The sequence below is a fragment of the Roseibium sp. MMSF_3412 genome, assembly GCF_030733265.1.
In the GTDB taxonomy this organism is placed as follows: domain Bacteria; phylum Pseudomonadota; class Alphaproteobacteria; order Rhizobiales; family Stappiaceae; genus Roseibium.
This window is the reverse complement of the sequence record NZ_JASHJI010000019.1, coordinates 1-56,676: the sequence shown is the minus strand read 5'-3', so window position 1 is coordinate 56,676 and position 56,676 is coordinate 1. Positions and strand designations below refer to the sequence as shown.

Here is a 56,676-nt window from a genome sequence, read left to right as displayed (position 1 = left end):
GAGAATATATGCAAATGCACGTTTCTTCGCAGGGCTGCCGAGCAGACCCACAAGCGGTTCGGCCATGGCCGGAAAGTCGGCCGTCAGGTCCCGCCAGGTTTTCCCGTCTTCTGCGCTGATGGCGTCGATCCGCTTCGCCGTCGTTTCGAGATCGTTGCTGACGCCAAGCCAGGAGCCATCAGGAAAAACGGAAGAAAAACAATCGGCTGCAGGCGCAAACTCCAATCCGTTCCGGCCCAGCTCTTCGCCATATTCCTTGAAAAAGGCGGAGCCGGCAAACAGGGACAGGTTCATTGCCGCCCAGTCATGGCTATATCCGGGTAAGGTATATTCACCGCTCTTGACCGCGCCGCCGGCAACCGGAGCGCGCTCGAACACACCAACTTTCCAGCCTTGCGCGGCCAGATGAACGGCGCAGGCGAGACTGTTGTGTCCGCTGCCGATAATGACGCCGTCCAGAGTCTCATCCATGATGCAAGCCGTGCCTCCCTCGAAATAGATAATTGCAAATACAAATAAATCTGTCTAGCATTGAATTGCGATAATGAGCCAAGCGGCCAAGACGTAGAGAGGGAGCATCAGATGTCAGCAGAGAACGCGCTCAGCGGACTGGGAGCGAAGTTATTGTCCGGTGAGGTCGAGGTGGTCGACTGCACGGGCGTTTTGGGCCCCAACACCCCGATCATCCAGTTGCCGCCCGATTTTGCCAAGAACACGCCGAAGGTCGAGATCCACAAGATCAGTGAATACGATTCCGATGGACCGTTTTTCGCCTGGAACTGGATGGTGCTGGGCGAGCATTCCGGCACCCATTTCGACGCGCCGCATCACTGGATCACCGGCAAGGATTACGAGGACGGCTTCACCGACACGCTCGACGTTCAGCGCCTTGTCGCACCGGTCAATGTGATCGATTGCTCCAAGGAGAGTGCTGAGAACGCCGACTTCCTCCTGACCGCGGATCTGATCAAGGCCTGGGAAGCGGAGCACGGCGAGATCGGTGCCGGTGAATGGGTCCTCATGCGCACCGACTGGGACAATCGCGCTCATGACGAGTCTCTCTTCCTGAACACGGACGAGACCGGGCCACACAGCCCCGGGCCGACGCCGGACGCGATCGAATATCTTCTGTCCAAGAAAATTGTCGGCTGGGGGACGCAGTGCATCGGCACGGATGCGGGACAGGCTGGCGGCATGGAACCGCCCTATCCGGCACACAATCTCCTGCACAGGGACAATTGCTTCGGACTGGCCTCGCTCGCCAACCTGAGCAAGCTGCCGGCCAAGGGTGCCATCCTGGTTGCAGCACCCCTGAAGATCGAGCGGGGAACAGGCAGCCCGATCCGCGCCCTGGCGCTGGTGCCAAGGGGCTGAGGCCGATCCCGTGACCGCGCCGCATGTCATAATCGGGTCGGGGATCAACGCTCTTGTCGCGGCGGCACTGCTGTCGCGCAAGGGGGAAAAGGTGCTCGTGCTCGAACGCTCGGACCAACTTGGCGGATGCATGCGGACCGAGGAAATCACCTTGCCCGGCTTCCGTCATGATGTCCTGGCTGCAACCTTCGTGTTGTTCCTGACATCGCCCGCCTATGCGGAGCTCGCCGAAGACCTCGGCCGGCACGGTCTCGACTTCTGCCATACGCAGAAACCGACAGCGGTTCTCCGCCCGGATGGTCAGTCCGCCGTGCTCACCATGGACCGGGCCGCGAACATTGCCGCTTTCGACGGGCTTTCAGCCGGTGACGGCAAACAGCACGGCGCTGATGTCGGGACGGTTGAGGCGGATGCCGAATTCCTGTTCGCCCTGCTGGGCAGCCCGCTGTGGTCGGGCAAGATGGCGCGGCTTATGGCGAAGCAGGCCTGGAAGCGTGGCCTGAACGGATTGAAGACCTGGCTCGGGGACGCGCTGCAACCGGCGCGGGCCTGGCTGGAGCACGGTTATGGCAGTGAGACGGTTCAGGCGCTTTGGGCACCCTGGGTGCTGCATACCGGCCTGACACCGGAAAGCACCTATTCCGGCCAGATGGGCCGGGTGATCGCATTCGCGCTGGAAGCGGCCGGAGCGCCGGTGGCGAAAGGCGGTGCCGGAACGGTGCCCGATGCCTTCCACAAACTGATCGAGGAAAAGGGTGGTGAGATCCGGACCGGCGTTGATGTCGAGCGTATCCTTGTCCGCGACGGCAAGGCCGTTGGTATTCAAACGTCAGCTGGCGACAGGATCGACGCCAAATCCGTGATCGCGTCGGTCACACCGACGCAGCTTTATCAGCGCCTTCTTGGCGACGAACCGCAGCCGGCCCATGCGGAGCGTTACAGATACGGCCGTGGCAATTTCCAGCTTCATTATGCCCTGGATGCGGAACCGGAGTGGATCGCGGACGGACTTGAAGATGTCGCGCTGATCCACCTGACAGACGGGATCGACGCCGTTTCGAAATCGTCGAACGAGGCCGAGCGCGGTCTTTTGCCCGAAACGCCGACGATTTGTGTCGGCCAGCCGCACAGGCTTGACCCCTCGCGCGTGCCCGACGGCAAGGCCATCCTCTGGATTCAGATCCCGGATGCCCCGCGCGTGATCAAGGGTGACGCTGCAAGCCAGCTTGAAACGAACCCCGAATGGACGGAAACCATGCGCGAGGCTTTTGCCGACCGCATCGAAGCCGTCCTGCAAAAACACATCCGGAACTTCGATCAGATCAAACTGGGAAGACGCGCTTATTCGCCAGCAGACCTGAACCAGATGAACATCAATCTCGTCGGCGGCGACCCCTATGGCGGGTCCTGCAACATCGACCAGTTTTTTGTCTGGCGCCCGTTCACCCGTTCCGTTAACAGCGCCACCACGATCGGCAATCTCCACATGATCGGCGCGTCGACCCATCCGGGTCCGGGCCTCGGAGGCGGGTCCGGCTACAACCTGGCGAAAGGGATGGGGGCATGAAAAACGAAAACGGGCTGGAACTGGCGGAACAGCAGACCCCTGTACCGCGCCTGGGCGAAATCGGTCTGGAGAACTTTCCACCCTACCTGATGAACCGCATCATGGGGCGTTACAACGGCGCGCTGCGGGACGAGATGGCGAAGCTCGGGCTGACGACGCCGAAAATGCGGACGCTCGCGGTTCTGTCCGTTCTGGACGGCCTCCTGATCCGCGATCTGTCGGTCTATGCCGTGGTTGAAACCTCGACGTTGAGCCGCGCGCTTGATGCCCTGGAACGCGACGGGCTGGTCAAGCGGGTGACCGACACCGAAGACAGCCGGGCCGTGCGCATCCATCTGACGACGAAGGGACGCCAGACCCACGACATGCTCTGGCCGCATCTGGCGACGGCGTATCAGCAGATGTTCCGGGGCATCAGTGACGCCGATCAGCGCACCTTCGTGGCAACGCTGCAGGCCATTTTGAAGAACATCCGCAAACATCCGATTTAGCACCAGGGACTGTGCAGGGAGGGGCCGATGGCCGAAAGGTCGTTCAAGGCTGAGGTAGAGCATCTTCGCAAGGGAACCGGAGACGTCTTCACGGGCGAAGGCATTCTTGCGATTACAAAGGCGCTTCTGGAGAATGGCGTCGGTTATGTCGGCGGCTATCAGGGCGCACCGATTTCGCACCTGATGGATGTGCTCGCCGATGCCGAGGACCTCATGAGCGAACTCGGCATTCGCTTTGAAGCCAACGCGTCTGAGGCTGCCGCCGCTGCCATGCTGGCCGCCTCGGTGCACTATCCGATCCGCGGTGCCGTCACCTTCAAGGGATCGGTCGGTGTCAATGTTGCCTCCGACGCGCTTGCCAACCTGTCCTCGTCCGGCGTGAATGGCGGTGCCCTCGTCATCGTCGGGGAAGACTATGGCGAAGGCTCCTCGATCATGCAGGAGCGGTCCTACGGCTTTGCCATGAAATCGCAGTTCTGGTTGCTCGACCCGCGCCCGAACCTGCCCTCCATCGTCAAGGCCGTCGGCGACGGGTTCGCGCTTTCCGAAGCCAGCAACACGCCGGTGATGCTGATGGTCCGTATCCGCTCGTGTCATGTCACCGGCAGCTTCGACACCTCGGACAACGTGCCGCCACCGCTCTCCGTCAAAGCCGCACTTTCCAATCCGCAACGTGATTTCAAACGGGTGGTGCTGCCGCCCATGTCCTATGCGCACGAGCATGACAAGATCGACAATCGCTGGCCGGCTGCCGAGAAGTACATTCTTGAGAACAAGCTCAACGAGCGCTTCGGTCCGGAAGACGGCAAGGTCGGGATCATGTGTCTCGGCGGCATGTATAACAGCGTTATCCGGTCGCTGCAGCGTCTCGGTCTGGCCGATATCAGTGGCAATACGTCCGTGCCGCTTTATGTCCTGAACGTCACCTATCCGGTCGTCAAATCGGATGTGCTGGATTTCTGCTTGGGCAAGGACGCCGTGCTGCTGGTGGAAGAAGGGCAGCCGGAGTTCATCGAACAGCAGCTCGGCGCGATGCTTTACAAGGAAGGCGCGACCACGAAGCTTGAGGGAAAGGGCATCTTCCCGAAGGCCGGGGAATATACCGGGCAGATCATGTTTGACGGTCTGGAGGCCTTTGTCCGCCAATACGCTCCAGAACTGCTGCCGGGCAAGGTACTTGCGCCGAACACGCCCAAGACGGAACTTCCCGATCTGAGCAAGACGGTGCCGATCCGGCCGCCGGGCTTTTGTACCGGTTGTCCCGAGCGCCCGATTTTTGCGTCTCTGAAGCTCGCTGAACAGGAACTCGGCTCCCGCCAGATCACGGGCGATATCGGCTGCCATCTGTTTGCCTGCCTGCCGCCCTTTGAAATCGGTGGTTCGACAATGGGCTACGGCCTCGGACCGGCATCGAACGCCGCCTTCGATGGCGGCGGGGAGAAACGCGCGATTTCGATCCTCGGCGATGGCGGCTTCTGGCACAACGGCCTCAGCTCCTCCATCGGCAATATGGTGTTCAACAAGTCCGACAGCGTCGCCATCATCGTCGACAACTATTATTCCGCGGCAACGGGCGGACAGGACGTCCTGTCCAGCCGCGCCGAGAACGACACCAAGTCGACAAACAATCCGATTTCAAAAGCGCTTGCCGGTGTCGGCGTGGAATGGATCCGCCAGATCGACCGCACCTATGACGTCACCAAAATGCGCGACACGATCCGTGAAGCACTGACGACCGACTACAAGGGGCCGAAGGTCATCGTTGCCTCTTCGGAGTGCATGCTGAACCGGCAAAGGCGCGAGAAGCCGCAGCGCAACAAGGCGATAGCGGATGGCAAGCGGGTGGAACTGCCGCGTTTCGGCGTCGATCAGGACGTGTGCACGGGGGATCACGCCTGCATACGTCTGTCCGGCTGTCCGTCGCTTTCCCTGAAGAAGCTCGATGATCCGCTCCGGGACGATCCGGTTGCCCATATCGACCAGTCCTGTGTCGGTTGCGGCAATTGCGGCGAGGTCGCGGACGCAGCGATCCTTTGCCCATCCTTTTACGAAGCCAAGGTGGTGCACAATCCGTCCGGGTTCGAGACCTGGTATGCGGGTATCCGCCGCAGGATCATTTCCTGGCTGCAGGGCCGGCGCGCCGGCAAGCGGCTGGCCTTCTCTGGGGAGAATGCCTGATGTCCCTGGCCCTGCCTCTTGATGCCCAGCCGACGGATCCGGCGCTGGAAGGCATTATCAAGCTCGCGGTCATGGCCGTCGGCGGCCAGGGCGGCGGCGTCCTCACCAACTGGATCGAGACGCTTGCGCGTTCCGAAGGCTATCATTGCCAGGCAACGAGTGTCGCCGGTGTCGCCCAGAGAACCGGCGCGACCATCTACTATATCGAAATGGCCCCGGGTGATGTCGCCTCGCCGGTCTTCTCCCTCGCACCGTCCGCCGGCGACGTTGATATCACCATCGCTGCGGAGATGATGGAAGCCGGACGCGCCATCATGCGCGGTTTCGTGACGCCCGACCGGACCACCCTGATTGCATCCACGCACCGGATGCTCGCCGTTTCGGAAAAAACCGTGCCCGGTGACGGCATGGCCTCGTCCGAAGAGGTCAAGGCAGCGGCTGAAGTTGCCGCGCAGAAACTGATCCTTGCGGATATGGACACGGCCGCCGTTGCCGTGGGCTCGGTGATTTCGGCGTCCCTGTTCGGCGCCCTGGCGGGCTCAGGGGCGCTGCCGTTCAAACGCGAAGCGTTCGAGGAGGCGGTCCGCGCGGGCGGCAAGGGGGTCGAGCCGAGCCTCAGGGCTTTTGCTGCGGGCTATGATCTGGCGCAAAACGGCGAGGCACCGAAAGCGCCTGAACCGAAGGCAGCGAAAACCGAAATCATCGAACCGGAAGGGCCCGCCGAAAGCCAGACCGCCTGGGCCTCGCTAATTGCCCGTATCGCCGGCTTGCCCGAAGACATCCGGGAAATGGCGAAGGCCGGTTTGACCAAGGTGGTCGACTTCCAGGACTGCGACTACGGGTCGGAATACCTCGACCGCTTGCAGCTGCTGGTAAACGTGGACGATCCGGAAAAGGGTTACGAGCTGTCGCTGGAGGCGGCGAAACACATCGCCAACGCGATGACCTACGACGATGTCATCCGGGTCGCGGATCTCAAGACCCGGCCGCAACGGTTCCGCCGGATCGAGGACGAGATGCGCGTCAAATCGGAGAACCTGCTTCACCTGACCGACTATCTGCATCCGCGCGCGGAGGAGATTGTCGGTCTTCTTCCGGAAAAACTGGGCCGGAAGATGGAGAACGATCCGGCCTGGATGAAGCGGATCGACCGCTGGTTCAACCGGGGCCGCCGCATCAGGACGGACAGCCTGCGCGGTTTTGCCATGCTCTATGTCCTCGGCGGGATGCGCAAGTGGCGGCTGAAAACCCTGCGGCACAGGATGGAGCAGGATCATCTGGATGCGTGGCTCACAACGGTTTCCGGATATCTCCCCGACCGGTATGACATGGCCGTGGAGATCCTGCGCTGCAGGCGGCTGATCAAGGGCTACTCGGACACCCATGCGCGCGGTCTTTCCAAATTCGACAAGGTACTCTCCGGCGCCCGCCTCGTGGAGAACCGCGATGATGGGGCCGTATGGGTGGCCAGGCTGCGCGAGGCAGCGCTGAAGGACGAGAAGGGCACGGACCTGGACGGTGCGCTGAAGACAATCGAGAGCTTCGCCGGATAGAGTTCAGGCGTTGCCGATCGACCTTGCAAACACGTCGATGAGGGCGCGGGTTGCGTCCTCCGTCGTCTGAGCGCCGGGGGAAAGGCGCAGCGTTGCGCCGCGCGTGTCCGCGGAGTACCCGGTCCGGTTCAGATCGGCGAGCGTCTTTGAGGCCGCTTCAGCGGTTGTGAGATCCAGCATCAGGCTGCCGCCGCGCTCTGTCCGGCTGCGGGGCGACAGCAGGCCGACGCCAAGGTCATCCAAGCCGTCGATCAGGATGTCGCAGAGCAATCTGTTGTGGTGGAGCAGCGCCGCGCGGTCCATACCGGCGTGCCATGTCAGCGCGGGAACGGTCGCGGCTGCGGGCAGGATCGCCGGTGTGCCGTTGTCGAACCGGCGGACATCGGGCGCATAGTCGAAGGCGTTTATATCCCAGTTGAACGGATTGTCCTGGCTGAACCAGCCGCGCAGTTCGGGCCGGCAGTCTGCAATTAGGTCAGGCCGGACATAGAGCATTCCCGCGCCAGGCGCGCCGCACATCCATTTCAGGCTCGTGGAGACCGCGAAATCGATCTCCGGGTCGGCGACGGAAAAGGGCAGGAGCCCGGCGGCCTGGGTGATGTCGACGCCGATGAGGCTGTCCATGGTGCGCCCGTGCCTCACCAGCGCGTCAAGATCGACCTTGTGCGACGTGGTTGAGCTTACCCAGGTGATCAGGGCAAGGGCGACATCTTTGTCCCATTCCGCGATCATGTCCTCGTCCGCGACCCAGTGCGCGCCCTGTCGCGGGTGCACGGTCTTCAGTTCGAAACCGAACCGCTCCTGCAACCGGGAAAGCAGAAAGTGGTTCGAGGGAAAGCAATCGGCGGCAACGAGAACCTTGCGGCCACGCAGGAGATCGGCAGGCAGCGCGGTGGTCAGCATGTGAACGCCTTGCGTGACATTCTCGCAAGTCGTGACCGACCCGTCCGGGGCGCTGATCAACTGCCGCCAGAGGTCGATGAATTCGGCGCGCTTGCCGAGCATGTAAGGCCATTGCTGGTCGTCTGGCGCGCTCCATACGGCTGCAAGTTCCGCCATCGCATTGCTGAGATCGGACTCTTTTCCTGGATACTGGCCAATGGAGTGATACAGGAAGTAACCCGCCTTCCTCTCTGTCATGCCTGTCTCCTGAAAATCGGGTCCTGGACCGCACTCCCCGTATTGACCGGGCAGGAAATATTCGTATACAGTTTTTGCGTTAGTTCAAGCTTAAAAGACTTGAAAGCTGCCAGATTAGCGAGTGTGATGCAGGTTCGGGGGCACGACGCCCGGTTTTCTGTATACGATTTTGTGGTTTGAGAGGGGGAGGGGAGCATAGCAGTCTTGAAATCCTCCACGACCTCAAGCGCACCACCGGGCACCAGCGTCCAGATCCACGACGTGCTCATGGCCCGCATCCAGAATGGTGAAGTCGATCCGCAGGAACGTCTTGTCGATACGGCTGTGGCGACCGAGTTCGGCGTCTCGCGCATGCCGGCGCGCGATGCGCTGATGCGGCTTGCGCATGAGGGTTATCTGGAGCAGACCACCAAGGGCTTCGTGCTGCCGAGAATCGATCATCAGGAAATCCTCGAAATCTTTGACCTGCGGCGGCTGCTCGAACCGCGCGCGGCGGCAATGGCGGCGCAAAACCTCTCTGAAGAGGCCTTCGGCCATCTTGAGACGGCTTTGAAAAATGCGCGTCAGGCGATGACGGACGGCGAGCGGGAGAAGCTTTTCCGGGCCTGCGAGATTTTCAGAAACGGCTGGATCAATGCCGTCCCGAACGTGTCACTGCGAAAGGCGGTCCAGCGCTACATGACCCAGGTCCAGGCCGTGCGCATGATGACATTCGCGGACCCCGCGAACCATCCGGTGATCGTGGATGGCAACACGGGTTTGCTTGAGGCGTTTCGCCGGCGGGATGCGGTCGCGGCCGCGGATCGCATCCTGCGCTTTGTTTTCGATGGAGAAACCGCCTATCTCGCCGCGCACGCCGCAGAGGAGATGAACCAATCTAACGAGCCCCGGACAGCGACGGCCGCCGGGAAAGACACCACTCTGACGGGACCGCGATAATGGAAACGCGTGCTGAAGTGCGACTGCCGACTGACGACCTTGCCAGGGACCTGCCGTTCTTCACGAAGACACTGAAGATGCGCCTCGACATGATCTATCCTGCGGACAATCCGGAGATTGCGGTCTTTTCCGGTCACGGGCTTCGGGTGCGGGTCGAAAAAGGCGCGCCGGAAGGCCCCGGCACCTTGCGCATCCTGACCGATGCGCCGGATGAATTCGCAGGTGGCGAACGGGTGCTTGTTGCCCCCAACGGCACGCGGGTGGAGATTGACGAGTTGAACCCGCCGCTGATCCTTCCCGATACCAAGCACGCCTTTGTCGTGCGCCGGCTCGCCGATCAGGCGCCCTGGGTCATCGGCCGTGCCGGAATGGAATACCGGGATCTGGTGCCGACCCGCCTGGGCGGGGCCATGATCGCGTCCCACATCCGCGTGCCTGACGGTCCCGTGCCCGACATGGTACATTTCCACAAGGTCGGGTTTCAGCTGATCTTCTGCGTCCGGGGCTGGGTCGATGTCCTCTATGAGGATCAGGGCGGCATGCGCCGGCTGACCGCGGGCGACTGTTTCATCCAGCCGCCCGAAATCCGACACCGGGTCATGCATGCCGCAGATGGCATCGAGGTGGTCGAGATCGGCGTTCCCGCGGAACATGTCACCGAAATCGACCATGAAATGACCCTGCCGACGGAAACCGAACGCCCGGACCGGGAGTGGCAGGGCCAGAAATTCGTGCACAATCTGGCAAGGGACGCGGTTTTCAGCCCCTTCAGGATCCCGGGCTTCGAGGCCCGCGACACAACCATCTCGGACAACACCAAGGGGGTGGCATCTGTTATGGTTGCACGTGCAACCGGGGAGGTTTCTCCCTGGACTCGGCATGATTGCGATATTCTGTTCAACTTTGTGCTGGCAGGTGAAATGACACTCGAGGGCGAAGGAAAAGACCCTTACCGCCTGTCCGCCGGAGACGCCTTTGTGATCCCGCCCAGGATGGCGACACGATACACGGGCGCAACAACCGACCTTGAGCTGCTTGAAGTCAGCCTGCCGGGACGGTTCAAAACCGAGGTTCTGGAATCGCCCGGGAGGTAGGGACGGGTGGAGCGGACCAAATGAAAAAGCGATGAGGGGAAGTAGCATGAAAAAACTGACGACACTCGCAGCCGCAGCACTGATGCTGGGCACCAGTTCGCTGGCCTACGCCGAAACCAAGATCGGCATTCTGATGGACATAACCGGACCGATCGCGAACTTCATTCCACCGCTGCAGAACGCGGCGAACCTGGCGGTCAAGCATGTCAATGACCAGGGTGGTCTGCTTGGCGGGGAAGTGGTCGCTGTCTATGGCGACACCACCGGAACCGCGCAAGGCGCCGTCGATGCGGCCCAGAAGCTGGTCAATATCGAGAACGTGCCGATCGTGATGGGATCCCTCATGTCCGGCACCACGATTGCCGCCGCCGAGGCAGCGATCATTCCGGCAGGTGTCGCACAGATTTCACCGACTGCAACCTCGCCGGCCATGACAGATCTTCAGGATGACGGACTCGTTTTCCGGATCGTGCCGTCCGACAACTACCAGGGTGAAATCCTGGCCAAGATGGTGCTCGACGAGGGCCTCAACAAGGTCGCGGTGACCTATGTGAACAACGACTATGGCGTCGGCATCGGCCAGACCTTCATGGAGGCCTACAAGGCCGCCGGTGGCGAGATCGTCGCGGAAAACAAGCACGAAGAGAAGAAGGACTCCTATCGCTCCGAACTGGCGAGCCTGGCAAAGGGTGATGCGGACGCGCTTGTCGTCATCGCCTATGCGGGCGACAGCGGCGGCAAGATCGTCCGGCAGTCGATCGAGGGCGGTCTCTTCGACAAATTCGTCGGCACCGACGGGCTCCGGGACGAACTCCTGATCCAGAATGTCGGCGCGGACGCGCTCAAGACATCCTTCTTCTCCTCGCCGACATCGCCTGCGGAAAACCCTGCCCAGAAGACGCTGCACGACGCCTTTAACGCCGAGTACGGCGAAGGCGCGGACAAGGCCTTTGTCGATCAGACCTACGATGCCACCTTCCTTGCCCTGCTCGCTGTTGAAAAGGCCGGGTCAACGGACCGCGCCAAGATGGCGGACGCTCTGCGCGAGGTTGCCATGGCACCGGGCGAAAAGGTCGGACCGGGTGAATGGGCGAAAGCCGTTGCGCTGATCAAGGAAGGCAAGGACATCGACTATGATGGCGCCAGCGGTTCCGCCGAGTTCGACGAGAACGGCGACGTTGGCGGGTTCATCGGCAAGTTTGTCGTCGATGGCGACGGTTACAAACAGATTGCAATCGTCGAATAAGCCGCGGCAACAGTGATCCGGCTGGACGAGATCTGCGTCGATTTCGGCGGTTTGCGCGCGGTTGACCACGCAAGCTTCGAAATCGGCGCAGGCCGCATCACAGGTCTGATTGGACCGAACGGTGCGGGCAAGACGACGGCATTCAACGTTATCGCGGGGGCGATCTGGCCGAGTTCAGGCCGTGTATTCTTCGATGGCAGGGACGTCACTGCGCTGAAGCCTTACCAGAGGGCGGAGGCAGGTCTGGCGCGCACTTTTCAGATTCCGCACGAATTTGCGCAACTCTCCGTGCTTGAGAACCTGATGGCGTCCGCTTCCGCGCCGCGGGGCGAAAACGTGTTGAACGTGATCTTCCGGCGCGGACGCTACTCCGCCGAGGAACGCGCGATCTACGAAACCGCGCGTGAAACCGTTCGCCTGCTCGAACTGGAACATGTCATCGACGAAAAGGCCGGCAATCTCTCCGGCGGCCAGAAGAAGCTCGTCGAACTCGGCCGCGCCCTGATGCGCGATCCCAAGATCATCCTGCTGGACGAGATCGGAGCCGGCATCAACCGGACGCTTTTAGGAAAACTGGCCGACAAGATCCTGATGCTGAACGCGGAGCGCGGCCTCACCTTCTGCCTGATCGAACATGATCTCGACTATGTCTCGAAACTTTGCGACCACGTTCTGGTGATGGCGCAGGGATCGCTGTTGACGGAGGGAACCGTCGACGCGGTGAGGCAGGACGAACGCGTGATCGAAGCCTATTTCGGCGGCGGCAAATACGAGGCCCAGCTATGACGGAGCAGCTTGCCGTTGCCGGATTGTCGGCAGGCTATGGCGGGCCACCGATCATCGAGGACATCTCGCTGACCGTGGAAGCCGGTGAAATCGCCGTGGTGCTCGGTCCGAACGGCGCCGGCAAGTCGACATTGCTGAAATCGATCTTCGCGCTGACAAGCGTTTCGGCCGGCTCCATCCGGCTCGGGGACCGTGAACTGTCCGGATGCAAGACCTCGGCGCTGGTGCCTCTTGGTGTCTCGGCAGTGCCGCAGAACAAGAACGTCTTCGCCTCCATGACGGTCGATGAGAACCTTGATGTCGGCACCTATGCCGCGCCGCCGCCAGACCAGAAGGCGACCCGCGAAAAGGTGCTGGCCCTGTTTCCCGATCTGAAGGACAAGCTGAAACAGCCGGCAGGTGAATTGTCCGGAGGACAAAGACAAATGGTCGCCATGGGCCGGGCCCTGATGAGCGAGCCGAAACTTGTGCTGCTGGACGAACCGACGGCGGGCCTCTCGCCTGCCTATCTTGAACGCATTTTCGATCTGCTACTCGATATCCGCAAAACCGGGATCACGGTGCTGATGGTGGAGCAGAACGCACGCCAGGCGCTGCAGATCGCCGATCACGGCCACATCCTTGTCAATGGCCGCAATCATCTGAGCGGCACGGGCCAGGAACTGCTGGCCGACGAGGACGTGCGCCGCCTCTTTCTGGGGGGCGCCGCATGAGCGAATTCGTCAATTTCTACCTGTTTCCGGCGCTCACCATCGGCAGCATCTATGCGCTTGGCGCCGTCGGCATTTCGATGATCTTCGGCATCCTGCGCTTTGCCCATTTCGCCCATGGGGACCTGATGACCCTGGGCGCTTACGGCATCATGGCGGCGACCGCGCTGATGCCGGTCAATCCGCTCCTGCTTGTTCCCTTCGGAATGGCACTGACGATCTTTTCCGCGCTCTTCGTCGACCGTTTTTTCTACCGGCCTTTGAGAGACCTGCCGACCATCTACACGGTGATCTCCTCGTTCGGGATCGCGCTTGTTTTTCGTTCGATGATCCAGCTCATCTGGGGATCGGAGAACCAGGTGCTCGTCGCGGGCGTGCGTCCGCCCCTGGTTCTCTTCGACACGATCCGCGTCTCCGTTTTGCACCTGCAGGCGATTGTCACGACAGCCATCATCGCCGTGCTGCTGCACTATTTCCTGACGGCCACCAAAACAGGCAGGTCGATGCGCGCGGTCGCCGACGATCCCGAACTTGCGGAAGTGTCCGGTCTCGACACGGCCAAGGTTGTGCGCTGGACCTGGATCATCGGGGCAGCGCTTGCCGCCGTGGCAGGCGCGTTCGCCGCGCTCAACACCAGCGCGCATCCCAATCTCGGCTGGAACCTGCTTCTGCCCATGTTTGCCGCCGCCATTCTCGGCGGCATCGGCAAACCGATGGGTGCGATGGCGGGCGGCTTCATCATCGGTATGGCGGAGGAACTTTCCTCCTATCACTGGATCGGCGATGAAGCGCTGATCTCGCCCTCCTACAAGACCGCAATTGCCTTCGTGATCATGATCGGACTTCTGATCTTCCGTCCGCAAGGGCTCTTTAAAGGTAGATTGCTCTAATGGAACTGACCGGCCTGTTTTTCTACATTGTCAGTCTGCTGATCCTTGGCGGTATTTATGCGCTGCTGTGCCTTGCGCTCAATGTGCAGTGGGGCATGGGCGGGCTGTTCAATGCCGGGATCGCCGGTTTTTACGGCGTCGGCGCCTACACCTCCGCGATCCTGACGACGGCAGCCTCCGGCAGACACCTGGGCGGCTTTTCCATGCCCGTTCCGATGGGCCTTGTCGGGGCCGCGATTGTCGCGGGTGTGACCGGCTGGGCGGTTGCCAGGATCTGCGTGCGCCTGAAAAGCGACTACCTTGCCATGGCCTCCATCGGCATCGCGGAGATCCTGCGCCTGGTGTTCGTCAATGAAAGCTGGCTGACGAATGGCAGCCTCGGCGTGTCCCGCATCCCGCGGCCCTTCGCCGACTTTACCACGGGCCGGATGTCGGACGTTGCTTTCCTCGGGTTCGTCTGGGTCATCGTCCTGCTTGTCTATGTTGCGACCACGCGGCTCTATGACAGCCCATGGGGACGCAGCCTCAGGGCGATCCGCGACAATGAAACCTCCGCGTCGGCTGCAGGCAAGAATGTCGAGAAGTTCCGCGTCCAGACTTTTGTCATTGGCTGCGCGGTCATGGGCATCGCGGGCGGCTTGTCAGCACACTATTTCCGTTTCCTGTCGCCGACGGCCACCGACCCGCTCCTGACCACCTTCCTTGTCTGGGTGATGCTGATGGCAGGCGGTTCGGGCAACAACAGGGGCGCGATCCTCGGCGCCTTGAGCATCTGGACGATCTGGTCCGTGACCGAGATTTTCACCAACCGGCTGCCGCCTGAATGGGCGACGCGGAGTTCCTTCATCCGTATGCTTCTTGTCGGGCTGCTGCTGCAGGTCGTGCTGCAGCGGTTCCGGGCGGGGCTCCTGCCGGAGAAATCGCCCCCGGTCAGGTTCAGGAAAGACTAGGCGGAGGACATTAGTGAAGGACCACGAAGCTTCGTTCAAGCCTGGACCTCTCCTTGAGTTCGACAGCAGTGTTGGTGGGTTGCCCCTCACGCGGTGGTCGTGACATGCGCCTGGTTTTCTGGAACTGCAACATGGCGCTGCATCGCAAGTCGGAGGCTCTGTTGTCCGAGCGCCCGGACATTGCCGTGATATCGGAATGCGCCCATCCGGAGATATTGGCGAAGCGCGGCGACACGGCCTTGTCCGGCTGCTCCGCGCTCTGGATGGGGACCAATCCCAACAAGGGCCTGGGTGTCTTCGCCTTCAACGGTTACACGGTCACGCGCTTCGAGCCGTTTTATCCAACGCTGCGTTTCATCCTGCCGGTAAGGGTCGACGGCCCACGACCCTTCAACCTGATCGCGGTCTGGGCGCAGAACGCCAGCGCAGGCGTTACCCGCAAGCATCAGAGTGGACCGCTCCGCCGGGCGTTCTCCAAGTACCGTCAATTCATCAATTCCGGTCCGACCGTGATTGGCGGAGACTGGAACAGCAACAAGATCTGGGACAAGCCGGGCTGGCGTATCAACCACATGGCCAAGGTGGACATTCTGGACGGCATCGGGATCGGCAGCGCCTACCACGCGGTGACAGGGGAACCGCAGGGTGAGGAGAAAACGCCGACGCACTACTGGCGCGACCGCCGGATCGACGGTCCGACCTACCATATCGACTTTGTCTTCGCACCCAATGCCTGGCTGGAAGAGATCAAGGCCTTCTCTGTGGGGACCTTTGACGACTGGGTCGGAAACGGCCTGAGCGATCATGTTCCGATCACGGTCGAATTCTGAGTGTCTCGGGCTCTAATTCGGGCTGAAAAGCAGCTTCAGATAAGTCCGGAACAACATGATCTGCTCGGACGCATTGTTGTGTTCGCGCAGCGCGCGCTGCAAGACGAGACCACCCTCGACGACCCCTGACACCATGTCGCCGAGCGCGTCGAGATTAACCTCCTCGCGCGGTTGGTAGACGTCCGCGATGTCTTCGAACATACCGCGAAAGCGTTTCCGCCAACCCAGGATGGCCTGCCGGTTCAACTCGCGAACGCCTTCGTCGAACAACCGGTCCTGATAGGCCGTCGAGGCGATGACGCATCCCGGGTGTCCGGTCGGCATTTCCTCCAGCATTTCGGCCAGAAGCTTCAGGCCGATAAGCATTGAGTGGAGCGGATCGTCGTTGAGTTCGCGGGCCCGCGCAAAGAGGTCGTCGTAGAGCGCGTTCTCGACCTCGATATAGCGTTCCAGCATGGCCCGGGCGAGCGCGTTCTTGTCCTTGAAATGGTAGAAGAAGCCACCCCGGGAGATCTCGGCACCGGCGACGATTTCCTCGATCGAGGTTGCCTCAAAGCCTTTCTCCAGCACCGCGGCTTCGGCTATGTCGAGGATCCTGCTGCGCGTGTCGGTTTTGCCGGTCAATGTTTCCCCTACTGTACCGTGAGTCCAGTTGACACTCCTCCGTCAAACATCCTTGGGAGGAAACCTGTCATTACACACTGAAAATAAAGCGGAAAATGAATCCCCGCAACCGGACCACGCGACCACTACCGGCCGGACGCCGCCGCGCATAACTGTCTTGGCATTGAAACAGGAGAAAAGCGCCATGCGAATACATGACCTTATTCATGCCGAACGGTTCTTTCTGTCAGATGGCGGACTGGAAACCTATCTGATCTTCGACAAGGGCTACGAGTTGCCATGTTTTTCCGCGGCGGTTCTGCTCGACAGCGAACAAGGACGCCGGGACCTTACCGAATATTACGAACGTTTTCTGGACATTGCCCGCCAGTCCGGACGTGGTTTTGTCCTCGACGCACCGACATGGCGTGCCGGTGTTTCCTGGGCAGGACCGCTCGGTCAGCCGGTCAGCGAGGTTCTGCAGACCAATGAACGGGCGGTGCGTTTCGTGTCGGAGATACGCATGCGCCACGAAGAAGATGCGTTGCCGATCCTCGTCAACGGTCTCATCGGCCCGGCCGGTGATGCCTATGCACCGGATGAAATTCTGTCCAGCCAGGATGCCCTCCTGATCCATGCGCCGCAAATTCATGCGCTGGGCCGCGCTGGTGTCGACATGATCAGCGCCATGACGCTGACCCATGCCGGCGAAGCCGTGGGCATGGTGCGCGCCGCAGCGGAAATCGACGTCCCCATCGTGATTGCCTTCACGCTGGAAACCGATGGCCGGCTGCCGTCCGGTCAGCCGCTTGCGGACGCGATCGGGGAAGTCGACGATGCGACAGGCAATGGCCCCGCCTACTACATGATCAACTGCGCGCATCCCGATCATTTCCGGGATGTCGTGGAAACCGGTGGGGCGTGGACATCCCGGGTCGGAGGCATCCGGTCGAACGCTTCACGCATGAGCCATGCGGAATTGGACGAAGCCGTGACGCTGGACGATGGCGATCCCGGCGAGCTTGGCCGACTGAACGCGGAACTGATGCGGTTCCTGCCAAACCTCCACGTCGTCGGCGGGTGCTGTGGCACGGATCACAGGCATGTCGGCTGTATTGCCATTAATGAACGTTGCCGGCCGGCTGCCTGAAGACCTGGCCATTCAATCACTTTTCAACAACAGAGAGCCAATTAAATGAATTTTCAATCCAGTCCCCTGATCAGGCAAGCAGACAAGGAAGACGCCGCCGCGCTTGCGAGGTTGATCGACATTGCGGGCGAAGGCATTCCCAACTGGCTTTGGAGCCGGGCCTGCGAAAACGATCAAACACCGCTCGAAATCGGTACCGAGCGCGCGCAAAGGCCGTCGGGCGGATTTTCCTTTTCAAATGCGCTGGTGTCGGAACGGCAGTCCGACATTACCGGCATGGTCCTGAGCTATGCGATCGAGACCGCGCCGGAAGACGATCCTGATGCGCTTCCCGCACCGATTGCTCCCTTCGTGGAGCTTGAGAAGCACTCGGTCGGTACCTGGTACATCAACGCCCTGGCAGTATTCCCCGGCAACCGGGGGCAGGGGCTGGGCAGCTCCCTGCTCGCTGCAGCGGAACGCCTTGCGCGCGAAAACGGCACTTCTGCCATGAGCATTCAGGTCTATGCCCAGAACACCGGGGCAGTGCGCCTCTATCAGCGCCTCGGCTACAAGCTCCACGAAAAAGCACCGGTGCGATCCCATCCGTGCCAGCCTTACTATACCGGTGACGTCCTGTTGCTGATCAAGGATCTGACCTGACTGCCGAAAGGCGCGGCCATCCCGGTCGCGCCTCTGGCAGGTTTTCAAAGTGCCTTCCAGAACACGATCTTGTCGTCGCCCGGACCCCAGTAATCCCGGATGCGCGCTTCTTCCGTGTAGCCGCACTTTTGGTAGAAGCTGCGCGTTCCGGCGAAACTCCCGGCACCGGACGTGTCCACGATGAGGACTCTGTTGTGTTTGTCGCGCAGCAGCTCTTCGAGCGTTGCGACAAGGGCACGGCCGATGCCGTTTCCCTGCCGGTCGGGCAGGACGGCAAGCGCCAGCATGTTCCAGGTTCCGTCTGTAAACGTCTCCTCCATGGCGTAGCAGAAACCGGTGATCCGGCTGTCCTCTTCGCAGGTCAGCCACAGGCTGCTTTCGTCGCCGTCGGACAGGAAGCCGTTGATCATGTCCGGCAGCAGGTCGGAAGGAAACAGCCCCGTGCGCTCGGCAACATGTTGCAGGGAAGGGATGTCATTGGAGACAGATGGTCTGATTTTCATTTGGAACGATCTTTCACGATGCATGTGCCGGGGCGTTCAAAAGCCTGGCAATGGTCTCTGCCCGTTGCCCGCACACGCGTTTCGTTTGGTGCGGAAAAGCCGGCAGCACAAAACGTGGCGACACCCGCAAAGGTTTCGCCGGTTCTGACGTGCTGTCTCAAGAGCTGAGATCAGCAGTTATGCGCATTCGTGAACATAAAGTCTCCGGTGCCTGCCACCGTGACAGGTGCACTCGACGATAGCACCGTACGGTTTGCATCGCAAACGCGCCGGAACTTGCGGCGGCGCATGTGATGGGCATCGGCAACCTCATTGCGGCACCTTGCGTAAGCCTCTGAAAAAATGACGTTACGACGCTTTAACGCAGTGTTTTGTACGCAAGCGCGAGATGTTGTGCAGAACAATCATTTGATGCAGATCTTCACCCACTGTTAACCATAAATTGCAATGACTGTCTGCACCTATTACGCGAGTTTGGCGCGAAATTACCACTTGGGGCAGGGTCATGGTCAGGGCGTTTTCAGCAGTTTTTTGCATGCTTGTATTAACGTGCAGCGGTCAGGCTGCCGACTACACATCACCGGTGCCGACTGAGTTTCAGACCACTGTTCTCAGGGGCAGCATCGGGCTGCGTTACTGGTACAGCCAGAACAACTCCGAAATCGATACGGGCGACCTGAACTGGAACACCGTGGACGATGTCACATCGCACACCGCCGAGATTTTCGGCGAGCTTGAGGACACGACCACGAACATGTTCGCGCGGGCCTATCTGGGACTGGGCCGCAACTTTGGCGGTGAAGGCGATTTCTATATCTTTCCAAGCGGTAATCTTGAGTCCACTGCACTGGGATATGTCGTGGTCGACGGCGGTGTCCGTTTCGCCGAATTCGCCAACAAACAGATCCGGCTGAAGGGCTATGTCGGTTACCAGTACCTCAATGACAGCATCGATGCGGTGGACGGACGGCTCATTGCCGAACAGACACGCCAATGGCATGCCTTGCGTGTCGGGTTGACAGCGGAAGGCGACATCGGTGAACGGTTCGGCTGGATGGTTGATGTCGCCGCAGTTCCCTGGAGCTACAACCGGGTCGAGACCTGGGAAAGCAACTGGACCCACGGGGTTGAAACCGACGTCATGCTGAATTTCGATCTCACCCGGAACTGGAACATCGGCGTCGGCGGACGCTACTGGTGGCTGCAGTCGAATTTTGATCGCCGCTGGGTCTCGGACGGCTCAAAAGCGGTTCTGGAACAGAACTATCAGCGCTACGGACTTCTGCTGGAAAGCAGCTACAGGTTCTGAACAGTTGATCCCGTCAGGTCGCAGGGGTCTTCCCTGGCCGGGGCGGCCTCACATTTCGCGAAGAAACTTGCGAACAATGCGATTGAACATTTCGGGCTCTTCCAGATGGACCGCATGCGCACAGCCCGGCACGACCGCAAGCCGGCAATCGGGTATCGTTTTCCAGAGAACCTCCGCCTGCGGCCATGCATAGGTGCGGTCGCCGTCGCCCCAGATCACCAGGGTCGGCGCGCTGATTGCCGAAAGCGCGTCCGCGCCTGACCAGTCCCGCATCGCCTCCAGTCCGGCCATGATTGCGGACAGGCTGCTCTTTTCCGCGATGGCCGCGCAGTCGGGATAGGTGTCGGCCTCCTCGCCCTGCATGAACCAGGTTGCGGATATTCTGCGTGCTGTTGCCGAAGGGCCGTCCTCTTCCGCTCGCCGCATCGAAGTCTCGATCGTCTCGAACCGTCCCGGCAGGACCCCGACAGCGCCGGTGCCGTAGAGGATAAACCGCTCGATGGTTTCAGGCTTCCGCCGCATCATCTCCTGAACGATCATCCCGCCCATGGAATGTCCGAGCAGGTGAAAGCGCTCGATCCCGAGGCTCGCGAGATATTGCAGCACCCAGTCCGCGAAACCTGCAATCGAATTGATCGGCGGCAGGTCTGCGTTTGCCCCGAAGCCGGGCAGATCGATTTCGACCAGGTGTCCGTCGTTTGAAAGCGGCGCCTGCAGGCGCCACTGGTCGCTGCCTCCCATGAACCCGTGAACGAGCACAAGTGGGATCATTTACGCGCACCCTGCACGATCCGGTCGAGGATCATGGCGCAGAAGAGGATCGAGAAGCCCGCGAGAATGCCCTGCCCGACATTGGCGTATTGCAGGGCTTCGAGAACGTCCTCGCCAAGGCCCTTGGCCCCGATCAGGGATGCCACCACCACCATCGCCAGGGACAGCATGATCGTTTGGTTGATCCCGGCCCGGATCGACGGGCTGGCAAGCGGCAGGTCGACCCGTGTCAGCAGGTACCACTTGTTGGCGCCGAAGGCGATCGCCGCCTCGCGAACGCTCTCCGGCACGCCGCGCAGGCCAAGCACCGTCAGCCGGACGACCGGCGTTCCGCCGAAGATCATGGTCGTGACGACGGCGGCCGGTTTGCCGGTGCCGAAAAAGGCGATGACCGGGATCATGAACACGAAGGCCGGCATGGTCTGCATGAAATCCATGATCGGCTGGATGAAGGCATAGAACCGTGGCCGCCGTGCCGCGAACATGCCGAGCGGGATGCCGATCACGATCGACAGGCAGGCAGCGGTGCCGAGCAGTGCCAGTGTCGTCATGGCTTTGTCCCAGAAACCGAGCAGGCCCATATAGGCGAGAAATGCGCCGGACCAGATCGCGGTGCGAATGCCCGCTGTCAGCCAGGTCAGCAGAATGATCAGGCTGGCGACCACGATCCAGGGCGTGCTGACGAAGACCAGCTCAAGCGCATCCAGCAGCAGCCGGATGCAATAGGTGATCGCGTCGAACAGCGCTTCCCCGTTGGCAACGCAGAAGGCGAAGAAGGCCTCCACGCCCTCGATGCTGACGATCCGGAACTCCGGATTGGTCGGGAACGCGTCAAGCAGCGAGAAGCGGCCCGGAAAGCTGTAATGCAGAACCGACGCAAGCACGATAACCGCCATGAAAATCGCGCTGAATGCGATCTGCGAGACCGGCATGCCCGAGCGGATGGAATTGTCCGAGAGCCATTCGGAAAACCGCTTTTCCAGTGCCCAGTTCGCGGAGACCGCCTGTATGGCCTTGGCAACGAACAGCAGCGCCACGCCGGCAAGCGCAATCCAGATCCCCTGTTCGGCAAGGGCGTCGGCTTCGGCCCGGATACCGCCGATACTTGCTTCCAGCGACTCCACCGTCCGCCGGTAGACGTCGGCCTTGTCGGACCCGCTTTCAATGGCGGCGGCAAGCTGTTCGCGGCGCAGTTCAAGCGTCCCCTCGATCGATTCGATCCGTTCCCTCGCTTCGGCAGCAAGATCGCCGAAGAGGCCGCGCGCGATCTGGACGATGGCCAGCGTTTCGATGATCAGGAACGGCAGCGCCCAGGACCACAGCCCCCGTGCGCCGAACCAGATCGGTCCGAACAGCCCGGCCATCATGTTGAAGGTTGCGGTAAAGCGGGAACTTGCGCCGATCCTGTCGAAATTCTCGATATAGTATTCGGGATTTGTGCGCACGAACTCGGCTATGTTTTTCCGGCGTTCCTCGGTGTAGATCCGGGCCGCCTCGGCCTCGTTGTCGGTCAGGGGCGTGTTGATCTGATCCATCATGATACCTCTGTCCCCTCAATAACGGTCCGCAGGATGTTTTCCCGTGTGATCACGCCGACATCGGCGCCGTTGTCCTCGACAATGATCGCATCGCCTGTGTCGATCGCCATGTTGATGAGCGTGCTGAGTGTCTCGCTCTCGCCGACGCGCGGTGCGTTTTCCGGCACGGGGCCGTTCGCGCCGGTATAGGCTTCGAGCGGCTGCATCACCGCATGTGCCCGGACGACTTTCAGCCGCGAGATCCCGGCGACGAAATCGGCAACATAATCATCGGCGGGGTGCATCACGATGTCTTCCGCCGTGCCGATCTGAACGACCCGCCCGTCCCGCATGATCGCGATGCGGTCACCGATGCGAACCGCCTCGTCGAGGTCGTGCGTGATGAAGACGGTCGTCTTCTTCAGGATCTGGCTGAGCCGGATGAACTCGTCCTGCAACTGGCGGCGGATCAGCGGGTCGAGCGCGCTGAACGGTTCGTCCATGAGAAGGACGTCCGGATTGGCGGCAAGGGCGCGGGCCAGTCCGACGCGTTGCTGCATGCCGCCCGAGAGTTCATGCGCGTATTTGGATCCCCAGGCACCCAGCTCGACGATTTCCAGAAAGGCGGCTGCCTGGCGCATGCGTTCATTCTTTGAAACCTCGCGGATTTCAAGAGGCATCGCCACATTGTCCAGAACGGACCGGTGCGGCATCAGCGCGAAATTCTGAAAAACCATTCCGATCTTGCGGTTGCGGAAGGTCTGAAGGTCCTTGGTGCCGAGGGCCATGACGTCCGTCCCCTCGATCAGGATCTTGCCCGAGGTCGGTTCCAACAGCCGGTTGAAGTGACGCACAAGCGTGGACTTGCCGCTGCCCGAGAGACCCATGATGCAGAAGATCTCACCGCGGTTGACATGCAGGCTGACATCGGCGACGCCGACCACGGCGTTGTACTGTGCAAGAACCTCCGCCTTGGTCAGCCCCTCTTCAAGGATCGCGCTGAGCGCGGCCTTCGGGTCTGTGCCGAAGATTTTCCAGACATTGGAGATCTCGATGACGGTCTCATCACTCATGGATCACGGCGCCCCGCAGGATAAGAAAAACTGATTGGTCACGGCTGTGCGGTGCCGGCTTGACCGGCACCGCCTTGTTTGCAGTCTCTGACGATCAGAGCCCGAGCCAGGCATCGACGCGATCCGGGTTTGCTTCAACCCACTCGCGTGCAACGTCTGCCGGATCCTTGCCGTTCCCGCTGATCTCGAAGGCGAAACCGCTGACGTCATCGGCGGTCAGCGAGAACTTGGAAAAGAACTCGGCGATGGCCGGGGAACGATCCGCAAGGGAATTGGACCAGGCGATCTGAACCTTCTTCAACGCGTCCTTGGTTTCGACATTCGATTTTTCGAACCAGTCGGCATCATCGGACGGCTGGACCATGACGTATTTTGCCGGGTCATATGTCGGCTCGCTCAGCATCTCGACGTCGAACATGTACCAGATCGCATGCGGCTTGTAGCAGTAGAAGGCATAGCCCTCGCCCTTTGCGATACTGTCCTTGACGCGTGCGGTCTTGACGCTTTCCTCGGCGCGGACCGGCTCGATGAAATCCATCAGGCCATAGTCGCGCACCTTGACTTCGTTGACGTTTGCCGACGCCCAGCCGGGTGCACCGATCCACATTTCACCTTTGCCGTTTCCGTCGCTGTCCATCTTTTCGGCAACATCAGGACGGCCGAGATCGGCGATATCGGTGATGTTGTTGGCTTCGCCGAAATCCTTGGAGACGCAGAAACCCTGGTTGCCTTCGTAAGGATTGGACGACAGCGTCACGGTGCCGGCACCGTCGACATACTTCTTGGTAAAGCTCTCCTGGTTCGGCAGCCAGACGTCGGGATGGACGTCAATGTCGCCCTTGCCCTGGTCCATGGCCTGGAAAATCGTTGCATTGTTACCCGGAACCATTTCCGCCTTGCCGCCAATCCGCATTTCGACAACAGCGGCCAAAAGGTGGGCAATCGCCTGTGCGCCGGTCCAGGACGGAACGCCGATCTTCACTTCTTCGGCCGCGAAGGCCGGCACTGCAAAGACGCTCATCGCGGTTGCGACAGTAAGACACTTAAGACTTGATTTCATGATTCACTCCTCTGGTGGATGGTGCCGGTGACCTGTTTTTTTGGGTTTTGATGGTTTCGCTTACGCCAGGTCCTCGGAAATCTGATCTTCATAGGCAAACAGGGACGTCGATCCGCCCGTATGCAAAAACAGGACATTGTCCTCCGGTTTGAAAAAACCGCTGCGGACAAGACCGATCAGACCGGCCATGCCCTTTGCCGAATAGACAGGATCAAGAAGAATGCCTTCCTGACGCGCCGTCAACCGTATTGCTTCAAGTGTGGAAGGAGCCGGGATACCGTAGCCTTCGCCGACATAACCGTCATCGACCAGGATTTTGTCCGGTGCGATCTCAGGTCCTCCCAGATGCGCCAGCGTTTTCTGTGTCGTGGCAAGAACGGCACCGGTCTGCCGTTCCTTCGGCTGGCGCACGCTGATCCCCATCACGGGCAGATCATACTCCAGAATGTGGAAACCCGCGACGAGCCCGGCCTGGGTGCCGGAACTTCCTGTTCCCATGACCAGCCACTGGAAGTGGAGGCCGCTCTGGACCGACTGGTCGACAACCTCCTGCGCGCAGTTTGCATAGCCGAGCGCGCCGGTCGCGTTTGAGCCGCCTCCGGGAATGAAATAGGGCTTGTGCCCGGCGTTGCGCAGACTTTCCGTGACCTCCAGCGCCTCGGCATTCATGTCGAGCCCGTTTGGCCGGAACTCGAATGTCGTTCCGAACAGCTTGTCAAGGAAGACATTGCCGGTCTTCTCGTAGCTTTCGTCCCGGTCAGGCACACGTCTTTCAAGCAGAACATGGCATTTCATTCCCAGCTTGCAGGCGGCTGCCGCGGACTGGCGCACATGATTTGATTGGACGGCACCCTGGGTGACAATCATGTCGGCGCCCTCGCGCAGCGCTTCTCCCATCAGGAACTCGAGCTTGCGCGTCTTGTTGCCGCCCGTCGCAAGTCCCGTGCAGTCATCGCGCTTGATATAGAGTTTCGGTCCGCCCAGATACGCGCCAAGACGCGGCATCTCTTCAATTGGCGTTGGCTGATGACACAAATCCACTCTCGGGAACCGGTTGAATTCGATCCGCTTTGTTGCGTTCGGCATGAGTTTTTCGACGGACATGTTATGGCTCTGCTTAGATTTTCCTCAAGCTCAAAATTGAGGCAAATTCAGACGCAAATCCAATAGTATGTTTGCATGACATTATGCAAATTTTGCAATATGTTGCGTTCTCATGGATATCTATCTGTTCCGGGATCTCTCCCGTCTGCACAAGACAGGCAACTTTTCCCAGGCCGCGGACCTCAGCAATCTCAGTCAGTCCGCTTTCAGCCGCCGGATCAGGTCGCTGGAGAGCTGGATCGGCGTGACGCTCGTTGACCGGTCGCGGCAACCGGTCCGCCTCACGGCTGCCGGTCTGCAGATGCTGGAGGCAGGGCAGCAGGCCCTGGACAGGATCGAGCAGGAGCGCAGCCAGATCCTCGAAGCGCAATCGTTGCCGGACAAATATGTCGTGACCTTCGGCGCGCAGCATTCAATCGGCTGGCGCTTCTATCCGGCATGGCTGCAGGGTTTTGAAGAAAGTTTCGGCCCTATTCTTTCACGCCTGAGAGCGGACGATCTGCCCAATTGCATGCGGGATCTCAAGAATGGCGACGTTGATTTCGTGATCGCTTATGAGAGCCGGCACGTTCGCTATAACGGTCCAGCGGCGGAGCTTGCGCGCGGCAAGGTTGAAGACGCCAACGCGCTCACCATCGGTTACGACAGCCTGATCCCCGTCTCCAAGCCGCAATCCGACGGCACGCCTCTTTTCAGTTTCAGCGCGGACGGGATCGAGATGCCGTTTTTGAGGTTCGGTGAAGACGCGCCGATCGCGCGCCATCTGGAATCCTTGTTCAACAGCGAGGGATTGGGCGACCGGCTTCGGATCGTTTACGAGAACTCCATGGCCGGGGCTCTTCGTATCCGCGCGCGTGACGGCATGGGCGTGGCCTGGCTGCCGAGAAGCCTTGTCGCGCCTGACATGAAAGCGGGCATTCTCGTGCAGACCGGCGCACCGGATTGGGAAGTTCCCCTGGAAATAAGGCTGTTCCGGCACAAACCGCATTCGAACCGTGTCACCCGGTCCATCTGGTCCTTCCTTGAGAAGCGGCACTGCCTCGGTGCCACCGTCGACGCCTGATCCGGTCTGAGGTGTCTCCTGTTTATTCGTTCGAAATCAGGGACGAGTCCAGGGCTTCCAGAAGGCGGACCAGTGACGGCTTGATCCGCTCCGCATCGGCCGGGCTGAGCGCTGACAGAAGTCTCGTTTCGTGATCCTGCGCTTCTTCGACCAGGTCTGCGCTCAACGACTGGCCGTCAGCAGTCAGGTACACCCGCACACGCCGTCCGTCACCCTCGTCGCTTTTTCTGGCAACGAGACCGCGCTTTTCCATCTGGTCAACGATGCGCGTCATGCGCGACTGCTCCATGAGTGAAAAGCGTGCCAGCTGGGTGATCATCAGTCCGTCCTGATCGAAGAGACAGGCAAGGACGCGCCATTCCGGCACGCGCAGACCCATTTCGCGCACCCGCGCATGGAATTGATGACTGGCGGCCTCGCTCGAGGCAGCAAGAAGATAGAGCAGGTAAGAAGAAACGAATTTTCCCGGTGCCTGTGCCAATGATTGTCCCCGACGTGAGCGCATGTGTTCAAGGCTGTTGTGCCAACCGGCAATCCCCAAGAGTTGCATCAGTTTGTTGGTCCAGCTTGCCGGGCTTTGACCACCGCCCTCATCCTGAGGAGCTGCGTCAGCAGCGTCTCGAAGGATAGGCCAAACATTCGGCATTTGTGGCCCATCCTTCGAGACGGACCATTCTGGTCCTCCTCGGGATGAGGTTTTGTCTGCCGCGTTGATTTATCTGCGAAACTGTTTTCGTTTAGCCCGGAACATTTCGGAAAAAAAGAGGCTTGACTCAAATTATATGAAATTTCATATTTATTGACGAGAGGAGACGCCGGTGAAACTTGTTCTTCAAAGCGTGGAAAGGGAGACGGATCGGATCTCCGTTTTCAGGTTCGCGGCAGCAGACGGTTCGGCACTGCCGGCCTACGAACCCGGCGCCCATGTCGATTTCGATCTCGGACCGGCCGGTATCCGGTCCTATTCCCTGATTGACTGGCCGCAAGCGTCTGACACCTTCGACGTCGCCGTCCAGCGCGAGGACGATGGGCAGGGCGGTTCCAGGGCAATGCACGGCCTGGCCCCGGGACAAACCGTGACGGCAACCGGCCCCGGGAACGACTTTCCGCTTGTGGATGATCCCGGCTTCTCGCTCCTTCTGGCGGGCGGCATCGGCATTACACCGCTGATATCCATGGCGACCCGTCTTCATGCAGGCGGCCGGGCTTTTCAATTGCACTACGCGGCCCGCACCGCGTCCGGAATGGGTTTTGCCGACAGCTTGACGGCAGCCTTCGGGGAGGCCGTCAAACTCTATTTCGACGATGTGGAGCCGGTCGATCTTTCCGCGCTTATGCGCGGGCAGCCGCCCGGAACGCATGTTTATATCTGCGGCCCCAAGGGCATGATTGACGCGGCGCGGAGCGCGGCGTCGGAGGCGGGAATTCCGGACAGCGCGGTCCATGTCGAACTCTTCAGTTCTCCCGAGCCTCAGGACGGTGATGCGGCGTTCGAGGTGGAGGTTCACGAGACCGGTCAGGTCGTGACCGTCGCTCCGGGCCAGACAATCATCGAGGCGCTCGAGGATGCCGGTCTCGACGTCATGTATGATTGCCAGCGCGGCGATTGCGGCATTTGCCAGACAGACGTGATCAGCGGCGAGCCCGATCACCGCGATGTCGTCCTGTCCGATGCTGAAAAGGCGTCCGGCAAGGTCATGCAGATTTGTGTCAGCCGGGCGAAGTCAGCCCGCCTGGTGCTCGATCTTTAGTTGCCATTCACGTTCAGGGTCACAGACCGGAGGAGGAGCCAGCATGCGGACAGCCAGCGAGATAACCGCCCTTTTTACCGGACCGCAGGTGCACCGGGACGTTTATACCAGCCCTGAGGTCTACCGACTGGAGATGACGCATCTCTTCGCGAACACCTGGGTATTTGTCGGACACGAAAGTCAGACTCCGAAAAAGGGAGACTACTTCACCACCCAGATCGGCGATCAACCCGTCATCCAGGTCCGTCATTCGGACGGCGAGATCTATGTGCTGTTCAACCGGTGTCCGCACAAGGGCACGAAAATCGCCATCGATCGGGAAGGCAACACGGGCAAGTTCTTCCGCTGTCCGTATCATGCCTGGTCCTTCAAGACGAACGGTTGCCTGCTCGCGATCCCGCTGAAGAAAGGCTACGAGGATACCGGCTTTGAGGACAGTGAAAGCGCGAAAGGCATGACCCCGGTCGGGGCGGTGCGCAACTATCGCGGCTTCGTGTTCGCAAGGCTCGCGCCCGAAGGCATCGGATTTGAAGACTATTTCGGAGGCAGCCTGTCATCGATCGACAACATGGTCGACCGGTCTCCGGAGGGGCGTCTTGAAATTGCCGGACCGCCCTTGCGCTACATGCACAAGTGCAACTGGAAAATGCTGGTCGAAAACCAGACGGACACCTGCCATCCGATGGTTGCCCATGAAAGTTCGGCCGGCACGGCGGTCAACATCTGGAAGGAAATGGGCAACCCGGAGCCGCGGCCGCCCGCGATGGAAATCATCGCCCCCTTCATGTCGCCCTACGAATTCTTTGAAAAGATGGGCATACGCACTTGGCCGAACGGCCACGGGCATACCGGCGTCCACCATTCCATTCACTCCGACTACTCGGCGATACCGGGCTATTTCGAGTCCCTGTGCGAGACCTATGGCGAGGAGCGCGCCAAGGCGATCCTGGACGAGAACCGGCACAACACCGTCTATTTTCCGAACATCATGATCAAGGGACCGATCCAGCAGCTCCGGAATTTCATTCCGCTCGGGCCGGACAAGACCCTCGTGGAAAGCTACATCTACCGCCTTGTCGGCGCGCCGGATCAGTTGCTGGCGCGTACGGCCATGTACAATCGCATGATCAACGCACCGACATCCATTGTCGGCCATGACGATCTGGAAATGTATGAACGGGCGCAGGAAGGCCTGATGTCGAATGGCATGGAGTGGGTCAATGTCCAGCGGCTGAGGACCGGCGACGAGGAGTTTGATCAAGAGGCGGTTGAGAACGGCACCACCGAGCGCCAGATGCGCAACCAGTTCGATGCCTGGGTGAAATTCATGACAGTCTCGATGGAGGACGCGTGATGCCGGTCACCAGGGAACAGGTCATCGACTTCATCTATGACGAGGCGCGCATGCTCGACGAGGGCCGCTACGATGAATGGCTGTCGCTCTGGCTTGAAGACGGCCATTACTGGATGCCGCTTGACTACAAGCAGACGGACCCGCACCTGGTCACGTCCCTGCTCTATGAGGACATGTTCATGCTGCGGCTGCGGGTCGAGCGGCTGAACGGAGCCAGGACCTTCAGCCAGAAACCCAAGAGCCGGTGTCATCACGTCATTCAGCGCCCCTTCATCGACGAGATGCGCGAAGACCGCATCGTGACGAACACCTCGATGCACTATGTCGAGACCAGGCTCGACGAGCAGTTCCTTCTGGCCCTGACCGCGATCCACGAACTTGCCGTCGTGGATGGCGCGATCAGGATCGCGAACAAGCGGGTCGACATCCTGAACAGTGACGCGGCCTTCGGCAATATCCAGCTTCTGCCCTGAGCCCGCCGGGCTTCAGTCGGTCGGCGGGATACATGCCAGCAATGCTGCCTTCACATCATCCGGCCAGGGGATGGACGTATGTTCGTCCAGATTGCTGGCCGCCAGAACCTGCGTGCTCGACCAGCGTTTCTGACCCTTGCAGCTGATTTCGTGATGAATGGTGACCGACGACCGGCCGACGCGCTGCACCGTGACCTCGAACTCGAGTTCTTCTCCGAAGAAGGACGGGCTGGAAAAGTCGCTGGAGATATGGACCGTGGGTGTGCCCCACCGCTCTTCCCAGATGATCTTGTGCCAGGGGTAGCCAAGTTCCAGCCAGAACTCCTCGTTCACACCGTTGAGGATGTTCAGATAGGACGGAAAATAGGCGGTCCCGGAAATGTCGCAGTCGCCGAAATTGAGCATGCGTTTGGTTTTGAACGGTATTTCCAATGCAATCCTCCCTCGTTCAAGTGCCACCTATACAATGGATCGGTTTCCCGATGCATCGGATTTCGGCATTCGTGACATTTGTGTTTGCATTTATCGTCCGGTCGGTCAATAATACGGGCAAGCAGTCGATGGAGGCACCTTTCGGGAGTTCCACGTCCGACCGGACAGGATCAAGTCCGGTGAAACTCTGAGAAAAGAGCGTGTTGTCATGCGCTTACATGGAGAGCTCGGCGCGCGATGGTGCATTGCTGAAGCGGAATATGAGCCTTCGCTCGCCCCAGGAAATATATGCAGTTTCATATTTCTTGACAAGCAGACGAGTTGAAGGGAAAATTTGAAGGTCGGTCTCGGGCGCGGAGGAATTGCCCTTTTGAGACACATTCCGAGGGAGAGAAAAATGAAGTCGCTTATCAGGATTGCAGGTGCCACGGCCGTTTCGCTCTGCCTGAGCGTTTCGGCGCTTTCGGCTGAAACCGTACTGAAAATTTCCAGCTGGCTGCCGCCAACGCACGGCATCAACACCGAAATCTTTGCAGGCCTCGTCGACATGATGGAAAAGTCGACGGAAGGCGAAGTTTCCGGCGAGCTTGTTTTCGGTCTTGCACCGCCCCCTGCACAGATGGATCTCATCCTCGATGGTGCGGCTGACATTGCCATCATCTTTCATGGCTACCAGCCCGGCCGCTTCGTCGCGACGAAACTGATCGAACTACCGGGATACGAGGGCAGTGCCGAGGCAGCCTCGGTTGCCTACTGGCGCGTGCATGAGGAACATCTGGACAAGCTCGATGAGCACCGGGGCGTGAAGGTTATCTCCCTCAACACGCATGGTCCGGGGCAGATCCACTCGAGCAAGGACGTTGCAAGCCTTGCCGACATGGACGGTCTGAAAACCCGTATCGGTGGCGGCGTTGCCGGCGATGTCGGAGCGGCTCTGGGCCTGATCGGCATCAACGTGCCCGCACCCAAGGTTTATGAAACGCTTGATTCCGGCGCGGCCGACGCGGTCGCCATGAATGTCGGCGAGCGTGTCGGCTTCAAGTTGAACGAGGTTGCCAAGAACCTTTACGACATGCCCGGCGGCCTCTACCGCGGCTCCTTCGCGATCATCATGAGCCAGGAGAAGTTCGACAGCCTGCCCGAGGAAGTTCAGAAAGCGCTCGACGAAAACGTCTTCGGTGAGCCGGCCAGCCGCATGGCGGGCGCTGCATGGGACAAGTCCGACAAGATCGCCTATGAGTCAACGAAAGGCGCGGAAGGCACCAAGATCACGGCCGCGAGCGAAGACGACGTTGCCGCCTTCGAGAAAATCGCTGCCGAGGTCAAGGCCAAGGTGCTGGCGGAACTGACGGAAGCCGGTCTCGACGCCGAGGCGGCCTATGAAATGGTCAAGAAGGAAATGGCGGGCAACTGACCGCACCAGGTGGTCCGGACCTTCCGGACCGCCGGCTTTCCAAGGAAACACACGTGTCGCATTTCATGAAGCTTGCAGCGAGGCTGCCGGCCCTGCTTGCCGCGCTCGCGCTTTTTGTCCTGATGGTCATGACATTTTGCGATGTCGTGCTGCGCTCCGTCTTGAACGCACCGATAGAAGTGGCCGCGGACATGACGCGTCTCCTGATGGCAATCACGGTCTTTTCCGTGCTTCCGGTGGTCTCCGCGCAGGGGGGGCACATCAGTGTTGATCTGCTCGATGGCGTTTTCAAACGCAACCATCTGACGCGCTGGCGCGACGCCTTCACCAACCTCTTTTGCGGCATCATCCTGATCTGGCCGGCCGAGCGCGTATATGTCCTTGCAGAGCGCAGCAGGTCCTACGGCGATGTCATGGAATATCTGCGGCTGCCGCTCCATTTTGTCGGCTGGTTCATCGCTGCCGTTACCGCGATCACGGCCGTGGTCCTGATCGTCCGGGGTCTCGGCTATCTGTTTGCACCGAAACTGATGGGCGGATCGGATGCTTGAAGGTCTTCTCGGGTTTGCAGCAGTGCTCGTTCTGGTCATGCTGCGCATTCCGATCGCGTTTGCCATGGGTTTTGTCGGCATGGTCGGCTTCATGCTCGAGACCAGCTACCGGGCATCGATTTCCATGGCGGCACGCCTGATCATCGATACCAGCCAGGACTACGGGCTGTCCGTTGTTCCCCTTTTCATCCTGATGGGCCTGTTCGTGAACAAGGCCGGCATCAGCAGGGAACTCTATGCCGCTTCGAACGCGTTTCTGGGTCATCTGCGCGGTGGCCTCGCCATGGCGACCATCGTCGCCTGCGGCGGCTTCGCCGCCATATCGGGATCATCGCTTGCCACGGCCGCGACCATGTCGAAGGTCGCGATGCCCGAGATGCGCCGCTTCAACTACAGCGACAAGCTGTCGACCGCCTCGATCGCCGCCGGCGGAACGCTCGGTATCCTGATCCCGCCTTCCGTCATACTCGTGATTTACGGGCTCCTGACCGAAACCTCCATCGGCAAGCTCTTCGTCGCCGGGGTCATTCCCGGCCTGATCGGGATCGTGCTCTATCTGGTGGCCGTCAAGTTCACGGTCTGGCGCGACCCTGAGGCCGGTCCAGCCGGACCGCGTGCGAGCGTTGCGGAAAGACTGGCCGCGCTGAAGGACGTCTGGGCGGTTCTTCTGCTGTTCTTCCTGGTGATTGGCGGTCTCTACGGCGTGTTTGATGTTCCGCCGCTCAACCTGAGTTTTTCGCCGACCGAAGCGGCCGGAATGGGCGCGATGGGGGCCTTCCTGATTGCCATTGCCCGCCGGCGCCTGTCGCTGTCCGACACGTTCGACGCTCTGCGCGAGACCGCCATGACGACGGCCGGACTGTTTGCGGTGCTGATCGGTGCGTGGATTTTTTCCAATTTCGTCAATGTCGCCGGACTTCCGGCCGCGCTCAGCAATCTGGTGACGGCCTATGACCTGCCGCCCTGGGTGGTCATGTGCATCATCCTCCTGATCTACATCGCGCTCGGCTGCGTCTTTGAGAGCCTGTCCATGTTGCTCCTGACAGTCCCGATCTTCTTTCCGATCGTGACCGGGCTTGGCTACGATCCGATCTGGTTCGGGATCATCGTGGTGGTTGTCACCGAAATCAGCCTGATCACGCCGCCTGTCGGTTTGAATGTCTTCGTCTTGAGGGCGGTGGTGCGGGACGTGCCGACAGCGACGATCTTCAGGGGCGTTACGCCGTTCTGGATGGTGGACATCATCCGTCTTCTGCTTCTGTTGTCGCTGCCTGCCCTGGTTCTGTTCCTGCCGAACCAGATGTAGCCTGTCCGCAGTTCGCAACCGCGTTCGGGAGCGCCTGTCGCATTCGATGTCAATCAGGCTCTTGACCTGGCTCGATGTTCTTTCCCATCATCGCCGGATCGGTTTCGGATACGTCCGCGACCTTGCTCCGCCAAGCGGATAATCCGAGTCGCTGCATGAACCTGCATTCCTCCCCGCTCGCCGCGGACACTTTCATCAAGGCAAGACAGCGCATTGCCGGCACTGTCCTGCGCACGCCGGTTGTTCCCTCGCCATCCCTGACAACGCTTTGCGGGACCTCCGTGCATCTGAAACTTGAACATCTGCAAAAGACCGGGAGTTTCAAACTGCGCGGCGCCGCCAATGCGGTTCTGGCGCTCGATGAAACGTCCCGCAGCAACGGCGTTGTTGGCGTTTCCACAGGCAACCACGGCCGCGGGCTCGCCCATGCGGCCAGGGAGGCCGGCATCAGGTGCATCATCTGCATGTCCCGCCTTGTGCCGCAAAACAAGGTCGAGGGTATCAGGGCACTCGGCGCGGAGGTGCGCATCGTCGGCGTTTCCCAGGACGAAGCCCAGGTGGAGGTCGACCGCCTGGTCGCTGAAGAAGGGATGACACTGGTACCTCCGTTTGATCACGCGGACATCATCGCCGGTCAGGGGACGGTCGGGCTGGAAATTCTTGAGGATGTCCCGGAGGTCGGCACGGTGCTCGTGCCCCTGTCCGGCGGCGGGCTCATCTCCGGGGTGGCCGCTGCCATAAAGGCTTTGAATCCGGACGTGCGGATTATCGGTGTCTCCATGGAACGCGGCGCGGCGATGGCCGCCTCGCTGGACGCGGGGCACCCTGTCCAGGTGCCGGAGCTGCCGACACTGGCGGATTCGCTTGGCGGCGGCATCGGTCTCGACAACCGGTACACCTTCCGCATGACCCGCGATCTCGTCGATCAGATCGTGCTGCTGAGCGAGGCGGAAATCGCCGAGGGCATCCGGCATGCCTATTGGCAGGAACAGCAGGTCGTAGAAGGCTCGGGCGCGGTCTGCCTTGCCGCCATTCTGGCAGAGAAGGTTAACCTGTCAGGCCCGGCCGTCGCGCTGCTGACCGGTTGCAACATCGACATGACCATGCACAGGCGCATCATCTGCGGCGAAACCGTGGATCTGATGCATGAAGGGGAGCATTGAGGATTGCCCGCGATCAAGATACTTGCAGAGGCGGATCTCCGTGAAATCGTGAAGCTGGATATCGACGCTGTCGAATGTGTCGAGCGCGCCTTTTCGCTTCTGGCGGCCGGCGGCGTCGAGATGCCGCCGATCCTCTCCATGCTGATCCCCGCGTTTCACGGTGAAGTGGACGTCAAGACCGCCTATGTGCCGGGCATTGACAGCTATGCGATCAAGATGGCGTCGGGATTTTTCGACAATCCGAAACAGGGTCTGCCAAGCGCGTCGGGCCTGATGGTCCTGTTTTCAGCACGCACCGGTTTTGTCGAAGCATTGCTCCTGGACAATGGGTATCTAACGGACATTCGCACCGCGGCGGCGGGAGCCGTGGCCGCAAAGCACCTGGCACCCGAAACTGCCAGAACGGCCTGCATCGTCGGGGCGGGCGCACAGGCAAAACTTCAGCTTCAGGCCCTTTGCCTGGTCCGGCCCATCGAGAGAGCCTCTTTCTGGGCAAGGGACGTTTCGAAAGCGCAGGCAGCTGCGGCAGAAATGAGCGATACGCTTGGTATCGGCGTCACGGCGACACAACACCTTGAACAGGCGGTCCGGGAAGCCGATGTCATTGTCACCACGACACCGAGTGCGGAGCCGCTGATCAAGGCGGACTGGCTACGTGCCGGGCATCATGTGACGGCGATGGGTTCGGATCAGGAGAACAAGCTGGAGCTGGAACCGGCCTGTCTCGCGGTTGCCGATCTCTACGTGCCCGACAGACAGTCGCAAACCGAGATACTGGGCGAACTGCACCACGCCATTTCGGCGGGGGCTGTCCCCTCCGGCCGGCAATATGACGAACTCGGCGACATCGTTGCGGGCACGGCCAGGGGGCGCGGAAATGCGCAACAGATCACCATCTGCGACCTGACCGGGACCGGTATCCAAGATACGGCCATTGCGACCTTTGCGCGTGAGCGCGCGGAGGCCTCGGGTTCAGGAACGAATTTCAACGCCTAACGCCTAACGCCTTACCGGACCACCCGCATGATCGAACCGACGCTGCATTTCACCAGGGACGAATACGAACGCAGGATTGCCAAAACGCGCAGCGCGATGGAAACAGCCGGGGTCGAATTCATGATCGTCTCCGACCCTTCCAACATGGCCTGGCTGACCGGGTATGACGGCTGGTCCTTCTATGTTCACCAGGCGGTCCTGCTCGGGCTGGATAGCGATCCCGTCTGGTTCGGGCGCGGCCAGGACGCACAAGGTGCGCTGCGAACCTGTTTCATGAACCCGGACAACATCATCGGTTATCCCGATCACTACGTGCAATCGACCGAACGCCATCCGATGGATTACCTGGCCGCGCGCATCGAAGAGCGCGGCGCGGGATCGCTGCGCATCGGCGTCGAAATGGACAATTACTGGTTCAGCGCCGCCAGTTTCGCCGCACTGCAGAAAGGATTGCCGAACGCCCGCTTCCACGATGTGACCGCCCTCGTGAACTGGCAGCGGGCGGTCAAGTCAGATCAGGAACTTGCCTACATGCGCACGGCGGGAAAGCTGGTCGAGAAGATCCACGCCCGCATTGTTGAAAAGGCGGAGCCGGGCCTGCGCAAATGCGATCTCGTGGCGGATATCTACGACGCCGGATTGCGCTACGACGCGGAGCTCGGCGCAGGCGGCGACTATCCGGCGATCGTACCCCTGCTGCCGTCTGGAAGCGATGCGGCAGCCCCCCATCTCACCTGGGACGACAAGCCCATGAAATCGGGCGAGGGGACGTTTTTCGAGGTGGCGGGCGCCTATCGCCGTTACCATTGCCCGCTTTCCAGAACGCTGTTTCTCGGCAAGCCAACGCAGACCTTCCTGGATGCGGAAAAGGCCGTTCTGGAAGGCATGGAGGCAGGTCTTGACGCGGCAAGGGCAGGCAATCTCTGCGAGGATATCGCGCTCGCCTTTTTCGCGGTTCTCAAGAAACACGGCATCATCAAGGACAATCGGACCGGATATCCCATCGGCCTGTCCTACCCTCCCGATTGGGGCGAGCGCACCATGTCGCTCAGGAGCGGCGACAGATCGGTCCTTGAGGAGAACATGACCTTTCACTTCATGACGGGGCTCTGGATGGAGGACTGGGGGTTCGAGATCACCGAGAGCATCGTCATTCGCGACGGCGCCCCGGAGTGTCTGGCAAGCGTTCCGCGCAAACTGTTCGTGAAGGACTGACCATGGTGCAAAATCCGATTGTCCCGACAATCCCCTTTGACGAGGACGGTGTGCATCACGGGTTCCTCCGCCTGCCTTACAGCCGAGACGATTCTGCCTGGGGCTCGGTCATGATTCCCCTCACCGTGATCCGGAACGGCGATGGACCGACCGCGCTTCTCACCGGTGGTAATCACGGTGATGAATACGAGGGACCGATCGCGCTGATGGATCTCGCGCAATCGCTTGCCAAAGACGACGTTCGGGGCCGCGTCATCATCGTGCCCGCGTTCAACTATCCTGCATTTCGCGCAGGCACGCGCACCTCTCCGATCGACAGGGGCAACCTGAACAGATCTTTTCCGGGACGGCCGGATGGCACGGTCACGGAGAAGATCGCGCATTACTTCGACAGCGTCCTGATACCAATGGCCGACGTCGTTCTCGACTTCCACTCGGGCGGCAGGACGCTGGACTTCCTGCCGTTTGCGTCCGCCCATGTCCTGGATGACAAGGACCAGCAGGCTGCCTGCATTGCGGCTGCCCGCGCCTTCAACGCGCCTTACACGGCGATCATGCTCGAGATCGACAGTACCGGCATGTACGACACGGCGGTCGAGAACCAGGGAAAGGTTTTCGTCACCACTGAACTTGGCGGCGGCGGCACCGCAACGGCACGGTCCGTCGCGATCGCGAAAAAGGGTGTCCGCAATCTTCTGTTACACGCCGGGATCCTGTCGGGCGAAGTTCAGCTGGACGAGAGCATTTCCCTGGATATGCCCGATGGGGACTGCTTCGTCTTCAGCGAGAACGAAGGCATGATCGAGCCCCTGGTCGACCTGGGGGAGGCCGTCTCGAAAGGCGACGTGGTCGCAAGGGTCTGGACGATCGGCAGAACGGGCGTCGCTCCGGCTGAGTACCGGGCCGGGCGGTCCGGCATTCTCATGGCCCGCCATTTCCCCGGCCTTATCAAGTCCGGCGACTGTCTCGCGGTCGTGGCAACTGTCCTTTGAAATTGCCGCGGCGGGACAGGTGACTTGATCCACTCTGCACTAAAGGACAGTTGCGTCAGCTGACACGTGCGGAAAAACTGCAAACCATGGAGGAGAAACACCCAGGAACGCGAAGGACGGGTCGCGTGCTGGCGCAGCTTATGATTTGCGCGGGCGCGATACTCTTGTTTGCCGTTTCGCTGGCGGGCGCCCTGGAACTGGAGCGGGAGGAAGCCGCCAGGTACATCCAGCCGCCCTACCAGCTGGGTGACCTGATTGAGGGCGACGTCTACGAACTGATCAACCTGGACGGCAGGGTGGCCGGCTATGCCTTCGAGACGCAGCATCTGGCCCCGTTGCCGGGGTTTTCCGGTGCACCGATCAACCTCTTCGTCATTCTGACGCTCGAAGGCCGGCTCATCGATGTCGACATCGTTTCCCACAATGAACCGATTTTCGTTTCCGGTTTGGGCGAGGCGCCGTTTCAGGATTTTATCGCCCAGTACAAGGGCTATTCCATCACCGACAGCCTCGTGATCGGCGTTCCCTACGGAGACGGGGGAAGCGGGTCGTCGCTGGTTTATCTGGACGGCGTTACCAAGGCGACGGCCAGCGTCCGGATTGCCCACGAAACCCTGCTTGCCGCGGCCCTCAAGGTCGCCCGCGAGAAAATGCAGGGCATTGGCGGGAGCGCGGCAGCCGAACCGAACCTTGACTACACCGAAGACCTGACTTGGGAACAACTGGTCGAGGAGGGCATTGCCGGTCGGCGCGTCGTCACCAACCGGGAGGTTGACGAGGCGTTCGCGGACACGATCTGGGCAGATGACGATCCTCTGGCAAAGGACGAACCGGATGCGGTTTATCTCGATCTCTGGGTGGTTGATCTCGGCCCCCCTGCGATCGCCGAGGCAATCCTCGAACCTGACAGCCTGCGTCAGTTGCAGAATTTCCGGGAGCTGTCTCCCGAAGACGAGCCGCTTCTGGTGATCGATGCCGGACGGCACGGTCTGGTGACGGAGGAATTCGTCCGCAACACCAGCCCTGACCTGATCACGGCAAGCCAGAACGGGTTGCCGATTTCCCTGCGCGACGCGGATCTCGATGTCGAACTGCGCGACGGCGTCCCGGGCGAATTTGCCATGATCCTGCGCACCGACCGCCGGCTTGGCTTTGATCCGACCAGCGAGTGGTCCCTGTCGGTCCGCGCGGTCCGGGAACACGGCTCCTTCAGGCCCGAGATCGGCACGGTTGACTTCAGCATTCCGCACAAGACCGACGGACGTTTTTTCATTCGGGACGAACCTCCGGCCCCGGTTCCGGTCTGGCGTCAGGCCATGGACGCCCGCTCGGCAGACCTGATCGTTCTGGCAGGTGGGCTGGTCATGCTGGTGCCGCTCCTCTTCCTGGGGCAGTCGAAGCTGGCGGGCTTCCGCTACTACACGGTCTTTCGCCTTACCGTTCTTGCCGGGGTGATCGGCTTTGTCGGCTGGTGGGGACAGGGCCAGCTTTCGATTGCGACGGTGCTTGGCGTCGTGCGCGGCGTGTTCGAGGGGCAAAGCCTGGCGTTCCTGCTGTACGATCCCTTTTCCCTATTGATCTGGGCCGTCGTGATCCTGACCTTCATTCTGTGGGGACGTGGCTTCTTCTGCGGCTGGTTGTGTCCGTTCGGGGCCATGCAGGAATTCATGCATCATGCCGGACGGCTGCTGCGCCTGCCCCAGATAAGGGTGCCTGACCGGATTGACCGCTGGCTGGTCAAACTGAAATATCTCATCCTGGCGGGCATGGTCGCGCTGATCTTCACGGCACCGTCCTATCTTGATGCCGCCATTGAGGTCGAACCGTTCAAGACGGCCATCACCACTTTCTTCGTGCGCGAATGGTACTACGTCCTTTATTGCGTCGGTCTGCTTGCGCTCAGCATGATGGTGTTCAAGGGCTTCTGCCGTTACATCTGTCCGCTTGGGGCCGTTATGGCAATCGGTGGATTTTTGAGGCTGCGCAACTGGATCCCGCGCCGGGCGGCCTGCGGCAGCCCCTGTCAGCTCTGCCGCGTGAAGTGCAATTACAATGCGATCAAGCCGACCGGCGGCATTCGTTACGACGAATGCTTCCAGTGTCTTGATTGCGTGACTATCCATGACGACGACGATCGGTGCGTCCCCCTGATACTGGCCAAGCGCGGGAGGCAGCTATGACCGCCACGCGGCGCCGTTTCCTGACAATCATGGCCGGCTGCATCGCCTCGGCCACGGCCTTGCAGCCCGTGCGCGCCGAAACGGTCATCTGGCGCGGACGCGCGCTTGGTGCGGAGGCGGAGATCAGGCTGTTCGGGGCAGATCGGGATCACGCGAAACAGGCCGTCCTTGCAGCTCGGGACACGATCCGGCGCATGGAAGACCTGTTTTCCCTCTATCTGCCCGGGTCGGCACTCAATCGGCTGAACGCCGGCGGCAGTCTGAAGATGCCGCCGGAGTTTGCGCGCCTGGTCGGGATCGTCGACAGGGTCCACAGGACGAGCGACGGTCTGTTCGACCCGACGGTACAGCCGATGATGGTGGCCCTGGCACGGTCGAAAGACAGGCTGTCGCCGTCCGAACGTCAGTCGCTTGCCGAACGGATCGGCTGGACGAGGGTGCTCCGGGATGGTGCAGACCTTTCCTTTTCGGTTCCCGGCATGGCCATGACGCTCAACGGCATTGCCCAGGGATTTGCGACGGACCGGGTCAGCGAAGTCCTGAACGCACACGGATTCGATCCGCATCTTGTCCATGTCGGCGAGTACCGCGCCGGCTCGAAACCTGCCCTTATCGGCATCGGAAGCACCGGCGATGGCGTGCTGGACACCGTGGACCTTCGCCGTTCCTCTGTTGCGACATCAGCACCTCACGGAACACGCTTTCAGAACGGCAGCGGCCATATTGTTCGACCCGGTCCTGGCGGGAGCGAACCGCACTGGCGCTCGGTTACCGTTCAGGCAGACACGGCTGCGGCCGCCGACGGCCTGTCGACGGCGCTTGCCCTGACATCGACCACTGATCTTGCGCAGAAAACGATCGCGGAGGGATTGGCGGCAGCGATCTGGTTCGAGGATCGGGACGGCCGGTTACTCCGCGTTTGAGGAAACCGAAGTCAACTGTCTCACCGGTCAGCCCTGTTACCAGTCCGGCTTGGTGTAGCTCAGGCCATGGTCTTCGAAGATTTTCGCCATCCGTCCGTCCTCGACGGCATAGCGGATGGCGTCATCCACCGAATAGGACAGCGGCCGCCAGTTGTGGCGCACGGCAAGCCCGAGTGTCCAGGAAGTCTTCGCCAGTCCGGGAAAGGGCGGCATGTGTACAGCGAGTTTGTCAGTCAGCGCGTGCTCGATCTGTGACAAGGGTGCCATGACCGCCATGACCTCTCCGTCGGCAAGCGCGGTCATCGCGTCGTCCGTGGTCGGGAACCGCCGCATGTTGGCAATGAGCTGTCCGCGGGCGAAGCTGGAGAGATAGAAATCCGAAATCGTGTCGTTCTCGACGCCAACGGTGTCGAAGCGGAAATAGGCCGGGACCGGCGGGTCCTCCGGATAGGCGTCCTTGCGATAGGCGATCGCCAGCTGTTCGTTGAAATACTGCCCGTTCAGCACGACCATTTCATTCCGGCAGCCAAGTTCGCGGTCATAGGGAATGTGCAGCATGACATTTGCAATCTGTCCGCCGATCAGTTTTCCCCGCCAGACATTGTTGCGCAGATCGCCGTCGACATTTTCATCGGCGGCAGTCACGATAAACTGGGCCTCGACGCCCAGATCGGCCGCGATCAGCTTGCCGATCTCGATATCAACACCCTTCAGGACGCCACCCTCCTTGTAGGAAAAGGGAGGGAAATCCTCGTAGACCGCGATCTTGATCGTGCCGCGTTCCTGAATGTCGTCAAGGCTTTGACCGACGATGTCCCGGCCGACATTTTGCGGTTTGCGCTCTGCTTCGTCGCCAAAGCGCACATTCTCGCAATTCTGCGCAAACGCACTTGTCCCGGCCAGGGTGAACAGGGCCAGGAGTGCAAGTGCCGTTTGTCGCACGGGGTTGAGCATTATTGGGCGGCCGACAATCCGATCGTCAAAATCTCTGCGGTTTTCTTGAGACTTTCATCAGACCCGTCCAATTGCAAGACCGCGCGTGAAGCAACGGAATCGGCTTTCGGAGCACCGGACCCTGTTTCGAGTGAATCGGCGATTTCCGACATTTCGGTGCGCAGCGGTGCGACGGTGTCCTCCGCGTCCGCCGCCGAGGTTGAGGCCGCAAGGTCCTTGATCTTGTCCCGTATGGCTTTCAAACGGTCGGCATGCGGATCGAGCGCACCTTCGTCCGGCCTCGTCTCGACATAGGTCCGGATGGCCCATGCCGCCTCCTGGCCCAGCAGCTCTCCGAAGGCGGGCATCTTGGTGATGCCGTTCTGTGTATAGCCGTGCTGGTAGCGCTCCAGGTACCATTCATCGCCGTAGTCGTCGGCCTCGAGATAGCGCAGATCGGGCGCGAGGCCGCCGGAAATCACTTCCAGGCCGTGGCAGCGTGCACAGTTCTGATTGTAGCCGGAGGCGCCGATCTTGATCGCAAGCGCCCAGAATTCGCTTTCAGGATCGCGCCACGGATTTTCGGCAAGCCACTCTTCGCCGAGGTCGGGAAGGCCTGCCGTATCGACGGCCTGAGGGGCGACATCGCCGTGTGCTTCCACCCGTCCCATCTGATCGAGCGCGGTCAGCGAAAGGGCGGTTCCGGCCGCGAAGATGCCAAGCAAGCAGTTGCGGAAATTCATGAGTTCTCTCCTCCCGAGATCATCGCGGTTAGATACGCACAGCTCTTCCCGGGGCGCTATTGTACCAAGGGACAAGTCCCGGTTCCTTGCTCTTTCGGCAAACATCAGACTAACCTTCAAGTCACTGGGAGGCCGCGTGTATTAACGGCGCGGGAGATGGTTTGATGATTGTCAGGTCGATCGCAAAATACTTAGCGATATTATGGGTTTGCTGCGGCGCAGCACATGCCGAGGTCGCCGTTACGGTCGGATATCTTGAAAAGGTTGAGCCGCAGCCTCCGGTCCTCTCAAATCTCGATCCGATCCCGGAGAACGAGGGCCTCGCGGGTGCGGAACTTGGCCTAAAGGACAATGCCACCACCGGCCGGTTCCTGAAGCAGACCTATGCTCTGGAATCAAGGATCGTGGAGGAAGGCGGCGATTTCCTATCCGCCGCGCGCGAGTTGCTCGCGATCACCTCTTTCATCATCGTAAAGGCACCGGCGGACGAGTTGCTCGCCCTTGCCGATCTGCCGGAGGCGGGGTCGGCCGTTCTCATCAATGCAGGCTCGCCGGAAACAGCCTTGAGAGACGCTTCGTGCCGCGCCAACGTGCTTCATACGCTGCCCTCGCGGGCCATGCTCACGGATGCACTGGCCCAGTTCGGTGTTCGCAGGAAATGGACCGATTGGGTCGTGGTTGCCGGACCGAACGCCAGGGATCAGGCTTTCGCTGATGCGCTGGACGACTCGGCCCGGAAATTCGGCGTCCGCATCCTGGAGCGCAAGGTCTGGGACGTCGATGCCGACATGCGCCGCAACGCCTTTCAGGAGCTGCCGCTCTTTACGCAGGACTTTCCCGAACATCACCTGCTGGTGGTCGCCGACGAGACCGACGATTTCGGCCGCTATGTGCCGTTCAACGCCTGGGAGCCGCGCCCGGTCGCGGGCACTGAAGGCTTGGTTCCGGCCGCCTGGGACCGCACGGTGGAACAATGGGGTGCGGCCCAGCTGCAGAACCGTTTCGAGGAACTCGCAGGCAGGCCGATGCGTCCGGTCGACTATGCCGCCTGGGCTGCCATGCGCACCATCGGCGAATCCGTGACACGGACCAACCAGGCCGAAGCCGGGCCCATCCGCGACTACATCATGTCGGAGGATTTCGAACTCGCCGGCTTCAAGGGAAGGCCACAGACCTTCCGGACCTGGAACGGGCAAATGCGCCAACCCATCCCCCTGACGCATCCGCGGGCGGTCGTGGCTCAGGCCCCGTTCGAAGGATTTCTGCATCAGAGAACCGAGCTCGACACGCTCGGCATAGACGCGGCGGAAAGCGCCTGCACAGCATTCTAGGGAGTGAAACATGCGAACGTTCTTGACGGTTGCCGGGCTGACGCTCGGTCTGGGACTTTCCACTGCAGCTGCCGACGAGATCTGGGTCTCCAACGAAAAGGACGACACCATCAGCGTGATCGATATCGATACCCTCGAGGTGGTCCGCACACTCGAGGTTGGGGAACGGCCGCGCGGCATCACCTTTGCCATCGATCATTCGGTGCTTTATCTGTGCGCCTCCGACAGCGACACGGTTCAGGTGATCGATCCGGAGACAGGCAAGATCCTGCACGAACTGCCCTCCGGCGAGGACCCGGAACAGTTCGTCCTGCACCCGGACAACCGCCATCTCTACATCGCCAACGAGGATGACGCGATCACGACCGTTGTCGATACCGAGACCCGCAAGGTGATCGCCCAGATCGACGTCGGCATCGAGCCGGAAGGCATGGCGGTGTCGCCGGACGGCAAGATCGCGATCACCACCTCCGAGACCACCAACATGGCGCACTGGATCGATACCGACACCCAGGAGCTGTTCGCCAACACGATCGTCGACCAGCGGCCGCGGCACGCGGAGTTCACCCATGACGGATCCGAGCTCTGGGTCAGCTCCGAGATTGGCGGCACGATCACGGTGTTCGACCGGGAAAGCCAGACAGAAAAAGCCAAGATCAATTTCGAGATCCAGGGCATTCACCCCGACCGGGTGCAGCCGGTCGGCTTCGAGATGACGCGCGACGGCAAGCATGTCTTCGTTGCGCTCGGACCGTCCAACCACATTGCTGTGGTCGATCCGAAAACCTACGAGGTGACCGACTACATTCTGGTGGGCCGCCGCGTCTGGCACATGGCCTTCAACGGTGATGAAAGTCTGCTCTTCACGACAAATGGCGTGTCGGGAGACGTGACGGTGATCGATGTCGCGGAACTGGCACCCGTCAAGACGATCAAGGTCGGGCGCTTCCCGTGGGGCGCGGCCTACCGGCCGACGAATTAACAGAACCGGGAGGAAACCATGAAATTCTTGCTTGCCGTTGCCACCGCTTTTGCGCTCCTGACTGCTCCGGCCATCGCTGACGGCGATGATGACGACGACGATGCACCGACCTTCGGAGCGGCCGGGATCATGTCGCGTGACAACCGGGAAGATCTGCCGCCCCTGACACTGTCCGCAGGAACGCCGCTCAACGAGAGCGGCACGCTGGACCTGAAATCGGGAACCTACTACGAAATCGAGATCGAGGCCGACGGCAGCCAGGAACTGGCCTTGGCGGGCGCCGATTTCTTCAGGGCGGTCTGGATCGACGAGATCGTCATCGAGGGCATTGAAATCCGGCCGCTTGGCGTCGATAGCCTTGAATTCGACGAAGCCGGTACGGTTGAAATCAGTTTTCTTGCAATCAAGCCAGGAACCTACCATTTTGGCGTACCGGGCAGTGACCTGCAGAAACTGGAGATCACCATCAAGTGACAGCGCGCCTGAGCGTTCAGGGCATCACGCATTCCTACGGAAAGAAGCCGGCGCTTAACAATGTCGGCTTTTCTCTGGAGAAAGGATCGTTCTGTGCTCTTCTCGGCCCGAACGGTGCGGGGAAGAGCACGTTGTTTTCGATCCTGACGCGCCTGTTCGTGCCGGATGCAGGCGATGTCAGTGTGGCCGGGCAGTCCCTGTCACGCGCGCCCGGTAAAGCACTGGCGCAGATTGGTGTTGTCTTTCAGCAGCCGACCCTCGATCTGGATCTTACCGTCCGCCGCAATCTGAAATATTTCGCAGCACTCCACGGGATGTCTGGAACAGTTGCGGACAAGCGCATAAACACCGTACTTGAGCGGGTCAACATGCGTGAGCGGATGCACGAGAAGGTCCGCGCGCTGAATGGCGGTCATCGCCGACGTATGGAGATTGCCCGGGCGCTGATCCATGAACCGCAGGTGCTGCTGCTGGATGAGCCGACGGTCGGTCTCGACGCCGCCACCCGCCAGGCAATAACCGGACACGTTCATGACCTGGCCGCAGAGCAGGATCTGACGGTTCTCTGGGCGACACATCTCGTGGATGAAGTGCGGGACAACGACCGTCTTATCGTCTTGCACAAGGGTATCGTTCTGGCTGATGGAAGCGCTGCCGGAATTGCCGACGGCATGACCCTGCAATCCCGCTTTCTGGAAATGACGGGAGGCAGTGAATGAAAGCGGCCCTGATCTGCCTTGCTGCCATCGTGCATCGGGAGGCCTCGCGATTCGTCTCGCAGCGTGGCCGCTTTCTGGCCGCGATCGTCCGGCCGCTGGTCTGGCTGATCGTGTTTGCAGCCGGGTTTCGCGCAGCGCTTGGCCTGTCGATCCAGCCGCCCTACCAGACCTACATCACCTACGAGGTCTATATCGTTCCCGGCCTGTGCGGCATGATCCAGCTCTTTTCCGGAATGCAGTCGTCTCTGAGCCTTGTCTATGATCGCGAGATGGGCTCGATGCGCCTTCTTATGACCAGCCCGATCCCGCGCTGGTGGCTGCTGTTCTGCAAGCTCTTTGCCAGCACCACCATATCGATCTTTCAAGTCTATACCTTCCTGGCGATCGCGGCGTTGACGGGCATTGATTTTTCGTTTGCGGGATATGTCGCGATCCTGCCCGCATTGATCCTGACTGGCCTGATGCTGGGCGCACTCGGCCTTCTGCTCTCAAGTACGATCAACCAGCTGGAAAACTTTGCCGGTGTCATGAATTTCGTCATCTTCCCGATGTTCTTCCTGTCGACGGCGCTCTATCCGCTCTGGAAAATGGCAGAGGCCTCGCCTCTGCTCCGGGACATTTGCGCCTTCAATCCGTTCTCGCACGGTGTCGAACTGATCCGCTTTGCACTCTATGGCCAGTTCAACGGCATGGCGCTCGTCTGGGTGCTGCTGGCCTTCGGTGTGTTTCTCGGGCTCAGCATTTTGGGGTATGATCCCGCGCGCGGCATCGTTCGGCGGAAGGCCTGACCCCGTCGGGCGGGGTATGAAAACAAGGAGGCCCGGACATGAAATCAATTGTTGTCATGACCCTGCTGGCGGCTGGATTGGCCGCAAACGCGGCGCAGGCTGACGACGCCGACAGCGGCGGCACGCTCAATCCGGAAGAGATGAGCCTGAACAAGTCGCTTGCCAGGGCGCTGGAAGGCGATGTCGACATGGTCGTGTGTGCGCAGGGCTACCTGATGACCAAGAGGGGTGACCATGAAGCCGCGCGCAAGGTTTTCCAGAATTGTGCCGACCGGGGCTGGACCGGAACGATGACCTGGATGGCTTACATGGACCAGAACGGGCTTGGGCAGGACGAAAACCCGGAGGCGGCCGCCGAATGGGACAGGAAAGCAGCGGAAGCGGGTGATCCTGTCGGTGAGTTCAACTATGGCCTCGACTTGCTGCGCGGTTACGGTGTCGAGCAGAACCCCGATCTCGGCAGGGAGTTTATCGACCGGTCTGCCGAACAGGGCTTTGAAACGGCCGAAGAACTGCGCGACAGCGGCTACGACTGGAAAAGCGTGACCCCGGATGCCGACGAATGGAAGTTCCAGCGGATTTACTAGAGCATCGGGCGATAAGTGTGCACCATTTGACCGAATCTCCTTTGTCTGCTGAGGAGGCGGATTGCGCGCCGCGGTGTTTCCCACCACAAGTGCGATCCAACGATGTCAGCGGGCAAAGGAGACCGGCCCTTCGGGTGATGGAAAGCAGCCCATCGGCAGCGTTGCGCCGCTTGCCCGATACACCGCATCGCTCTGCGCGACGCGCCTTGCCGAATGAACTGCTTTCCAACATCAAATGATGCAGACTTGTCGCCCGATGCTCCAGGATCGCGGGTCTGCCTTCCTTTCGCTGAATGGTGACGATGAAACCGTCTTACCTTGATGTCGTGAACCAGCTTGCGCTTCTTCGTTTGCTTGCCGAGTTCGATCCGATAGTGATCGGAACGCCGCCTCTCGGCATTGCGACGCCTCTGAGCGACATCGACATCGCCTGTTCCGCACCGGATTTTGACAGGTTTGCCGATGTTGCACGCCGCTCCTTCGGTGAGATGAAGTCCTTTTCGATCCGGACCCCGAACCATCTGCCTGACCCCGCGATCATTGCATCGTTCTGTGCCATGGGATGGGAAATCGAGATCTTCTGCCAGGAAATTGCGACCGAAGTTCAGTGGGGCGTTCGCCATTTTCGCATTGAGGAAAGACTTCTGGCCTTGCGGCCGCAGTTGCGCGAACGGATTGTCGATCTGAAGCGGGGCGGCATGAAAACCGAGCCTGCATTCGCGCGCATTCTCGGTCTGACCGGAGATCCATACGAAGCACTTCTTGAACTGGAGGACCTGTCCGACGCGCAGCTCGAGTATCTGCTGGACGCGCCAATCTAGTTCGCTAGCGCGGTGCTGCTCTCCGGTTCCACGGATTTTGAACCGTGAGCCCCGGGAGCGAGCCTATAGCGCTGAAGCGCGATGCTCAGGGCGTTATCGATCCAGCCTTTTGGTACGATATGGCCGCGATCGTGCACGCACAGCATCACTTCCTTGCCGCTCTGACAGCTTGACCATGTCCGGCAGTCATGCCCGTTGACAATCTCGCTGGTGTCCGGTTCGCCAGCGCACAGATTGGTGCGGCGCCACAGGTTGACCGCCACATTGGGATCGCCATCGGGCCCCAGTGGCATCTTCATCACATTGTCCTTGAAGCCGTGCACGTGCATCACGTTCACCGGGCCCGTGGGGCATGTGATCGCATTCTGCCTGTAAAGCGTACCGGCCGCCGGCAGAATACCCGCGATCAGGTCACCGGCGTCGCAGGCAACACGCCAGGCCATCGCGGACCCATAGGAAAATCCCGTTGCGTAGATGCGGCTTCGGTCGATCGGGTAACGCTTTGCGACGTCTTCCAGGACGGCGCGGACAAAAGGCACATCGCGATTGTCCCGTTCCCAGAAGTCCCAGGTCCGGTGCAAGCCTTCCGGCGCAACCAGAAGGGCCCCGTTGCCGTTGATTGCATTGAGCGCCTTCGGGTTCTTCAGCGGATGTTTGGAATCGCGCTTCCACCCGTGAAAGTGGATCAGAACCGGCAGGGCTTCCTTCCCGTCCCAGTTTTCCGGCGCCTTGGCGCGGTAGACCCTTTCACCGACGCTGCAGGCAGCCTCCAGGCCGCAGGGCCCGTCATGTGTGCTTTCAGCCACTGCTGCAGAGGTACCTGAGACGAGGAAAAGGAGGGCGAAAAGCGCCGTGGACTTCATTGCAACCTTCCAGGGTCGGCAGGGGATGTTGCCGAGACGGTAGGGTGCTCCGGCGCGAGAGCCAACTCAAAACGCCGTTAGCGTCAGGTGAGGCTCAAACTGCCTGCCTTTGCAAAATGGGCGTACTGGCGAAAAATCCCCGTAGTTGCTGCGGTGCACTTTCGGAATGTCCCGGAATTCCGCCGTTTCTAAGGTGCACTATGGTGCAATTCTCCAGCGCGGGCACTTCCACTAGACTGAAATTCAGTGAGGAGACAGCAGCGTTTTTGATCCGCGATCCGGACGCGTCGCTCAGTCCGAACTGAACCTGGGAGGAGACAGGATGAGGAAGTTTCTCGCAATGGCAGCGGTCAGTGCGCTCGCAATGACAGGTGCGCATGCCGACGTAACGGAAGAAGATCTGGCGAATGACGCGACCACCACCGGAAGCGTTCTGACCAACGGAATGGGACGCGACCAGCAGCGGTTCTCGCCGCTGAAGATCATCAACAAGGACAACGTGAAAAATGTTGTGCCTGCCTGGGCATTTTCGCTGGGGGGCGAGAAACAGCGCGGTCAGGAAACCCAGCCGCTGATCTATGACGGTGTCATGTACATCACCGGTTCCTATTCCCGTCTTTATGCGATCGATGTGAAAACCGGCGAGGAGATCTGGCAGTACGACGCGCGTCTGCCGGAGGGCATCCTGCCCTGCTGCGATGTCGTCAACCGCGGTGCGGCGATCTACGGCGACAAGATCTATTTCGGGACGCTCGATGCCCGCATCGTGGCACTCGACCTGAAAACCGGTGATGTTGTCTGGCGCAAGAAAATTGCCGACTACAAGGCCGGGTATTCCTACACCGCCGCACCTGTGATCGTGAACGGGCTGATCGTGACCGGCAACTCCGGCGGTGAGTTCGGTATTGTCGGCGAGGTTCAGGCGCGTGATGCGGAAACGGGCGAGCTGGTCTGGACCCGTCCTGTCATTGAAGGCCACATGGGCACGTTCAAGGGTGAAGAAAGCACCATGACCGGCACGCTCAACGCCACCTGGCCGGGCGACATGTGGAAGACCGGCGGTGGTGCCACCTGGCTCGGCGGCACATACGACAAGGACACCAATACCCTTGTCTTTGGAGCAGGCAATCCGGCTCCCTGGAACAGTTGGCTGCGCGCAGCCGGAAACCCGTCGGGAACGGAAGGCGACAATCTCTACGCCGCGTCCCGCATCGGCATCAATCCGGAAAACGGCGAAATCAAGTGGCACTACCAGACAACGCCGCGCGAAGGCTGGGATTTCGACGGCGTCAACGAGGTCATTCCCTTCGTCGATGCCAGCGGCAACAAGCGCTACGCGACCGCCGACCGCAACGGCTTCTTCTATGTCCTCAACCGGGATGACGGTGCTTTCGTGAATGCCTGGCCGTTCGTGAAGCAGATCACCTGGGCCGAAGGCATCGGCGAGGATGGCCGGCCGAAATTCAACGAAGGCAATCGTCCGGGCGACCCGAGCAAGGCGGCGGACGGCAAGAAGGGCGAAGTGGTTTTTGCCGTTCCCTCGTTCCTTGGCGGCAAGAACTGGATGCCGATGGCGCATAGTCCGGACACCGGCCTGTTCTACGTTCCTTCCAACGAATGGGGCATGGACATCTGGAACGAGCCGATCACCTACAAGAAAGGCGCCGCCTATCTCGGCTCCGGCTTCACCATCAAGCCGATCTTCGAGGACTATATCGGTTCGCTGAAGGCGATCGATCCGAACACCGGTGAAATCAAGTGGGAGCACAAGAACAACGCTCCGCTCTGGGGTGGTGTCATGACCACGGCTGGCGGTCTGGTATTCACCGGAATGCCGGAAGGCCAGTTCAAGGCGTTTGATGCCGACACCGGCGAAGAACTCTGGTCCTTCCAGACCGGCTCCGGTATCGTCGGTCAACCGATCACCTGGGACATGGACGGCGAGCAGTATATAGCGATCTCGTCCGGTTGGGGCGGTGCGGTGCCGCTCTGGGGCGGTGAAGTCGCCAAGAAGGTGAACTACCTGAATCAGGGTGGATCGATCTGGGTGTTCAAGTTGCCCAAGCAGCTGGCATCCTCGAACTAGGTCGTTATGATCTCTGGCTTCCGGCGGGCTGTCTGCCGGAAGCGACCCGTCCTTTCAAGAGCGGAGAGCGTGGCGGCGGATTGTCGTGCATCCATCGTCCGCATCCGGGAGGCAGACAAATGTCTATCGAGGCTGAAGGCGCAACCAGGTTCCTGATCATCGATGATCATCCGCTTTTCCGGGAAGCGCTGCATAGTGCCGTGGAGCTTGCCTATCCGAATTCGGACACGCTTGATGCCGCGTCGCTGGACGATGCCTGTGCGCTGCTGGATGACGATTCCGGGTTTGACCTTGCCCTTCTGGACCTGTCCATCCCCGGCGTGAAGGGCATGGATGGCCTTTTGCACCTGCGAACCCACTATCCGCGGCTTCCCGTCGTTGTGGTGTCCGGGGCCGAGGAAGCGCCGATCATTGCGCAGGTGATGGCCTACGGTGCTGCCGGTTTCATACCCAAGTCATCCAAGAAGACAACATTGGCCGAGGCGATCCAGCAGGTCATGAACGGTGCGACCTATCTGCCGGACACCTTTACCGATCCGGACGACGAACCGCTGGACGACCAGACAAGGAAAATGATCGAACGCCTGTCCAGCCTGACGCCCCAGCAAATCCGCGTCCTGCACATGATCTGCAACGGCTTGCTGAACAAGCAGATCGCCTATGAGCTTCAGGTCGGCGAGACAACCGTGAAGGCGCATGTCTCAGAAATTCTCAGAAAACTCTGTGTCGCCAGCCGGACGCAGGCCGTGATCGAGGTGAAGAAACTCGAGGCACTGGGCTCGACCGGTTCCTTTGATGCGATGATCGCTGGGGACGCGCAGACGCCCTCGAGGCACCACAGCTGACACCGCCTGCTCCGATTTAGACCGCCCTCGCGGAGACCGGTCTGAACCACCCTATTTGTTCGAATTGACCAGATGCGTTGCCAAAGCGCGCAGTTGCGCTGGTTTCACGGGCTTGGGCAGGTGTTCGACACCCAGCTGCTTGGCGCGTTCGCTCAGAGCCTGCGAGGCATCGGCCGTTGCCAGGATCGCCGGGACGCGTGCCGGCAGCAGGTCGAACAGCCTTTCGAGCGTGTCCGTCCCCAGGTCGCCAAAATCCAGGTGATGGTCTGCAATGATCAGGTCCGGAAGCCAGTTGCCGTCGTCGAGCGCCGCGATGGACTGGGTGGTCGAGCGGGCAATTTTGTAAAGGCAGCCCCAGTTGGACAAGAGGCCCGCCATCGCCTCCAGCACGGCCGGGTCATTCTCGATCACCAGGATTTTCTTGCCCGCGAGACTGGCATTGGAGTGGACTGAAACCGGGGCCACCGGCGCTGCATGGATGACGGATGGCGGCGCGTCGGTGCGCTTGGCGCGAATGCGGAAGACGCTGCCCTTGCCCGGTGTCGAGCGGACGCTGACCTCATGATTGAGCGCCGTCATCAGCCTGCGGACGATGGCAAGTCCGAGCCCGAGGCCTGTGCCGTGTTCGGCATCGCCCTGAGACAGCGGCCCGCGGTGAAATTCCTCGAAGATCTTTTCCTGCTGATCTTCGTGAATGCCGGGTCCCGTATCGATCACTTCGATCGCGATGTCGTCACCCTGTCTGCGCGTCCCGATCAGGACCCCGCCCCGATCGGTGTAGCGGATCGCGTTGGTGATCAGGTTCTGCAGCGCGCGCCGCAGCATCAGCCGGTCCGTGTAGACACAGTCATTGGTCACCGCAACACGAAGGCGCAGCCCTTTCTTCTCGGCGATCGGGCGCAGGTCGGACAGGAGGCTGGACAGGATCGGGGGAATGGGCACGGAGGCAAACCGCGGCATCGTGACCCCGGCGTCCAGCTTGGAGATGTCGAGTAACGTGCGCAGCAGTTCGTTCATCGTGTCCAGGGAACGTTCCACCTGATTGACCATGGAGCGGGCCTGATCGGACGCCTGAAGGTCATAAAGGGATGAGATCGTCAGTTGCGCCGCGTTCAGCGGTTGCAGGATGTCGTGGCTCGCCGCGGCCAGGAACTGCGTTTTCGAGCGGTTCGCGCGCTCTGAAATATCCTTCTGCCGGGCCAGCTCGATATTCGTTTCCTCAAGGCGGTGAAGCGCCGTCGTCAGTTCATCCGTGCGGCGCCGGACCTGTCCCTCCAGCGAGATCGCGGTCTGGAACAGGGAAAATGCATTGCGCTGCTGGTCCATGGCCTGTTCGACCCGGTCGACCAGGGCTGCATTGATTTTTTGCAGGCGCATGACGTCATCAATGTCGGACAGGCTCATGATTGCTCTCCCGCGCTTGGCTCCGCCCTGGCAAAGGCGATGCCGGTGAAAGTCTGATTGAGGTGCATCGACAGATATTGTTCGCCATAGGTATTGAACCCGACGACATTGTATTTCTGGTAGATTTTCTGAATGCGTTGCGTTGCCTGGCGGTTCTGCGCATCGATCCGGCGCAGCACACAGTCAAAGCCGAGCACGAAATCGACGCTGCCGATCTCCGCAACAACATTCTCGAACGCGGTGTTGGTCGAGCGCGTCATGCCCGTCGGTTCCGCGACCGTGAGCACGATCCCGTCATCAATGGCGCAGAAGAAGGACAGGGACCCGTCCGGGTTCACCTTCTGAACCGAGCGGCAGTAATACTCGCCGCCGACGCGGACGACCAGTGGATGGGACGCGAAACTCATCGGCGACAGTGCGCCGGGGTCGATGCCGACAGCCCGGGCATACTCCGCCGCCGCTTCGCTTGCGTTGAATTCATAGATGATACGCCGCTCCGGGTCGGAACGGGTGACCACAAGCTTGCGCTCCGTCGGCACGAAATTGTCCGTCTTGAAGATCTTGAAGGGCACCGTGCTCCTGAAAAAGATCACGATGGCGCAGTCGTCGCCGACCTCGCCGTTCAGTACCAGCGACGTCCGCGTGAAGCGCATGCTGTCTCCGGCGGAGCCGCCCAGAAGCGGAATGTCCTCGAGCGCCCAGTGAAGGGCGGCCGTGACCATTTCCTCCACAACGGACATGCCGTCGATCAGACAGATCGCGAAAATGTCACCCTCGCCTGACCCGTTGTGATGCTGCGCGCTGGCGTTTTCGAATGTCTGGCGGGCTTCCTTCACTTGCGTCACGATCCGGTCGAAGCCGATGGAGGTGATCCCGTCTATCCGCAAAGGGACTGTCAGGAAGTGTTTCTTCGGAAAAAGCACCGCGAGACATTGCCCGGTGTCGCCGTCCGGCGCGCCGATTTCGCCCGCCGTCGAACAGGCTGCATAGGGCAGACCATCCGCAAATGTCGCCATCTTGCCGGTGATCAGAGCAGGTGGGAACGTGTCCTGTGAGAAAAAAAGCAGGCAGAGAGCGAACTGCCCTGACTGCGCAGCCGCGCCGATATCAATCCAGAATGCCTGATCGTCCGGCTGGCCGGTCGTGATGACCTCCACGCCGCACGCGTGCCGCGTCCCTGATCTCGGGTTCAATGTCTCCTCCCGGCGCCGGCACCTTCTTGGATCGGGATGTTCGCCGCCAAGGCCAATTAGTAGCTCTTGTAGGAGAAGCTTGTAAAGCTGATCGCGACCCGGCCTAAAGTACAGTGTACAGCCGCACGCCACTGTTCTTTTCTACGATGTGAGGAACTTGAAGCAATTCGAGTGGGAGGAAACGATGGAAATATCCGGCACGAGGTTGATACCGGCCGGCAGGGAGAAGGTCTGGCAGGCCCTCAATGATCCCGAGGTGCTGAAGGCGTGCATACCCGGCTGCGAGAGCCTGGAAAAGACATCCGACACGGAAATGAACGCTTCGGTGACGTCGAAGATCGGACCGGTCAAGGCGAAGTTCAAGGGCGCGGTGACGCTTGAGAACATCAACGCGCCGGAGAGCTACACGATCGTGGGCGAAGGCAAGGGCGGTGTTGCCGGATTTGCCAAGGGAGCCGCCGATGTCAGGCTTGAAGACGCGGACGGCGGAACGCTTCTCACTTACGAAGCCAAGGCACAGGTTGGTGGCAAGCTGGCTCAGCTCGGCAGCCGGCTGATCGATTCCACTGCAAAGAAGATGGCCGAGGACTTCTTCACAAAGTTCTCCGAAACCGTGGCAGACCAGGCGGAGCCCTCACCCGGTGCGCCTGCCGCGGATGAACCCGCAGCGCCCGTTGAAGAGGCTGCTCAACAGGAAGTTTCCATGCCGGCGCCGACGGCGATGGATACCCCTGCAAGCAGACCTGCCGAACCGCAGACCGCTGCCAATGAGCGGGTCTTCGGCGGTCCGCTGATCTGGGGCCTTGTTGGCCTGGGCGCCGTCGTCATCATTTTGGCTGCCGTTTTCTGAAGCGGCGTGTCATCTGAGAAAACACCGGCGCGCAGCCGGGTTTTGTTGTTTCGGGTCTGAGGACGAGGCTCTGGAACCGTCTAATGGGAGATGAATTTATGTCGACTGTATCGCTTGTTTTGAATGGCAAGTCTGTATCCGCTGATGTTGAGGATCGGACGTTGCTTGTATCTTTTATCCGTGATGTTCGGGGTCTGACGGGGACGCATGTTGGTTGTGACACGTCGCAGTGCGGTGCGTGTGTTGTTCATGTTGACGGGAAGGCTGTTAAGTCGTGCACGATGCTGGCTGCGCAGGCGGCTGGTTCTGAGGTTGTGACGCTTGAGGGGATCGGGTCAGCGGCTTCGCTTCATCCTGTTCAGGCAGCGTTCCGTGAGCATCACGGTCTTCAGTGCGGTTTCTGCACGCCGGGGATGATCATGAGCGCGGTTGACATGATCAACCGTCACGGTGCGGGCAACCTGGACGAGGCGACGATCCGTGATGAGCTTGAGGGTAACATCTGCCGGTGCACGGGCTACCACAACATTGTGAAGGCGATCAAGGCGGCGTCGGACCAGATGGCTGGCATGGCGCAGGCGGCCGAATAGGGTCTTTGGGTTTGTTTTGAGCACGGTTTTTCCGGGTTTTTGCGACGCGGGGACCGGCGGGCCGGGGCAGCTCTGGAGGAGCGGGTGCTGATGGCTTGTGAGGGTTTCCGGATTTAGGTTTTGGGAGAGAGAAGATGGCGATAGAGGGGATTGGCGCACGTGCGCTTCGCAAGG

56 protein-coding genes (1 of these 56 only partly in view) are annotated in these 56,676 nt (G+C 60.5%); 40 read left to right on the top strand and 16 right to left on the bottom strand.

The window, feature by feature from the left end:
* Positions 1-471, bottom strand: partial view of an NAD(P)/FAD-dependent oxidoreductase gene (locus RBB49_RS24410; protein ID WP_306145525.1) — the start only. Its footprint begins 1,098 nt before the window's first position; the window shows 471 of its 1,569 coding nt (coding positions 1-471); the start codon lies at positions 469-471; its stop codon lies beyond the left edge, outside the window.
* A gap of 111 nt (positions 472-582) precedes the next feature.
* Here RBB49_RS24410 and RBB49_RS24405 point away from each other — a divergent pair, with 111 nt between their 5' ends.
* Genes RBB49_RS24405 through RBB49_RS24385 form a run of 5 tightly spaced genes read left to right on the top strand, consistent with a single transcriptional unit; the run spans position 583 to position 7,163 of the window.
* The gene (locus RBB49_RS24405) at positions 583-1,374 is read left to right on the top strand and encodes a cyclase family protein (RefSeq protein ID WP_306145524.1); all 792 of its coding nucleotides are present in this window, start codon (positions 583-585) and stop codon (positions 1,372-1,374) included.
* Positions 1,375-1,384: 10 nt separating this feature from the next.
* Positions 1,385-2,941: an NAD(P)/FAD-dependent oxidoreductase gene (locus RBB49_RS24400; RefSeq protein WP_306145523.1), complete on the top strand. Its 1,557-nt coding sequence runs from the start codon at positions 1,385-1,387 to the stop codon at positions 2,939-2,941.
* Positions 2,938-3,432, top strand: a complete 495-nt coding sequence (locus RBB49_RS24395) for a MarR family winged helix-turn-helix transcriptional regulator (RefSeq protein ID WP_306145522.1) — start codon at positions 2,938-2,940, stop codon at positions 3,430-3,432. The genes RBB49_RS24400 and RBB49_RS24395 overlap by 4 nt, the downstream gene beginning before the upstream one ends.
* A gap of 27 nt (positions 3,433-3,459) precedes the next feature.
* Positions 3,460-5,610 (top strand): indolepyruvate ferredoxin oxidoreductase subunit alpha, encoded by a 2,151-nt coding sequence (locus RBB49_RS24390; RefSeq protein WP_306145521.1) that lies wholly within the window; start codon positions 3,460-3,462, stop codon positions 5,608-5,610.
* The gene (locus RBB49_RS24385; RefSeq protein ID WP_306145520.1) at positions 5,610-7,163 is read left to right on the top strand and encodes an indolepyruvate oxidoreductase subunit beta family protein; all 1,554 of its coding nucleotides are present in this window, start codon (positions 5,610-5,612) and stop codon (positions 7,161-7,163) included. Before RBB49_RS24390 ends, RBB49_RS24385 begins: the two co-directional genes overlap by 1 nt.
* A gap of 3 nt (positions 7,164-7,166) precedes the next feature.
* Here RBB49_RS24385 and RBB49_RS24380 read toward each other — a convergent pair whose 3' ends face one another.
* Entirely contained in the window at positions 7,167-8,303 is a 1,137-nt protein-coding gene (locus RBB49_RS24380; protein ID WP_306145519.1) for an aminotransferase class V-fold PLP-dependent enzyme, read from the bottom strand.
* Between the two features lie 204 nt (positions 8,304-8,507).
* Between RBB49_RS24380 and RBB49_RS24375 the strand changes: the two genes are divergently transcribed.
* From RBB49_RS24375 to RBB49_RS24340, 8 genes are all read left to right on the top strand, one after another.
* Positions 8,508-9,242, top strand: coding sequence for a GntR family transcriptional regulator (locus RBB49_RS24375; RefSeq protein WP_306145518.1), 735 nt, complete (start codon positions 8,508-8,510; stop codon positions 9,240-9,242).
* The gene (locus RBB49_RS24370; RefSeq protein WP_306145517.1) at positions 9,242-10,336 is read left to right on the top strand and encodes a cupin domain-containing protein; all 1,095 of its coding nucleotides are present in this window, start codon (positions 9,242-9,244) and stop codon (positions 10,334-10,336) included. Before RBB49_RS24375 ends, RBB49_RS24370 begins: the two co-directional genes overlap by 1 nt.
* Before the next feature lie 46 nt (positions 10,337-10,382).
* Complete coding sequence (locus tag RBB49_RS24365; RefSeq protein ID WP_306145516.1) at positions 10,383-11,582, top strand: ABC transporter substrate-binding protein; 1,200 nt, start codon at positions 10,383-10,385, stop codon at positions 11,580-11,582.
* Between the two features lie 12 nt (positions 11,583-11,594).
* Positions 11,595-12,368, top strand: a complete 774-nt coding sequence (locus tag RBB49_RS24360) for an ABC transporter ATP-binding protein (RefSeq protein ID WP_306145515.1) — start codon at positions 11,595-11,597, stop codon at positions 12,366-12,368.
* Positions 12,365-13,081, top strand: coding sequence for an ABC transporter ATP-binding protein (locus tag RBB49_RS24355; protein WP_306145514.1), 717 nt, complete (start codon positions 12,365-12,367; stop codon positions 13,079-13,081). Before RBB49_RS24360 ends, RBB49_RS24355 begins: the two co-directional genes overlap by 4 nt.
* The gene (locus tag RBB49_RS24350) at positions 13,078-13,968 is read left to right on the top strand and encodes a branched-chain amino acid ABC transporter permease (RefSeq protein ID WP_306145513.1); all 891 of its coding nucleotides are present in this window, start codon (positions 13,078-13,080) and stop codon (positions 13,966-13,968) included. The genes RBB49_RS24355 and RBB49_RS24350 overlap by 4 nt, the downstream gene beginning before the upstream one ends.
* Positions 13,968-14,918, top strand: coding sequence for a branched-chain amino acid ABC transporter permease (locus RBB49_RS24345; protein WP_306145512.1), 951 nt, complete (start codon positions 13,968-13,970; stop codon positions 14,916-14,918). Before RBB49_RS24350 ends, RBB49_RS24345 begins: the two co-directional genes overlap by 1 nt.
* Before the next feature lie 104 nt (positions 14,919-15,022).
* The gene (locus RBB49_RS24340; protein WP_306145511.1) at positions 15,023-15,748 is read left to right on the top strand and encodes a hypothetical protein; all 726 of its coding nucleotides are present in this window, start codon (positions 15,023-15,025) and stop codon (positions 15,746-15,748) included.
* Positions 15,749-15,760: 12 nt separating this feature from the next.
* On the opposite strand, the gene RBB49_RS24335 is transcribed toward RBB49_RS24340, so the two are convergent.
* Positions 15,761-16,372 carry a TetR/AcrR family transcriptional regulator gene (locus tag RBB49_RS24335; RefSeq protein ID WP_306145510.1) on the bottom strand — a complete coding sequence of 204 codons (612 nt, stop codon included), beginning with the start codon at positions 16,370-16,372 and terminating at the stop codon, positions 15,761-15,763.
* Positions 16,373-16,556: 184 nt separating this feature from the next.
* Between RBB49_RS24335 and RBB49_RS24330 the strand changes: the two genes are divergently transcribed.
* On the top strand, positions 16,557-17,501 hold the full coding sequence (locus tag RBB49_RS24330) for a homocysteine S-methyltransferase family protein (protein ID WP_306145509.1): 945 nt from the start codon (positions 16,557-16,559) through the stop codon (positions 17,499-17,501).
* 45 nt (positions 17,502-17,546) lie between these two features.
* Positions 17,547-18,143, top strand: coding sequence for a GNAT family N-acetyltransferase (locus tag RBB49_RS24325; protein WP_306145508.1), 597 nt, complete (start codon positions 17,547-17,549; stop codon positions 18,141-18,143).
* A 44-nt stretch (positions 18,144-18,187) separates the two neighbouring features.
* Here the strand turns inward: RBB49_RS24325 and RBB49_RS24320 are convergent, their stop codons facing one another.
* On the bottom strand, positions 18,188-18,646 hold the full coding sequence (locus RBB49_RS24320) for a GNAT family N-acetyltransferase (protein ID WP_306145507.1): 459 nt from the start codon (positions 18,644-18,646) through the stop codon (positions 18,188-18,190).
* A gap of 535 nt (positions 18,647-19,181) precedes the next feature.
* On the opposite strand from RBB49_RS24320, the gene RBB49_RS24315 reads away from it, so the two are divergent.
* Positions 19,182-19,955 (top strand): hypothetical protein, encoded by a 774-nt coding sequence (locus RBB49_RS24315; protein WP_306145506.1) that lies wholly within the window; start codon positions 19,182-19,184, stop codon positions 19,953-19,955.
* Between the two features lie 48 nt (positions 19,956-20,003).
* On the opposite strand, the gene RBB49_RS24310 is transcribed toward RBB49_RS24315, so the two are convergent.
* The 5 genes from RBB49_RS24310 to RBB49_RS24290 form a co-directional block, all read right to left on the bottom strand.
* Positions 20,004-20,726 (bottom strand): alpha/beta fold hydrolase, encoded by a 723-nt coding sequence (locus RBB49_RS24310; RefSeq protein WP_306145505.1) that lies wholly within the window; start codon positions 20,724-20,726, stop codon positions 20,004-20,006.
* On the bottom strand, positions 20,723-22,264 hold the full coding sequence (locus tag RBB49_RS24305; RefSeq protein WP_306145504.1) for a proline/glycine betaine ABC transporter permease: 1,542 nt from the start codon (positions 22,262-22,264) through the stop codon (positions 20,723-20,725). The genes RBB49_RS24310 and RBB49_RS24305 overlap by 4 nt, the downstream gene beginning before the upstream one ends.
* Positions 22,261-23,316, bottom strand: a complete 1,056-nt coding sequence (locus tag RBB49_RS24300) for a glycine betaine/L-proline ABC transporter ATP-binding protein (RefSeq protein WP_306145503.1) — start codon at positions 23,314-23,316, stop codon at positions 22,261-22,263. The genes RBB49_RS24305 and RBB49_RS24300 overlap by 4 nt, the downstream gene beginning before the upstream one ends.
* A 94-nt stretch (positions 23,317-23,410) precedes the next feature.
* Positions 23,411-24,376, bottom strand: a complete 966-nt coding sequence (locus tag RBB49_RS24295) for a glycine betaine ABC transporter substrate-binding protein (RefSeq protein WP_306145502.1) — start codon at positions 24,374-24,376, stop codon at positions 23,411-23,413.
* Between the two features lie 60 nt (positions 24,377-24,436).
* Complete coding sequence (locus tag RBB49_RS24290) at positions 24,437-25,480, bottom strand: D-cysteine desulfhydrase (RefSeq protein ID WP_306145501.1); 1,044 nt, start codon at positions 25,478-25,480, stop codon at positions 24,437-24,439.
* Positions 25,481-25,592: 112 nt separating this feature from the next.
* Here RBB49_RS24290 and RBB49_RS24285 point away from each other — a divergent pair, with 112 nt between their 5' ends.
* A complete protein-coding gene (locus RBB49_RS24285) occupies positions 25,593-26,543 on the top strand; it encodes a LysR family transcriptional regulator (RefSeq protein WP_306145500.1) in 951 nt (316 codons plus the stop codon).
* A 22-nt stretch (positions 26,544-26,565) separates the two neighbouring features.
* On the opposite strand, the gene RBB49_RS24280 is transcribed toward RBB49_RS24285, so the two are convergent.
* Complete coding sequence (locus RBB49_RS24280) at positions 26,566-27,189, bottom strand: MarR family winged helix-turn-helix transcriptional regulator (RefSeq protein ID WP_306145499.1); 624 nt, start codon at positions 27,187-27,189, stop codon at positions 26,566-26,568.
* Between the two features lie 172 nt (positions 27,190-27,361).
* Between RBB49_RS24280 and RBB49_RS24275 the strand changes: the two genes are divergently transcribed.
* The 3 genes from RBB49_RS24275 to RBB49_RS24265 are packed head-to-tail and all read left to right on the top strand — an operon-like array spanning position 27,362 to position 30,121.
* A complete protein-coding gene (locus RBB49_RS24275; RefSeq protein WP_306145498.1) occupies positions 27,362-28,294 on the top strand; it encodes a PDR/VanB family oxidoreductase in 933 nt (310 codons plus the stop codon).
* Positions 28,295-28,337: 43 nt separating this feature from the next.
* Complete coding sequence (locus RBB49_RS24270) at positions 28,338-29,648, top strand: aromatic ring-hydroxylating dioxygenase subunit alpha (RefSeq protein WP_306145497.1); 1,311 nt, start codon at positions 28,338-28,340, stop codon at positions 29,646-29,648.
* A complete protein-coding gene (locus RBB49_RS24265; protein WP_306145496.1) occupies positions 29,648-30,121 on the top strand; it encodes an aromatic-ring-hydroxylating dioxygenase subunit beta in 474 nt (157 codons plus the stop codon). The genes RBB49_RS24270 and RBB49_RS24265 overlap by 1 nt, the downstream gene beginning before the upstream one ends.
* A 12-nt stretch (positions 30,122-30,133) precedes the next feature.
* Here RBB49_RS24265 and RBB49_RS24260 read toward each other — a convergent pair whose 3' ends face one another.
* A complete protein-coding gene (locus tag RBB49_RS24260; RefSeq protein ID WP_336623438.1) occupies positions 30,134-30,553 on the bottom strand; it encodes a thioesterase family protein in 420 nt (139 codons plus the stop codon).
* Positions 30,554-30,950: 397 nt separating this feature from the next.
* Between RBB49_RS24260 and RBB49_RS24255 the strand changes: the two genes are divergently transcribed.
* The 9 genes from RBB49_RS24255 (at position 30,951) to RBB49_RS24215 (ending at position 41,293) form a co-directional block, all read left to right on the top strand.
* Entirely contained in the window at positions 30,951-31,967 is a 1,017-nt protein-coding gene (locus RBB49_RS24255; RefSeq protein ID WP_306145495.1) for a TRAP transporter substrate-binding protein, read from the top strand.
* Positions 31,968-32,020: 53 nt separating this feature from the next.
* Positions 32,021-32,518 (top strand): TRAP transporter small permease, encoded by a 498-nt coding sequence (locus tag RBB49_RS24250; protein ID WP_306145494.1) that lies wholly within the window; start codon positions 32,021-32,023, stop codon positions 32,516-32,518.
* Entirely contained in the window at positions 32,511-33,824 is a 1,314-nt protein-coding gene (locus tag RBB49_RS24245; RefSeq protein ID WP_306145493.1) for a TRAP transporter large permease, read from the top strand. The genes RBB49_RS24250 and RBB49_RS24245 overlap by 8 nt, the downstream gene beginning before the upstream one ends.
* 155 nt (positions 33,825-33,979) lie before the next feature.
* Positions 33,980-34,987, top strand: a complete 1,008-nt coding sequence (gene eutB / locus RBB49_RS24240) for a hydroxyectoine utilization dehydratase EutB (protein ID WP_306145492.1) — start codon at positions 33,980-33,982, stop codon at positions 34,985-34,987.
* A gap of 3 nt (positions 34,988-34,990) precedes the next feature.
* Complete coding sequence (locus RBB49_RS24235) at positions 34,991-35,983, top strand: cyclodeaminase (protein ID WP_306145491.1); 993 nt, start codon at positions 34,991-34,993, stop codon at positions 35,981-35,983.
* 27 nt (positions 35,984-36,010) lie between these two features.
* Positions 36,011-37,198 (top strand): ectoine hydrolase DoeA, encoded by a 1,188-nt coding sequence (gene doeA / locus RBB49_RS24230; RefSeq protein WP_306145490.1) that lies wholly within the window; start codon positions 36,011-36,013, stop codon positions 37,196-37,198.
* Between the two features lie 2 nt (positions 37,199-37,200).
* Complete coding sequence (gene doeB, locus RBB49_RS24225) at positions 37,201-38,190, top strand: N(2)-acetyl-L-2,4-diaminobutanoate deacetylase DoeB (protein WP_306145489.1); 990 nt, start codon at positions 37,201-37,203, stop codon at positions 38,188-38,190.
* 125 nt (positions 38,191-38,315) lie between these two features.
* Positions 38,316-40,370 carry a 4Fe-4S binding protein gene (locus RBB49_RS24220; protein ID WP_306145488.1) on the top strand — a complete coding sequence of 685 codons (2,055 nt, stop codon included), beginning with the start codon at positions 38,316-38,318 and terminating at the stop codon, positions 40,368-40,370.
* Complete coding sequence (locus tag RBB49_RS24215) at positions 40,367-41,293, top strand: FAD:protein FMN transferase (protein ID WP_306145487.1); 927 nt, start codon at positions 40,367-40,369, stop codon at positions 41,291-41,293. The genes RBB49_RS24220 and RBB49_RS24215 overlap by 4 nt, the downstream gene beginning before the upstream one ends.
* A gap of 36 nt (positions 41,294-41,329) precedes the next feature.
* Here the strand turns inward: RBB49_RS24215 and RBB49_RS24210 are convergent, their stop codons facing one another.
* Both RBB49_RS24210 and pedF read right to left on the bottom strand, forming a co-directional pair.
* Positions 41,330-42,247 (bottom strand): ABC transporter substrate-binding protein, encoded by a 918-nt coding sequence (locus RBB49_RS24210; RefSeq protein WP_306145486.1) that lies wholly within the window; start codon positions 42,245-42,247, stop codon positions 41,330-41,332.
* Complete coding sequence (gene pedF, locus RBB49_RS24205; protein ID WP_306145485.1) at positions 42,247-42,969, bottom strand: cytochrome c-550 PedF; 723 nt, start codon at positions 42,967-42,969, stop codon at positions 42,247-42,249. Before pedF ends, RBB49_RS24210 begins: the two co-directional genes overlap by 1 nt.
* A gap of 164 nt (positions 42,970-43,133) precedes the next feature.
* On the opposite strand from pedF, the gene RBB49_RS24200 reads away from it, so the two are divergent.
* The 7 genes from RBB49_RS24200 to RBB49_RS24170 all read left to right on the top strand — a co-directional run bounded on the left by RBB49_RS24200 (position 43,134) and on the right by RBB49_RS24170 (position 48,671).
* Positions 43,134-44,300, top strand: coding sequence for an ABC transporter substrate-binding protein (locus RBB49_RS24200; RefSeq protein WP_306145484.1), 1,167 nt, complete (start codon positions 43,134-43,136; stop codon positions 44,298-44,300).
* 10 nt (positions 44,301-44,310) lie between these two features.
* Positions 44,311-45,282 carry a YVTN family beta-propeller repeat protein gene (locus RBB49_RS24195; protein ID WP_306145483.1) on the top strand — a complete coding sequence of 324 codons (972 nt, stop codon included), beginning with the start codon at positions 44,311-44,313 and terminating at the stop codon, positions 45,280-45,282.
* A gap of 18 nt (positions 45,283-45,300) precedes the next feature.
* Positions 45,301-45,756 (top strand): hypothetical protein, encoded by a 456-nt coding sequence (locus RBB49_RS24190; RefSeq protein ID WP_306145482.1) that lies wholly within the window; start codon positions 45,301-45,303, stop codon positions 45,754-45,756.
* On the top strand, positions 45,753-46,475 hold the full coding sequence (locus RBB49_RS24185) for an ABC transporter ATP-binding protein (RefSeq protein ID WP_306145481.1): 723 nt from the start codon (positions 45,753-45,755) through the stop codon (positions 46,473-46,475). The genes RBB49_RS24190 and RBB49_RS24185 overlap by 4 nt, the downstream gene beginning before the upstream one ends.
* Positions 46,472-47,263, top strand: coding sequence for an ABC transporter permease (locus RBB49_RS24180; protein WP_306145480.1), 792 nt, complete (start codon positions 46,472-46,474; stop codon positions 47,261-47,263). The genes RBB49_RS24185 and RBB49_RS24180 overlap by 4 nt, the downstream gene beginning before the upstream one ends.
* 38 nt (positions 47,264-47,301) lie before the next feature.
* A complete protein-coding gene (locus RBB49_RS24175; RefSeq protein ID WP_306145479.1) occupies positions 47,302-47,850 on the top strand; it encodes a tetratricopeptide repeat protein in 549 nt (182 codons plus the stop codon).
* A 302-nt stretch (positions 47,851-48,152) separates the two neighbouring features.
* Positions 48,153-48,671: a DUF4269 domain-containing protein gene (locus RBB49_RS24170; RefSeq protein ID WP_306145478.1), complete on the top strand. Its 519-nt coding sequence runs from the start codon at positions 48,153-48,155 to the stop codon at positions 48,669-48,671.
* Here the strand turns inward: RBB49_RS24170 and RBB49_RS24165 are convergent.
* Positions 48,668-49,534 carry a PHB depolymerase family esterase gene (locus tag RBB49_RS24165; RefSeq protein WP_306145477.1) on the bottom strand — a complete coding sequence of 289 codons (867 nt, stop codon included), beginning with the start codon at positions 49,532-49,534 and terminating at the stop codon, positions 48,668-48,670. The two genes, RBB49_RS24170 and RBB49_RS24165, sit on opposite strands and share 4 nt — an antisense overlap.
* 322 nt (positions 49,535-49,856) lie before the next feature.
* On the opposite strand from RBB49_RS24165, the gene RBB49_RS24160 reads away from it, so the two are divergent.
* Positions 49,857-51,620: a PQQ-dependent methanol/ethanol family dehydrogenase gene (locus tag RBB49_RS24160; RefSeq protein ID WP_306145476.1), complete on the top strand. Its 1,764-nt coding sequence runs from the start codon at positions 49,857-49,859 to the stop codon at positions 51,618-51,620.
* Between the two features lie 119 nt (positions 51,621-51,739).
* The gene (locus RBB49_RS24155) at positions 51,740-52,465 is read left to right on the top strand and encodes a response regulator transcription factor (RefSeq protein ID WP_306145475.1); all 726 of its coding nucleotides are present in this window, start codon (positions 51,740-51,742) and stop codon (positions 52,463-52,465) included.
* Positions 52,466-52,516: 51 nt separating this feature from the next.
* On the opposite strand, the gene RBB49_RS24150 is transcribed toward RBB49_RS24155, so the two are convergent.
* A complete protein-coding gene (locus tag RBB49_RS24150; RefSeq protein WP_306145474.1) occupies positions 52,517-53,869 on the bottom strand; it encodes a hybrid sensor histidine kinase/response regulator in 1,353 nt (450 codons plus the stop codon).
* Positions 53,866-55,062: an FIST N-terminal domain-containing protein gene (locus RBB49_RS24145; protein ID WP_306145473.1), complete on the bottom strand. Its 1,197-nt coding sequence runs from the start codon at positions 55,060-55,062 to the stop codon at positions 53,866-53,868. Before RBB49_RS24145 ends, RBB49_RS24150 begins: the two co-directional genes overlap by 4 nt.
* Positions 55,063-55,246: 184 nt before the next feature.
* On the opposite strand from RBB49_RS24145, the gene RBB49_RS24140 reads away from it, so the two are divergent.
* Positions 55,247-55,912 carry a carbon monoxide dehydrogenase subunit G gene (locus tag RBB49_RS24140; RefSeq protein ID WP_306145472.1) on the top strand — a complete coding sequence of 222 codons (666 nt, stop codon included), beginning with the start codon at positions 55,247-55,249 and terminating at the stop codon, positions 55,910-55,912.
* Positions 55,913-56,010: 98 nt separating this feature from the next.
* Complete coding sequence (locus RBB49_RS24135; protein WP_306143695.1) at positions 56,011-56,502, top strand: (2Fe-2S)-binding protein; 492 nt, start codon at positions 56,011-56,013, stop codon at positions 56,500-56,502.
* Positions 56,503-56,676 lie beyond the last annotated feature (174 nt).

Excerpts from the sequence above, each read along its gene's own strand:
- RBB49_RS24405 (WP_306145524.1), top strand. The coding sequence starts at position 583 with ATGTCAGCAGAGAACGCGCTCAGCGGACTGGGAGCGAAGTTATTGTCC.
- RBB49_RS24395 (WP_306145522.1), top strand. The coding sequence starts at position 2,938 with ATGAAAAACGAAAACGGGCTGGAACTGGCGGAACAGCAGACCCCTGTA.
- RBB49_RS24390 (WP_306145521.1), top strand. The coding sequence starts at position 3,460 with ATGGCCGAAAGGTCGTTCAAGGCTGAGGTAGAGCATCTTCGCAAGGGA.
- RBB49_RS24385 (WP_306145520.1), top strand. The coding sequence starts at position 5,610 with ATGTCCCTGGCCCTGCCTCTTGATGCCCAGCCGACGGATCCGGCGCTG.
- RBB49_RS24380 (WP_306145519.1), bottom strand. The coding sequence starts at position 8,303 with ATGACAGAGAGGAAGGCGGGTTACTTCCTGTATCACTCCATTGGCCAG.
- RBB49_RS24370 (WP_306145517.1), top strand. The coding sequence starts at position 9,242 with ATGGAAACGCGTGCTGAAGTGCGACTGCCGACTGACGACCTTGCCAGG.
- RBB49_RS24365 (WP_306145516.1), top strand. The coding sequence starts at position 10,383 with ATGAAAAAACTGACGACACTCGCAGCCGCAGCACTGATGCTGGGCACC.
- RBB49_RS24355 (WP_306145514.1), top strand. The coding sequence starts at position 12,365 with ATGACGGAGCAGCTTGCCGTTGCCGGATTGTCGGCAGGCTATGGCGGG.
- RBB49_RS24350 (WP_306145513.1), top strand. The coding sequence starts at position 13,078 with ATGAGCGAATTCGTCAATTTCTACCTGTTTCCGGCGCTCACCATCGGC.
- RBB49_RS24345 (WP_306145512.1), top strand. The coding sequence starts at position 13,968 with ATGGAACTGACCGGCCTGTTTTTCTACATTGTCAGTCTGCTGATCCTT.
- RBB49_RS24340 (WP_306145511.1), top strand. The coding sequence starts at position 15,023 with ATGCGCCTGGTTTTCTGGAACTGCAACATGGCGCTGCATCGCAAGTCG.
- RBB49_RS24330 (WP_306145509.1), top strand. The coding sequence starts at position 16,557 with ATGCGAATACATGACCTTATTCATGCCGAACGGTTCTTTCTGTCAGAT.
- RBB49_RS24325 (WP_306145508.1), top strand. The coding sequence starts at position 17,547 with ATGAATTTTCAATCCAGTCCCCTGATCAGGCAAGCAGACAAGGAAGAC.
- RBB49_RS24320 (WP_306145507.1), bottom strand. The coding sequence starts at position 18,646 with ATGAAAATCAGACCATCTGTCTCCAATGACATCCCTTCCCTGCAACAT.
- RBB49_RS24315 (WP_306145506.1), top strand. The coding sequence starts at position 19,182 with ATGCTTGTATTAACGTGCAGCGGTCAGGCTGCCGACTACACATCACCG.
- RBB49_RS24310 (WP_306145505.1), bottom strand. The coding sequence starts at position 20,726 with ATGATCCCACTTGTGCTCGTTCACGGGTTCATGGGAGGCAGCGACCAG.
- RBB49_RS24305 (WP_306145504.1), bottom strand. The coding sequence starts at position 22,264 with ATGATGGATCAGATCAACACGCCCCTGACCGACAACGAGGCCGAGGCG.
- RBB49_RS24300 (WP_306145503.1), bottom strand. The coding sequence starts at position 23,316 with ATGAGTGATGAGACCGTCATCGAGATCTCCAATGTCTGGAAAATCTTC.
- RBB49_RS24295 (WP_306145502.1), bottom strand. The coding sequence starts at position 24,376 with ATGAAATCAAGTCTTAAGTGTCTTACTGTCGCAACCGCGATGAGCGTC.
- RBB49_RS24290 (WP_306145501.1), bottom strand. The coding sequence starts at position 25,480 with ATGTCCGTCGAAAAACTCATGCCGAACGCAACAAAGCGGATCGAATTC.
- RBB49_RS24285 (WP_306145500.1), top strand. The coding sequence starts at position 25,593 with ATGGATATCTATCTGTTCCGGGATCTCTCCCGTCTGCACAAGACAGGC.
- RBB49_RS24280 (WP_306145499.1), bottom strand. The coding sequence starts at position 27,189 with ATGCCGAATGTTTGGCCTATCCTTCGAGACGCTGCTGACGCAGCTCCT.
- RBB49_RS24270 (WP_306145497.1), top strand. The coding sequence starts at position 28,338 with ATGCGGACAGCCAGCGAGATAACCGCCCTTTTTACCGGACCGCAGGTG.
- RBB49_RS24265 (WP_306145496.1), top strand. The coding sequence starts at position 29,648 with ATGCCGGTCACCAGGGAACAGGTCATCGACTTCATCTATGACGAGGCG.
- RBB49_RS24255 (WP_306145495.1), top strand. The coding sequence starts at position 30,951 with ATGAAGTCGCTTATCAGGATTGCAGGTGCCACGGCCGTTTCGCTCTGC.
- RBB49_RS24245 (WP_306145493.1), top strand. The coding sequence starts at position 32,511 with ATGCTTGAAGGTCTTCTCGGGTTTGCAGCAGTGCTCGTTCTGGTCATG.
- eutB (WP_306145492.1), top strand. The coding sequence starts at position 33,980 with ATGAACCTGCATTCCTCCCCGCTCGCCGCGGACACTTTCATCAAGGCA.
- doeA (WP_306145490.1), top strand. The coding sequence starts at position 36,011 with ATGATCGAACCGACGCTGCATTTCACCAGGGACGAATACGAACGCAGG.
- doeB (WP_306145489.1), top strand. The coding sequence starts at position 37,201 with ATGGTGCAAAATCCGATTGTCCCGACAATCCCCTTTGACGAGGACGGT.
- RBB49_RS24215 (WP_306145487.1), top strand. The coding sequence starts at position 40,367 with ATGACCGCCACGCGGCGCCGTTTCCTGACAATCATGGCCGGCTGCATC.
- RBB49_RS24210 (WP_306145486.1), bottom strand. The coding sequence starts at position 42,247 with ATGCTCAACCCCGTGCGACAAACGGCACTTGCACTCCTGGCCCTGTTC.
- pedF (WP_306145485.1), bottom strand. The coding sequence starts at position 42,969 with ATGAATTTCCGCAACTGCTTGCTTGGCATCTTCGCGGCCGGAACCGCC.
- RBB49_RS24200 (WP_306145484.1), top strand. The coding sequence starts at position 43,134 with ATGATTGTCAGGTCGATCGCAAAATACTTAGCGATATTATGGGTTTGC.
- RBB49_RS24195 (WP_306145483.1), top strand. The coding sequence starts at position 44,311 with ATGCGAACGTTCTTGACGGTTGCCGGGCTGACGCTCGGTCTGGGACTT.
- RBB49_RS24190 (WP_306145482.1), top strand. The coding sequence starts at position 45,301 with ATGAAATTCTTGCTTGCCGTTGCCACCGCTTTTGCGCTCCTGACTGCT.
- RBB49_RS24180 (WP_306145480.1), top strand. The coding sequence starts at position 46,472 with ATGAAAGCGGCCCTGATCTGCCTTGCTGCCATCGTGCATCGGGAGGCC.
- RBB49_RS24175 (WP_306145479.1), top strand. The coding sequence starts at position 47,302 with ATGAAATCAATTGTTGTCATGACCCTGCTGGCGGCTGGATTGGCCGCA.
- RBB49_RS24170 (WP_306145478.1), top strand. The coding sequence starts at position 48,153 with ATGAAACCGTCTTACCTTGATGTCGTGAACCAGCTTGCGCTTCTTCGT.
- RBB49_RS24165 (WP_306145477.1), bottom strand. The coding sequence starts at position 49,534 with ATGAAGTCCACGGCGCTTTTCGCCCTCCTTTTCCTCGTCTCAGGTACC.
- RBB49_RS24160 (WP_306145476.1), top strand. The coding sequence starts at position 49,857 with ATGAGGAAGTTTCTCGCAATGGCAGCGGTCAGTGCGCTCGCAATGACA.
- RBB49_RS24155 (WP_306145475.1), top strand. The coding sequence starts at position 51,740 with ATGTCTATCGAGGCTGAAGGCGCAACCAGGTTCCTGATCATCGATGAT.
- RBB49_RS24150 (WP_306145474.1), bottom strand. The coding sequence starts at position 53,869 with ATGAGCCTGTCCGACATTGATGACGTCATGCGCCTGCAAAAAATCAAT.
- RBB49_RS24140 (WP_306145472.1), top strand. The coding sequence starts at position 55,247 with ATGGAAATATCCGGCACGAGGTTGATACCGGCCGGCAGGGAGAAGGTC.
- RBB49_RS24135 (WP_306143695.1), top strand. The coding sequence starts at position 56,011 with ATGTCGACTGTATCGCTTGTTTTGAATGGCAAGTCTGTATCCGCTGAT.